42 protein-coding genes (2 of these 42 running past the window's edge) are annotated in these 57,671 nt (G+C 43.1%); 24 read left to right on the top strand and 18 right to left on the bottom strand.

All coding sequences use genetic code 11. From position 1 onward, the window contains the following. A protein-coding gene (locus AC59IL_RS01655; RefSeq protein ID WP_496550326.1) for an RHS repeat-associated core domain-containing protein crosses the window boundary here: on the top strand, positions 1 to 1,622 show its 3' end. It extends 7,045 nt beyond the left edge of the window; the window shows 1,622 of its 8,667 coding nt (coding positions 7,046-8,667); its start codon lies off the left edge, out of view; it ends in the stop codon at positions 1,620 to 1,622. A gap of 4 nt (positions 1,623 to 1,626) precedes the next feature. Here the strand turns inward: AC59IL_RS01655 and AC59IL_RS01650 are convergent, their stop codons facing one another. Next, positions 1,627 to 2,235: a tetratricopeptide repeat protein gene (locus AC59IL_RS01650; protein WP_496550325.1), complete on the bottom strand. Its 609-nt coding sequence runs from the start codon at positions 2,233 to 2,235 to the stop codon at positions 1,627 to 1,629. Positions 2,236 to 2,396: 161 nt separating this feature from the next. On the opposite strand from AC59IL_RS01650, the gene AC59IL_RS01645 reads away from it, so the two are divergent. The 3 genes from AC59IL_RS01645 to AC59IL_RS01635 are packed head-to-tail and all read left to right on the top strand — an operon-like array spanning position 2,397 to position 7,630. Beyond that, the gene (locus AC59IL_RS01645) at positions 2,397 to 4,040 is read left to right on the top strand and encodes a hypothetical protein (protein ID WP_496550324.1); all 1,644 of its coding nucleotides are present in this window, start codon (positions 2,397 to 2,399) and stop codon (positions 4,038 to 4,040) included. A gap of 49 nt (positions 4,041 to 4,089) precedes the next feature. Beyond that, positions 4,090 to 5,652, top strand: a complete 1,563-nt coding sequence (locus AC59IL_RS01640; protein ID WP_496550323.1) for a hypothetical protein — start codon at positions 4,090 to 4,092, stop codon at positions 5,650 to 5,652. 22 nt (positions 5,653 to 5,674) lie between these two features. After that, on the top strand, positions 5,675 to 7,630 hold the full coding sequence (locus AC59IL_RS01635; protein WP_496550322.1) for a hypothetical protein: 1,956 nt from the start codon (positions 5,675 to 5,677) through the stop codon (positions 7,628 to 7,630). 214 nt (positions 7,631 to 7,844) lie between these two features. Here the strand turns inward: AC59IL_RS01635 and AC59IL_RS01630 are convergent, their stop codons facing one another. Further along, positions 7,845 to 8,747 (bottom strand): DUF6999 family protein, encoded by a 903-nt coding sequence (locus tag AC59IL_RS01630; protein ID WP_496550321.1) that lies wholly within the window; start codon positions 8,745 to 8,747, stop codon positions 7,845 to 7,847. Positions 8,748 to 8,869: 122 nt separating this feature from the next. Further along, a complete protein-coding gene (locus AC59IL_RS01625; RefSeq protein ID WP_496550320.1) occupies positions 8,870 to 10,753 on the bottom strand; it encodes a 3-oxoacyl-[acyl-carrier-protein] synthase III C-terminal domain-containing protein in 1,884 nt (627 codons plus the stop codon). A gap of 319 nt (positions 10,754 to 11,072) precedes the next feature. On the opposite strand from AC59IL_RS01625, the gene AC59IL_RS01620 reads away from it, so the two are divergent. The 6 genes from AC59IL_RS01620 (at position 11,073) to AC59IL_RS01595 (ending at position 19,152) form a co-directional block, all read left to right on the top strand. Continuing rightward, complete coding sequence (locus AC59IL_RS01620; protein WP_496550319.1) at positions 11,073 to 11,654, top strand: TetR/AcrR family transcriptional regulator; 582 nt, start codon at positions 11,073 to 11,075, stop codon at positions 11,652 to 11,654. Positions 11,655 to 11,825: 171 nt separating this feature from the next. Continuing rightward, a complete protein-coding gene (locus AC59IL_RS01615; protein WP_496550318.1) occupies positions 11,826 to 12,614 on the top strand; it encodes an MBL fold metallo-hydrolase in 789 nt (262 codons plus the stop codon). A gap of 341 nt (positions 12,615 to 12,955) precedes the next feature. Beyond that, positions 12,956 to 15,427, top strand: coding sequence for a TonB-dependent receptor (locus AC59IL_RS01610; protein ID WP_496550317.1), 2,472 nt, complete (start codon positions 12,956 to 12,958; stop codon positions 15,425 to 15,427). A gap of 93 nt (positions 15,428 to 15,520) precedes the next feature. Beyond that, a complete protein-coding gene (locus AC59IL_RS01605) occupies positions 15,521 to 16,393 on the top strand; it encodes a DUF4249 family protein (RefSeq protein ID WP_496550316.1) in 873 nt (290 codons plus the stop codon). A gap of 384 nt (positions 16,394 to 16,777) precedes the next feature. Next, positions 16,778 to 18,313 (top strand): sensor histidine kinase, encoded by a 1,536-nt coding sequence (locus AC59IL_RS01600; protein WP_496550315.1) that lies wholly within the window; start codon positions 16,778 to 16,780, stop codon positions 18,311 to 18,313. A gap of 404 nt (positions 18,314 to 18,717) precedes the next feature. Then, positions 18,718 to 19,152, top strand: coding sequence for a response regulator (locus tag AC59IL_RS01595; RefSeq protein WP_496550314.1), 435 nt, complete (start codon positions 18,718 to 18,720; stop codon positions 19,150 to 19,152). 58 nt (positions 19,153 to 19,210) lie between these two features. Here AC59IL_RS01595 and AC59IL_RS01590 read toward each other — a convergent pair whose 3' ends face one another. Next, positions 19,211 to 20,647, bottom strand: coding sequence for a PAS domain-containing protein (locus tag AC59IL_RS01590; protein ID WP_496550313.1), 1,437 nt, complete (start codon positions 20,645 to 20,647; stop codon positions 19,211 to 19,213). A gap of 282 nt (positions 20,648 to 20,929) precedes the next feature. Between AC59IL_RS01590 and AC59IL_RS01585 the strand changes: the two genes are divergently transcribed. Both AC59IL_RS01585 and AC59IL_RS01580 read left to right on the top strand, forming a co-directional pair. Further along, the gene (locus AC59IL_RS01585; RefSeq protein WP_496550312.1) at positions 20,930 to 21,502 is read left to right on the top strand and encodes a DNA-3-methyladenine glycosylase I; all 573 of its coding nucleotides are present in this window, start codon (positions 20,930 to 20,932) and stop codon (positions 21,500 to 21,502) included. A gap of 98 nt (positions 21,503 to 21,600) precedes the next feature. After that, a complete protein-coding gene (locus AC59IL_RS01580) occupies positions 21,601 to 22,173 on the top strand; it encodes a YdcF family protein (protein WP_496550311.1) in 573 nt (190 codons plus the stop codon). Between the two features lie 82 nt (positions 22,174 to 22,255). Here AC59IL_RS01580 and AC59IL_RS01575 read toward each other — a convergent pair whose 3' ends face one another. Beyond that, on the bottom strand, positions 22,256 to 23,605 hold the full coding sequence (locus AC59IL_RS01575; protein WP_496550310.1) for a MiaB/RimO family radical SAM methylthiotransferase: 1,350 nt from the start codon (positions 23,603 to 23,605) through the stop codon (positions 22,256 to 22,258). Positions 23,606 to 23,707: 102 nt separating this feature from the next. Between AC59IL_RS01575 and AC59IL_RS01570 the strand changes: the two genes are divergently transcribed. From AC59IL_RS01570 to priA, 3 genes are all read left to right on the top strand, one after another. Beyond that, entirely contained in the window at positions 23,708 to 24,070 is a 363-nt protein-coding gene (locus tag AC59IL_RS01570; RefSeq protein WP_496550309.1) for a DUF4258 domain-containing protein, read from the top strand. A gap of 287 nt (positions 24,071 to 24,357) precedes the next feature. After that, positions 24,358 to 25,122, top strand: coding sequence for a lysophospholipid acyltransferase family protein (locus AC59IL_RS01565; protein WP_496550308.1), 765 nt, complete (start codon positions 24,358 to 24,360; stop codon positions 25,120 to 25,122). 109 nt (positions 25,123 to 25,231) lie between these two features. After that, positions 25,232 to 27,697: a replication restart helicase PriA gene (priA, locus tag AC59IL_RS01560; protein WP_496550307.1), complete on the top strand. Its 2,466-nt coding sequence runs from the start codon at positions 25,232 to 25,234 to the stop codon at positions 27,695 to 27,697. A gap of 84 nt (positions 27,698 to 27,781) precedes the next feature. Here priA and AC59IL_RS01555 read toward each other — a convergent pair whose 3' ends face one another. Continuing rightward, positions 27,782 to 28,447 carry an NAD(P)H-binding protein gene (locus AC59IL_RS01555; protein WP_496550306.1) on the bottom strand — a complete coding sequence of 222 codons (666 nt, stop codon included), beginning with the start codon at positions 28,445 to 28,447 and terminating at the stop codon, positions 27,782 to 27,784. Positions 28,448 to 28,469: 22 nt separating this feature from the next. Here AC59IL_RS01555 and murB point away from each other — a divergent pair, with 22 nt between their 5' ends. Beyond that, a complete protein-coding gene (gene murB, locus AC59IL_RS01550; RefSeq protein WP_496550305.1) occupies positions 28,470 to 29,516 on the top strand; it encodes a UDP-N-acetylmuramate dehydrogenase in 1,047 nt (348 codons plus the stop codon). 5 nt (positions 29,517 to 29,521) lie between these two features. On the opposite strand, the gene AC59IL_RS01545 is transcribed toward murB, so the two are convergent. From AC59IL_RS01545 to AC59IL_RS01515, 7 genes are all read right to left on the bottom strand, one after another. Beyond that, positions 29,522 to 29,893 carry a hypothetical protein gene (locus AC59IL_RS01545; protein WP_496550304.1) on the bottom strand — a complete coding sequence of 124 codons (372 nt, stop codon included), beginning with the start codon at positions 29,891 to 29,893 and terminating at the stop codon, positions 29,522 to 29,524. Between the two features lie 408 nt (positions 29,894 to 30,301). Continuing rightward, positions 30,302 to 31,495 (bottom strand): outer membrane protein assembly factor BamB family protein, encoded by a 1,194-nt coding sequence (locus AC59IL_RS01540; protein WP_496550303.1) that lies wholly within the window; start codon positions 31,493 to 31,495, stop codon positions 30,302 to 30,304. A gap of 6 nt (positions 31,496 to 31,501) precedes the next feature. Further along, complete coding sequence (locus AC59IL_RS01535) at positions 31,502 to 32,080, bottom strand: O-methyltransferase (protein WP_496550302.1); 579 nt, start codon at positions 32,078 to 32,080, stop codon at positions 31,502 to 31,504. 16 nt (positions 32,081 to 32,096) lie between these two features. Continuing rightward, positions 32,097 to 33,197 (bottom strand): DUF2891 domain-containing protein, encoded by a 1,101-nt coding sequence (locus tag AC59IL_RS01530; RefSeq protein WP_496550301.1) that lies wholly within the window; start codon positions 33,195 to 33,197, stop codon positions 32,097 to 32,099. Between the two features lie 105 nt (positions 33,198 to 33,302). After that, entirely contained in the window at positions 33,303 to 34,823 is a 1,521-nt protein-coding gene (locus AC59IL_RS01525; RefSeq protein ID WP_496550300.1) for a sigma 54-interacting transcriptional regulator, read from the bottom strand. A 217-nt stretch (positions 34,824 to 35,040) separates the two neighbouring features. Continuing rightward, the gene (locus tag AC59IL_RS01520) at positions 35,041 to 36,138 is read right to left on the bottom strand and encodes a vWA domain-containing protein (protein WP_496550299.1); all 1,098 of its coding nucleotides are present in this window, start codon (positions 36,136 to 36,138) and stop codon (positions 35,041 to 35,043) included. A gap of 329 nt (positions 36,139 to 36,467) precedes the next feature. Next, the gene (locus tag AC59IL_RS01515; RefSeq protein ID WP_496550298.1) at positions 36,468 to 39,848 is read right to left on the bottom strand and encodes a glycosyltransferase family 117 protein; all 3,381 of its coding nucleotides are present in this window, start codon (positions 39,846 to 39,848) and stop codon (positions 36,468 to 36,470) included. A 225-nt stretch (positions 39,849 to 40,073) separates the two neighbouring features. Between AC59IL_RS01515 and AC59IL_RS01510 the strand changes: the two genes are divergently transcribed. From AC59IL_RS01510 to AC59IL_RS01495, 4 genes are all read left to right on the top strand, one after another. Further along, a complete protein-coding gene (locus AC59IL_RS01510) occupies positions 40,074 to 41,183 on the top strand; it encodes an AraC family transcriptional regulator (protein WP_496550297.1) in 1,110 nt (369 codons plus the stop codon). Positions 41,184 to 41,254: 71 nt separating this feature from the next. Beyond that, positions 41,255 to 41,941, top strand: coding sequence for an ABC transporter ATP-binding protein (locus AC59IL_RS01505; RefSeq protein ID WP_496550296.1), 687 nt, complete (start codon positions 41,255 to 41,257; stop codon positions 41,939 to 41,941). A gap of 23 nt (positions 41,942 to 41,964) precedes the next feature. Further along, positions 41,965 to 44,391, top strand: coding sequence for an ABC transporter permease (locus AC59IL_RS01500; RefSeq protein ID WP_496550295.1), 2,427 nt, complete (start codon positions 41,965 to 41,967; stop codon positions 44,389 to 44,391). A 61-nt stretch (positions 44,392 to 44,452) separates the two neighbouring features. Next, positions 44,453 to 45,487, top strand: coding sequence for an adenylate/guanylate cyclase domain-containing protein (locus AC59IL_RS01495; RefSeq protein WP_496550294.1), 1,035 nt, complete (start codon positions 44,453 to 44,455; stop codon positions 45,485 to 45,487). Here AC59IL_RS01495 and AC59IL_RS01490 read toward each other — a convergent pair whose 3' ends face one another. Then, entirely contained in the window at positions 45,488 to 46,390 is a 903-nt protein-coding gene (locus AC59IL_RS01490) for a glycoside hydrolase family 43 protein (protein ID WP_496550293.1), read from the bottom strand. It lies immediately after the preceding gene. A gap of 661 nt (positions 46,391 to 47,051) precedes the next feature. After that, a complete protein-coding gene (locus tag AC59IL_RS01485) occupies positions 47,052 to 47,576 on the bottom strand; it encodes a hypothetical protein (protein WP_496550292.1) in 525 nt (174 codons plus the stop codon). A 170-nt stretch (positions 47,577 to 47,746) separates the two neighbouring features. Between AC59IL_RS01485 and AC59IL_RS01480 the strand changes: the two genes are divergently transcribed. Continuing rightward, positions 47,747 to 48,388, top strand: a complete 642-nt coding sequence (locus tag AC59IL_RS01480) for a hypothetical protein (protein WP_496550291.1) — start codon at positions 47,747 to 47,749, stop codon at positions 48,386 to 48,388. 30 nt (positions 48,389 to 48,418) lie between these two features. Here the strand turns inward: AC59IL_RS01480 and AC59IL_RS01475 are convergent, their stop codons facing one another. From AC59IL_RS01475 to AC59IL_RS01465, 3 genes are all read right to left on the bottom strand, one after another. Next, positions 48,419 to 48,736, bottom strand: a complete 318-nt coding sequence (locus AC59IL_RS01475; protein ID WP_496550927.1) for a HipA N-terminal domain-containing protein — start codon at positions 48,734 to 48,736, stop codon at positions 48,419 to 48,421. Positions 48,737 to 48,878: 142 nt separating this feature from the next. Then, the gene (locus AC59IL_RS01470) at positions 48,879 to 50,645 is read right to left on the bottom strand and encodes an ABC transporter ATP-binding protein (RefSeq protein ID WP_496550290.1); all 1,767 of its coding nucleotides are present in this window, start codon (positions 50,643 to 50,645) and stop codon (positions 48,879 to 48,881) included. Between the two features lie 22 nt (positions 50,646 to 50,667). Beyond that, positions 50,668 to 51,297, bottom strand: a complete 630-nt coding sequence (locus AC59IL_RS01465; protein ID WP_496550289.1) for an RNA polymerase sigma factor — start codon at positions 51,295 to 51,297, stop codon at positions 50,668 to 50,670. A gap of 166 nt (positions 51,298 to 51,463) precedes the next feature. Between AC59IL_RS01465 and AC59IL_RS01460 the strand changes: the two genes are divergently transcribed. The 3 genes from AC59IL_RS01460 to AC59IL_RS01450 form a co-directional block, all read left to right on the top strand. After that, the gene (locus AC59IL_RS01460) at positions 51,464 to 52,702 is read left to right on the top strand and encodes a FecR family protein (protein WP_496550288.1); all 1,239 of its coding nucleotides are present in this window, start codon (positions 51,464 to 51,466) and stop codon (positions 52,700 to 52,702) included. A 308-nt stretch (positions 52,703 to 53,010) separates the two neighbouring features. Further along, positions 53,011 to 56,319: a TonB-dependent receptor gene (locus AC59IL_RS01455; RefSeq protein WP_496550287.1), complete on the top strand. Its 3,309-nt coding sequence runs from the start codon at positions 53,011 to 53,013 to the stop codon at positions 56,317 to 56,319. A 22-nt stretch (positions 56,320 to 56,341) separates the two neighbouring features. Then, positions 56,342 to 57,671, top strand: the 5' portion of a protein-coding gene (locus AC59IL_RS01450; RefSeq protein ID WP_496550286.1) for a RagB/SusD family nutrient uptake outer membrane protein. 221 nt of this gene lie beyond the right edge of the window; 1,330 of the gene's 1,551 nt are visible here — the first part of the coding sequence; its start codon is at positions 56,342 to 56,344; the stop codon falls past the right edge of the window.

The following is a 57,671-nucleotide window of genomic DNA, read 5'->3' as shown; positions in this document are numbered from 1 at the left end:
ATGATGTAGATATTGATAATCAGTCAGCCGGTAACTATACCTATGATCCCATTGGTAATTTAATAAAAGACAGCGCAGAAAAAATCACCAGCATCAGCTGGACGGTATATGGAAAGATCAGTCGGATCATTAAAAGCGACGGCACTAATATTTCGTATACCTACGATGCAAGCGGCAACCGCATAAGCAAAACTGTAATTCCCCCTTCATGGGGCCAGGGGGTTACTACCTGGTACGTAAGGGATGCGCAGGGCAATGTGATGAGTGTGTACTCATCCGGTAACGATTCCGTAAACAGTGGTCATCTTTCTCAAACCGAGCTACATGTGTATGGCAGTAGTCGTCTGGGGATGCTAAGAAGCAGTACCGATGTAGCTGGTGCATTTGTGACTAATGATACCACCATGCCATTGTTGAACAAAGGATATACCTTTACCTTTGCCAGAGGCAATAAGCTCTTTGAACTAAGCAACCATTTGGGCAATGTGCTGGTAACTGTGAATGATAAAAAGTTGGGGGTTTCCTCCAACGACAGCACCGTTGATTATTTCAATCCGCAGGTAGTGAGTGCACAGGATTATTATCCGTTTGGGATGTTGCAGGTGGGAAGAAGCTATAATGTGAGCGGATATAGATATGGGTTTAATGGTAAGGAGAATGATAATGAGGTGAAGGGAGAGGGGATTCAGCAGGATTATGGGATGAGGATATATGATCCGAGGTTGGGGCGGTTTTTGAGTGTGGATCCAATTACAAAAGAGTATTCAATGTTAACGCCATATCAGTTTTCAAGTAATAGACCGATTGATGGAATTGATTTAGATGGACTTGAATATTTAAGAGGTGATAAAGCTAAGATATCTGTTTACAATGGTCGTATCTTATTAAATGTAGATAATTTAGGTGAAATTGCTCGAAATAACTATCGTAATGCAAATGAAGCATTGGGGGGCGTTAGAGTATGGACAGACAAAAACGGCCAAACTCAAATGAGCAATGCCATTTCAACAGAAATTGCTGCTTTTTCACTAACAAACAATGGCAAACCACTTGATGCTCCCGTGTGTCCATTGCCCCCAGGCTATAATCCCACAGAAATTGCTGATAATTTATCAGACCCACTTGCTGAACTTGCGAGGCTTCCTACCAGCAAAGATATAAATGGTAATCCTATGGAGTTGCCATATACTCCTCCTTCAGGATCAACGAGATCTGCAGCCAAAGGAATTCTTATAGTAAATGCGGCAATTGTTGTGGTGCAGGGATATATAAATTATTCGATTGAAGGTGAAAGGGATGTTGTTTTAGATCAAGTTAAGAATAAGTTTAGTAAGGCTGCGAATAATGTGATTAATGCTGCAAGTGAAGGCTTAATTGATCCAAAATACTTGAATACGAAAGATCTATCTAGTATAATGAACGTTGTATTATCTGGTGTTAATAATTCTGATAATCAGGAAATTTATGATATCGGAATAAAAATTTTCAAAAAATATAATCCTATTCCTCAGGAAATTAAAACACCTAAACGATTAGATTTTATGCAGAATGCACCTAATTATATTCCATCAATAAAGAAGAAGGAGCAAAATAGTGTAAAAGACGAAAAAGCAGGCGGTTAATAAACTATCTTTTAATATTCAATATTTTATTTAATGAATCTAAATAATTTCTAATGATTATGTCATCTGGATGAGATTGTAAATACAATGAATAATAATATAAAGCGCTATCTGTTGTATTATTCAATAGGAATGTATGCGCTAATTTTTGATAATAAAATTTGTTGTCTAATGAGGCTGTTCGATACATATTAATAGCTTCATTAAGTTTATTCAACTTAATATATACTTGGGCTTTTTTATCTTGTAAAACAGGATATTGATGGTTCGAAATGCTGCTTGCTAAATTATATTCATTTAAGGATTTTTGATATTCGTCTTTATTAAAGAACCAGTTTCCGCGATATAAATGAAACTTGTCATCGTTTGGATAAAGAAGTATTAATGAATCTAATTTAGTAAGCCCATTTGAACTAGTGTCAAAATTAGAAATGCTGTCTGCGTATTCATATATGGAATATTTTATGACTAGTTTATTCATTACTGAATCTACTGCTTGCTGGCTATCTTCTTTAAGTTTTTTTAAACTTATAGAGGTCTGTCTGTTTGTAGACTCTTGATGGCAAGCATAGAATAGACAGACGACAGCTATTATTTTGAAAAATTTAATCATAATTGCAAGTTAAACCAATTCTGTAAATTCTGAAATGTAGAGCCTAAACTGGCGCGAGATTGAGGTCTTGGCCTGTGGGATTGCATCTTGCGTGCCCGAGGTAGAAACAATTTTAGTAATAATAAAGAGACAACATAGTATTAAATCACAACCAAAACGACATGAAAAAACTCCTCATCCTCCTTATCCTGCTCTGCATCGAAAAAGCCCTGCAGGCACAATATGTGTACACCATCAAAGCCGATAGTGTAAAAATCACCAACAGTTGCGATACCGCCGAACTGATCATTGAAAACCATACGCAAAATGTGCCTGGCTTTTTGTACAATAAAGGAAAGGGAAGAACGGAGTTCAGAAGAGTGGTGAAACTAAATGACTCAACGCTGGTGTTGGGAGGCGATACGTTGGTAATACGGGGCAATACAACCGCGAATAACGGACTAAGTATGGGTGGTCAGGATGTGCAGTTGGGGCAGTTGACAGGCGCTTCGGGTAATCCCGCGGCATTAAAGGCTAACAGGGAAATTCCACTAAATGGGTACAATCTTTTGTTCACGGGAACGGGAAAGCTTATTAAAGGAAGAACAACAGATGATGGTATTGGTACCATTCAGAATACCGGTTCATATAGTTATGATAAAACAGACAGCAATGGCATATACGCCGGTACTGTAAGAATGCTTGGACAAAAAGCCACAGCTACAAGAGCATTCTTTGGACTGGGAAATTCAACAAATATTTCAGCAGTAGCATCTTCGGCAAACCTTATTGTTATGGGAACAAACAGCGGTACTCAAATAACCGGCGGAGATGGTATTATTATAGGAAATGACTGTGCAAGTGCTATTGTGTCGCCACACAATGTTATTGCAATTGGTAGAAGTTGTTTAACGAATACAACGGTTAATGAAAATCTGGCAATTGGTCACCTTGCGCTGGCTTCCTGTACAACAGGCCCCTTTAACAATGCTGTTGGCCAGGCCAGTCCTTTACGATATGTAACAACCGGAGTAGGTAATAACGCATTTGGTACCAATGCCGGTACATTAATTAAAACCGGAAGCCTTAGTTTATGTCTTGGGCACAATGCCGGAGGCGGTAATAGTTCTTTTCCGGGCAGTGAAGCCACAAGTTCAATATTCTTAAATCCCAAAGGCGCCAACGCTACTTCAGGGAAATATACAGATTGTTTGTTTGTAGGAATAAATTCAGGGAAACAAACTTCAGATACTGCCAGTACAATTACCAATACAAGTATTTTAGGTTCTTATGTTACTACTGATTTAAATAACGTATGTGTGGTATCTAACATTACGCAGCGTGTTATACTTCCTTCTTCAAGTAACGTTGTAACTGCTGATAACGGAGCCAAATTACAGGTGAACGGTACCACTTTCATAAGCGATACCCTTAAAATGCCCAATATCATTATCAAATCCGACACTGCCAGCTATAAACCTGTGGTAGTAGATGCCAGTGGCAACGTTTTTAAAATGGCGGCATGGAACACTCCTCAAATTACAAGGACAGCTGTTAATGACGCAGGATATTCAGCATTGGCTACCGATTACCTGATAGCTTATACGTCGCTTACTGCTGCTCGCACCGTTACTTTGCCTGCGGCTTCAGGTATGATAAATCATATTCTGATTATAAAAGATGAAAGCGGTACCGCAGGTACAAACAATATAACTATTAATGTAACCGCCGGCGGAACAATTGATGGGGCGTCATCAAAAGTAATCAGCAGCAATTATGGTGTAATTGAAATGTATAGTAACGGATCGCAGTGGTTTACAAAATAAGTAATTAAAAAAATACTAATTATAATCAGCAACCCCCAACCAAACTGGTATGAAAAAATTCCTGTTCCTCCTAATCCTGCTCTGCATTGAAAAAGCCCTGCAGGCCCAGTATGTGTACACCATCAAGGCCGATAGTGTAAAAATCACCAACAATTGCGATACAGCCGAACTGATCATAGAAAACCACACGCAAAATGTGTCTGGCTTTTTGTTCAATAAAGGAAAGGGAAGAACGGAGTTTAGAAGAGTGGTAAAAATAAATGATTCTACCTTGGTTTTTGGAGGTGACACGCTGTTAGTACGGGGAGCTGCAACCGCAAACAATGGAGTGAGTTTATCAGGAAGAGATGTGCAATTGGGGCAAACGGTTGGCGCAACAGGTAATCCGGCGGCCTTGTATAGTAACAGGGAAATTCCAATGAACGGGTTTAATACCGTCTTTACGGGATCAGGTAATATTGGAATTGGATTGAATTCACCCGGCGCAAAACTCGATGTACAAGGTGATATTATTACCAGAGGGGCGAATAATGGTCGATCTTTTATCGGTTACAATCCCTCATTCACCGGTTCTTATAGTACTTTTCTTGGTTATGAGAATGATGGAACTTACATCGCAGCACGATTCAACCCAAATGGTTTTACCTCAACAGCCGATTTAGGGAATAACAGTCTGCATTTCAGATTTGGAAACGGCGATCCCGGTGGTGGAATTTCCAGGTCTGCAGAATCCGGCATCACTCAAATTTATTCTAATCTAAGTACTGTCAATAATAGCCGCATCAATTTCAGTACCAATGGATCTGAGCGCGTGATGATCGATAGTAGTGGCAGGGTAGGTGTTGGAACAAGCACGCCTTCTGCAAAGTTGCATGTAATGGGAGATATCTGGACAGAAGGAACCAATGGGGGGATTTCCTATATAGGACGTAATCTTAACACCACTTATGGAAATACTTATACTACCTATCTTGGCTTTACTAATACCGGAGTTTGCATAAGAGCAAAGCATACTACTTACAATTATGTTTCAGTTGCAGAAATAGGTAATAACTACGTAGATTTTAAATTTGGGAATGGTGATGTTGGTGGCGGCATTTACCGAAATGCTGTAACAAGTAATGTAGAAACAAGAATTTATTCTGATAGTTTAAATGGATATCCATATTCGAAGGGAGCGATAACTTTCTTTACAAACGGTACAGAAAAAGCACGATTTGATGGTGATGGTAAACTTGGAATTGGCACTAATAATCCATCCGCATCATTACATGTTACCGGAACCGGCCGCTTCGACAACACAATAACAACGTCAGGTCACAAATCTGCCATACGTAATATAACCGGTAACACCACTATCACAGATACCGACGAGTATATCTTTGCAAGCGCTTCCGGCGGTGCTATTACTGTGACACTACCTTCTGCCACTGGTCGGGATGGTCAAACCTATACCATTAAGAAAACAGATAACAGCAGTAACAATGTAAATATATCCACATCATCATCTCAGTTCATAGATGGTGCAAATCCTTATTCACTTGTAAATCAGTGGGCGTATGTTACCGTAGTAGCAAATGGAGGTAACTGGATGATAGTTGCTAAAAATTAAAAATATACCAACCAAAATAATAATGAAAAAATTCCTGTTCCTCTTAATCCTGCTCTGCATCGAAAAAGCCCTGCAGGCCCAGTATGTATACACCATCAAAGCCGATAGTGTAAAGATCACCAACAGTTGCGATACCGCCGAACTGATTATTGAAAACCATACGCAAACCATCCCTGGCTTTTTGTTTAATAAAGGCAGGGGAAGAACGGAGTTTAGAAGGGCATTGCAAAAAATAAATAACAGCCAGTATCTCGTTGGCGGTGATACATTGAGCTTCCTGAATAGCTGGATGCAGGGTGGAAATGCTTTTGGTACAACCGGCATACTTGGAACGCTCGATGATAATGATCTTGATTTTTATACAAGCGATACCGCGCGGGTTCGTATTTCAAAAAGAGGCAACGTGTTAATTGGTACTACTAATGATAATGGTAATAAATTAAATGTAAATGGTAATAGTTATTTCAGCGGAAATGTAGGAGTTGGAACGGCTACAATTACGAATACAGGGAATTTAATAGGAACCAATGCGATATTGTTCAACCATTTTATTTCCCAGTACCATAATTACATGGCAAATGATCCTTTTATTTCCAAATTAGATAACATTCTGTATAATTATGCTTCCCGCTTTACCGCGAACACTACGACCGGTGCTGATGGAAGTGTTACTATCGATATAGTAATTCCTTCTCATGAAATTGCTCAGGACTATAATGGTGTTGTTTATCCTCAGGGAAATATGTATTTCTCATTCTGGAATGATGGAGTTCCCCAATCAGTATCAGTACTAATGAAAAGTTCATCTGGCTCGTGGTTCGGGCCATATTCAAGTAACGTTAATCTTGCGACAAACGGTAGTGGTTTTTTTCGTGTGGCTATTCCGGCCACTTTTAATTTTCTCACAGAAATTAAATTTACTGTCACACCGGTAACAACTGGTGCAAATGTCAGTCTGCGAAATACCGAATATGTATTAGATGCAGGGCCGCAGGGATTGTCAAATGGATTGCCTTTTGTTGGAAAATATGGAGATGAACATCTATACAATTTTCTATATTTTAAAAATGCAGGTACTGATAATGTAAGAATTTCACCTTATTTAAATACAGCCAATTATTTCCTTAATAACACACTAATTGGAACAACAACTGATAATGGCAGTAAGCTACAACTGGCTGGCAACTTTTACCAGGGCAGTGGCACCGCCGTTTTTGGTAATGGCTTAGGTTTTGATAATTCAGGTAATGCGTCCAGAATTATTACATTCAAAGGAATTGTATATCAATCCAACTATTCAGGTGATCAGCATTTATTTTCAAATCAGATAGGATCTGCTTTTACAGGAACATTAGTCACTATGGATCCGGGATACTATCCTCTTTTACCTGATGAACAACTTTCATTAAAAGTCCTTGGCAGAATGAATATACCGGGTCTGGCAGTGAATATGGCAGGGCGTGTAGGTATTGGCACACAAACACCTTCTGCACAATTACATACCACCGGTACAGTTCGATTTGCCGGCTTAACAAATGATAGTAGTCAAACACGTGTTCTTGTATGCGATGCAAATGGAAATCTGTATTATCGCGATGCTTCTTCTTTAGCGATAAACGATATTTTTACTTCTGATCTTGCTGTGAATGGTACTGTTTCTGCGCAAAAAATGAGAATTACGCAAACCGGCGTCTGGCCCGATTATGTATTCAGCAAACAGTACCATCTTCCAACACTGACTGAATTGGAACAATTTATCAAACAAAATAGTCATTTGCCGGGTATGCCATCAGCAGCAGAGGTAGAAAAGAAAGGAATTGATGTAGCAGATAATCAGGCTGCCTTATTAAAAAAAGTTGAGGAAATGACACTATATATGATTGAGCAGGAAAAGAAATTACAAAAACAAAATACAGAGCTTGAACTGTTGAAGCAGCAAATGGCAGAATTGAAAAGTATGATGAACAATAAAAAATAAGATCGTAACCAATTCTGAAAAAGTGAAGCGAAAGTAATAGCTCAATATATCTGGTTCATATGACAATTTTCGAATTTGCAATAAGACCCAGATTTCCAAATAGTATCTGGATTCAATTGCCTGTTTATTATTTATGGGCTTTTGGTGGTGCCTTCCTTTTACACATTACGGTTGAAAAATGGGGGTTAGGCATTAGACAGAAACTAAGACAAAACTAACCCACCACCACCGCCTTTTTCTCCGCCTCCAGCTTATTCTGCACCAGCAACGCATGTAGCACTTCTGTTGATAGCCCATGCAATATCAGCCGAAAGGCGGCGGAAGTCGTGGGCAGTGGAATCATGGGGTGCTTGTTGTTGAGCGCTACGAGTTTTTCGGGGCAATTCAAAATAGTAGCGGCGTACAGACCGATCACTTCGTCTAACTGCAGCGAGTTGCTGGCGCGCCAGAAATCGTTGTCGGTTAAAAAGAACTGGTAAACAGGGGTGAAGATTTCAATGGCCGATGATAAATCAATACAGTTCGTCCATTTATCGCGAAAGGGGGCAAAGGCAAAATTGTCGCCGGTGGTAATGGCGTTGTAATTGGGCGCTTCAACCTTGTGAATGACTACGCCATTTTTGTCCATTGCATTGTTAAGGTTGATGATGAAATTATACAGGTTCAAATCGTGTTGTAAAAAAAGATTGTCCTTTACGGCTGTTAGTTCCAGGGGCCTTAAAGGATGCATCGGAATATCGTCAACGTTTTTTACGTTGTCTTTTATGAAACGTAAAACTTCTGAGCCAAGCACAAAATGCCGTAGTATAAGATAATTGGCCTCGGGTGTAATAAAATACTTCATACCCAGGTATAAGCATTTATGCAACGTTTTGGGCGCATTGATCACATTGGGCACAATTGTTTTGAAAATCTGCAACAATATTATTCCCAAACGCGCAAATACGCGAATAAACGGATAAAGAAATTGTTTCGATTTGCTGCTTGAATCGTACAGAAATGCAGCCTTGGCATCGGGACTAAACGGAATGCTTTTGTCGAGAAACAACGCATGCCAGTGACTCGGGTCCCTGGGATTATTTTCAAGATGTTCAAAATATTCTCGTTTGTGCAACATAGTGAAAGTTTTAGTCTATACGGTAACCGCAGCCGTGCGGAGGCGCATCGTTCGACTGCGCTCACAAATACCTGCATACATTGTAGCATGAAATCCTGAGCGAAGCCGAAGGACGTAAATATTTAATAATTTCCCAACTCCTGCAACTGCATCGTATATAATCTGGCTACTACTTTGGCTGTTTTTACAATTTTCGTGGCTATGGCCTGCTGTAACAGTTCGCTTTGTATGGCTTTTTCAAATCGCTCAAAGTGATTGTTATTGGCATCGCTGGTTTCGTGGTAAATGAAAAACGATACATGATCATCCTGTAACTGCAATTGCTCCTGAATGGCGCGTCCCCATTTGCCGGCCAGCCGGTTTCCCAGTCCTTCAATAATGAACATGCCTCCCAGTAAATCGAATGGGTTGGGCGCACTTGCTTTATGAAACATATAAGCGCTGAGCGCTTCACTGCCGATGTTCTTTTCGCCCTGGTACAGTTCTTCGCGGGTGCCGCCACAGGCAAGATAGTTTTTCTCCAGTATCTGGTAGTCGCGGTGCTCATCGCGCGAATGGGTGATGAAGGCCGACCGTATATCAAAATACTCCATGGAAATATTCGATGCCGCACGGGCAATCCATTGTGATCCGTCTATTACCTGCTGTCGCAGGTTCAGCAACAGTAATTTGTATTCGTTTATTGTTAAGGTACCATTATAAATTTTTTCTATAATCGGCACTTTGCGTAATCCGGTTTCAAAATCAACCCAAACCGATGTGAGTTGTCGCACCAGCCATTCCTGCAATGGTAATCCGCCGGTGCGTATTTCCGGCGCTTCGATGGCATCGTTGGTGTGAATAGACAAGGCAGGGGTGTAGTTTTTTTCAGGCGCTACCACTGTCAGTTGCATAAACGTGGTAATGAAGCGTCCGCTTTCGGGCACCATGCATAAAATGGTTTGCCCTGGTTGTAATTTGCCTGAATACAGTAACTCTTCGAGCATCAGGTAAATCGAGGCGGCGCCGGTATTTCCTTTCGTATGCAGATTGGTAAACCATTTATCGGCAGGTATTACCAGTCCGCCTTTTTGCAACAGGTCAATGATCTGTGGTCTGAAATATTCCGATGAATAATGGCACAACAGCCAATCGAGATTTTTAGGATCGATGCGGCCTTCATCAATCAGATTGAAAAAATGTTGTACGCCTAAAGCAACAATGTTGTTTACGAGTTTCAGGTCTTGCTTCAGGTTGATGGCTGCATCTTTATCGGCTTCCGCGAACGTAGCATAGTTCATCCAGCTGCCGTTGGTGCGGCCATTGGTTTTATTGGTGCCGGCATACATGCATACATCGTACAGATGTGCATGTGAGCGTATATCTATCCAGTTTATCTGTAAGCTGTATTGTGTTTGTGAAGGTTTGTTTTGAAGCAACAATGCGCCGGCTCCGTCGCTCAGCATCCAGCGTAAAAAATCGGTTTCCAGGTCTAAAGCGCCCCGCTGCTGAACGGCCTGCTGCTGTTCAAAACGATTGGCCTTGAACATTCTGCTGGCCAGCTCTCCGGCACAGGCAATCGCTTTTTCGGCTTCGCCGGTTTTTATATGCAGCCATGCATTTTTAAGGGCCATCATACCGGCTGCGCATACACTCTGATGACTTGCTATGCTGCACTGCGGTAAATTTGAATCGGCATGTACCATGCTGGCAAATCCCGGAACTGGTAAATCGCCCTGCGTAGTAGCCGCAGCTAAAAAATCAATTTCCTGATTGGGTATGCCTGCTTTTTGTAAACAATCATTAATGGCAGCTGCTGCCATGCCGCTGGCCGAATGGGTGGTTTGCTGGTTTTTGTCAATGGCATAATGCCGCGTTAAAATACCATTCTGCTGGAGGATCCTGTTTTTTGTTCGGGAAGGTTTGCCGTACAGGTAACCAAGATATTCTTCAATTTCATCATTGCCAATGGGATGGCCGGGTAAAAAAGCACCGGCTGCTGTAATATAAACAGGGCTTTGGGTCATAGTTAGCAATATTTTGTGAGGGCGCCTGCGGCGCCAGTGGAGTTTAACTTTGCCACTGATTGCACAGATGAACACAGATAAGTTCCGGAACTGACACTAAAACTAATAGCTGTCATTCATTTATGCTGAGTTGTACAGAATTTCACGGATGAACGCTGAAATAATATACCGGCTATTGGTACCGTAAGGTCAGTTATTATTACTTAAATAAATGTTAAGTAACATAACAGATTAAAGACGATTGCTATGTGAGGGTGTTGAAAAATCTATTTTGTACTAAATAGTACAATATTGTATTTTTGCTGTGTCAATTTATTATATGGCAGGGCGACCGAAAATATTCGATGAAGATGAAGTGCTTGATAAAGCAACGCAACTTTTCTGGACGAAAGGTTATGAAGCTACGTCTACCGACGATCTGCTCGAAGTAATGGGCATCGGCAAAAGCAGCTTTTACCATGCATTTGTTGGTAAACGGGAGCTGTTTGAAAAAATTCTGGAGCGCTTCGTAAATCATTCGGTGGAGGCATTATTAAAAGAACTGGCCACCACAAAACATCCGGTACAGGCTATTAAAGATTTTTTTCGAAGCATTGCCCATCACTCCGATAAAGTGCATCAAAAGGGTTGCTTTATGGGCAATATTGTGGTGGAGCTGGCTAATAATGATCGACATCTCGAACACAAGGCCATTAAAAAACTGAAGAAGATGGAAGATATCTTTTTTGAAAGCATTAAAAAGGCACAAAAATGCGGCGAATTAAAAACAAAGGAAGATGCCGCTGTTATTGCAAGATATCTTATCAATTTATGGAACGGCCTGAACATTACCCGGCGCATGTATCCTGATGCCGGCGCACTGTTGCCTATGATCGAATGGCAATTATCGGTATTGAAATAAAAGCGCTGAAATAAAGCTCCGGGGGAGGCTCACTTACGCTAAACACTAAATCTGAAGTATGAAGCCTGAAGCCTGAAGAGTCCGAGGGTTCTATCCGGCTTCCGGGCTTCAGCCAGGGCTATATTTTAAACTAATTGTGTACCGTATGGTACAATATTAAAACCATTTATTATGAAAGTTACTATCACGCAAATCGACACGGCCTGTATGATCATCGACATTAACGGCTTTCGCATTGTTACCGATCCTGCATTTGATAAAGCGGGTGGCATATATACCGGCGAAGGCTTCTCCCTTACCAAAACGGGTTCTCCTGCACTCGATGCTTCTGCTATAAGTCCGGTTGACCTGGTATTGTTAAGTCATGATCATCATAAAGACAATCTTGATAACACAGGCAGGGAATTCATTAAAACTGTTCCGCAGGTAATTTCAACACCGGGCGCTGTAGAACGATTACAGCAATCAAATGTTACCGGTTTATCTGAATGGCAAACCATTGCAATAGATACTCCCAAAGTACCGGGCCTGAATATAACAGCCACGCCTTGTCAGCATGCGCCTGATAAAGAATGGAATAAAGTAGCCGGTCATGTAATAGGCTTTATTATACAATGGGATGGGCAACAAAATGGCGGTTTGTATATTTCGGGTGATACGGTATTGTTCGAAGGTATATATGAAATAGCCACCCGCTTTACAGTTCATACTGCTATTTTGCATATTGGTAAAGCAGGCTTTCCCCAACATGCGGGCGATCTTCATTTTACATTTACGGCACGCGAAGCACTCGAAACAGCCCGCCTGCTGCAGGTTCAACAGCTAATTCCCACACACTTCGACGGATGGGCCCATTTTCAGGAAAAGCCCGATCAACTGTATAATGAAGTGATTAACTCTGATATAAACAATAAAATCATATGGTGTAAACCCGGCGCCCCGGTGGCTGTTGAAATATAATCAAAAGCGTAAACTTTCGCCTCCGGTGGCATACCTTGTCATCGGAGGCTTTTTATTTCTTCCCACATTGTACAATTTTTTTTCGTTCAGTACGTCTGCCTGCCTGAGTGCCATACTTCTTCTGTTCATGAAAACTTAATAGAGAATAGTGAACCGGCTGTGTAATAATTAAGTGGTTGATGCTACAAACAATTTTATTTTATGCCCTGGCATAATATAAATGCTGTATGTGTAGTGATGACCGGTGGTTTTTGATGATAAATGATTTTTTAAAAAATTCTGTAAATAAAATAGGGGGAAACACCGTTCCCGTTGTCTCAATTTCAAACCACAATTATTTTATGATTCGACAGTTGATGCGTTTTTCTGTAATTAATTATCCTGTTCCATCTGGTTTGGGCGATGGTTATGATCATCACCAACCGGGTAGGTTTTTTGTTGCACCATTAAAACAGGTGCTTCGTTTTTGCACGCTGTGTATTGTTTTACTCACAATGGGTGGCGTGTTGCAGGCACAAACCGGCAAATATACTATCAACGGGTATATTAAAGACGAAGCAAGCGGTGAAGCATTGATCAATGCAACTATCAGTGCACAACCGACTGGTGTGGCAGTAATGACCAACGCATACGGATATTATTCCCTAACACTGCCGGCAGGTAAATATACCCTGCAGATCACGTATGCAGGCTATAAATCCAATCAAAAAGAAATTGACCTGAAAGGAAATATCACCCTCGATTTTCCGCTGCAAGCGAGCACCACCGACATGCAACAGGTGGTTATAACCGGCGAAAAAAAATTACGCCGTACGAATACTGTAGGTATGGGCATTCAGCAATTAAGCGCCAGCCAGATAAAAAAGATACCTGCATTTATGGGTGAGCCCGATGTGGTGAAAGCCCTGTTAACATTACCGGGTATTACCACTGTTGGTGAAGGATCGGCCGGCTTTAATGTGCGCGGTGGTAATGTTGATGAAAACCTCATCATTATGGACGAAGCGCCGGTATACAACTCATCGCACCTGCTGGGTTTCTTTTCGGTATTTAACCCCGATGCGGTAAAAAATGTAACGATGTATAAGAGTGCTTTCCCCGCAGAATATGGCGGACGCACATCTTCGGTGCTGGATATACGTATGAAAGATGGCAATAACCAAAAGTTTGCCGTAAACGGTGGCATTGGTAATGTATTCAGCCGCTTATCGGTTGAAGGGCCATTACAAAAAGACAAGTCTTCTTTTGTGGTTGCAGCGCGCCGCTCGTACATCGATGTGCTGGCAAAGCCCTTCCTGAAATCGGGTGACCGCGACAACACCATGTACTTTTATGATCTTACTGCCAAGTTAAACTATGAAATAAATGATAAAAACACGCTTTATCTCAGTGGTTATTTCGGCCGCGATGTATTTGGTATTGGCAACCAGGTAAAGTTCAAATGGGGCAATACAACCGGTAGTTTCCGCTGGAACCATTTATTCAATCGCAAGTTGTTCTTAAATACCAGCGTATACTATTCAAAATATGATTACAGTCTTAAGTTTAGTTCGGATGATGAAATACAGCAGGGGTACGACTGGACCTCTAATATTCAAACTTACGGCGTAAAGCCAACGCTTACCTGGTATGCAAGCAATAAGCATACTATTAAAACCGGTGTAAATTTCATTTATTATGATTTTTATCCCGGCAAAGGCGTGGCCAACAGCGAAGGGCAGAAAAATGAAATTATTTTGCGCGACAGGTATGGATCAGAGTCGGCCGTTTTTCTCGAAGACACCTGGAAAATGAATTCAAAATGGCAGCTGCAGGCTGGTGTGCGTTTAACCCGTTATGCTTATCTCGGAAATACTAATGTATATTATTATAAAGACACAACTGCCAACATTCGTAAGCCGCTTGATCATGTAGATGATGTAACCAGTAAAAAACCGGTAAAAGAATGGGATTTCTTTGAACCGCGTGTGTCGTTGCGCTATGAGATTAAGAAAAATACTTTCTTAAAGGCCGGTTACAGCCGCACCACCCAGTATATACACCTGTTATCGAACACCGCTTCGCCAACACCGGTTGACTTATACTTCCCCAGCACCAATAATATTAAGCCGTCTTTAACCGATCAGTATTCAGTTGGATTTGTAACATTACCCAACGGATTACCGCTTGAAATTTCGGTTGAAACATTTTATAAGAAAATGGATAACCTGCTGGATTATATCGATAATGCAAATCTCGATCTGAACCAGTTCGTAGAAGCTGATCTGCTTACCGGCAAAGGAAAATCGTACGGAGCCGAGCTGGAAATTAAAAAAGAAACCGGCAAATGGCAGGGTTGGGTAAACTACACCTGGTCAAGGTCGTGGCGTCAAACACCCGGCATCAGCAATAACGACTGGTATTTAAGCCGGTACGACCGTACGCATGTGGTGAACGCCTGCGTGGTACATCACCTGAACGATAAATGGGAGTTCTCGGGCAATTTCACATTTGGCTCCGGAACGCCGAGTACCTTCCCCGATTCTCGCTTAGATATACAGGGTATGTCTATTCCCTACAATACCACCGGTAAAAGAAACGATTTCAGGTTGCCTGCTTATCATCGTCTCGATGTGTCGGCTACCATGAAGGGCCGTCAGGGTAAAAAAATGAAACAGGAATGGGTATTTGGTATTTATAACCTGTACGCACATCAAAATGCCTATACCATCTACTTCCGGCAAAATAAAGATGAGCCGCAGAAAAAAGAAGCTGTTCGTTTGTCGATCATCGGATCGCTGATACCTTCTGTGACCTGGAATTTTAAGTTCTAAGTTCTGAGCGAAGTCGAAGGATAGAACCATGAGCACCAGGCGTACTGAGCGTAGTCGAAGTACGCCATTGAGAAAAGAATAAATAAAAATATCATGTACATAAAATCAACCATAAAATATATTTCCGTTGCAGCGTTGTTATTTTCTGCAGTTGCCTGCGAACGGGTTATCGATCTTAATTTGCCCACTGGTGATGCAATACCTTATGTAGATGCCTGGATAACCGATCAGCCTGGTGTGCAAACCATTAAGCTGTTAAAGGCCACCAATTATACAAGCACCAATGCACCCGAACCGGTTGCCGATGCACAGATTAGCGTAACCGATGTAACCGCCGGTAATTCGTATGCATTCAATTATCAGAATGGTGCTTATGTTTACGATGCAGGTAGTAGCTCCATTGGAATTGTTGGCCACATCTATAAATTAAATATTTCCTGGAATGGCGAACAGTTTGAAGCTATCGACTCATTAAAACGCGATACTAAAATAGATTCGCTTACATCAGAATTTAAAGAAGCAAAGAGTGGCGACAAAGAAGGTTATTATGTTAAGCTGTATGCGCACGATTTGCCAGGCGGCATTGATTATTACTGGATTCGTACCTATCGCAATGGCGCCCTGAACTATTATGTGGGCCAAATGCTGAGTGCCGACGGAACGTTTAATGATGATGGTATTACCGATGGCTATGCTTTTATTCCACCTTTCCGCGACGGCATTACATCGGGCGAGAAGCCTTATGAAAAAGGTGATAATGTAACCGTGTTGATCCGCTCGCTTTCGAAAAGTTCTTATGATTTTATGCAGCAGGTGCTCGACCAGTTGTCAAATGATGGCTTGTTCAGCAAAATATTGCATAATGTACCGGCCAATGTAAAGAACCTGCAGGCATCGGGCAAAACAAAAATATATGGCTGGTTTGGAACTGTTGCTGAAACCAGTGCGAGTAAAAAGGTTGAGTAAAGTTGATAAGTTAACAGGTTGAAAAGTTGACGAGTTGATAAGTTGACAAGTAAAAGTCCGGGGGAGTGAGAAGCTCTTTCCGGACTTTTACATTTATCAACCTGTTAACCTGTTAACTTTTTAACTATTTAACTTGTTCGCATTCCTGACTTTATGCGTTGACATATAATCGTTTACACTTAAGTGAATTTTTATTGATGCATATAATATAACTTTACTGTTATTGAAGTTTCCTGTTCAAAGGCTCATCCGCAACACATTCCCGCAGAATTAGTATTAGTAGCTGTAAAAAAGTTTTATGCAAGCTGACACATGTGTTATACCGCGCGCGGTATGTACATGTTGTTTCAGTAATAATTATATACAGTTACTCAATACTATTGTATGAACCAGGTAATTGAATTTTTTCGAAAGCTGCTCGATACGTCTGATTGGCCGCCCCGCTGGCATTGTGGTAAATGGAGCGAATTTCACGGCTGGCTATATATTATAAGCGATATTATGGTGTGGTCGGCTTATTTTGCTATTCCGCTGATCATTATCCGTTATATTTCCAAGAAGCACGATGCGCGGTTCGTAAGATTGTATTTTTTGTTTGCCGCCTTTATTCTTGCCTGCGGCGCCACCCATTTTTTCGATGCAGTTACTTTCTGGTATCCGGTATATCGCATCAATGCATTGGTGCGGGCCATTACCGGCATCATAAGCTGGGTCACGGTATCTTATCTGATCAGGGTTTTGCCAATGGCATTTACACTTCGTACCTCGCTTGAACTGGAGGCTGAGGTTGAACAACGCAAAAAGGCAGAGGAGAAATTCAGGAACCTGCTTGAGTCGGCGCCCGATTCAATGGTTATTGTAAATGAACAGGGCGCTATTCAGCTGGTAAATGCACAAACCGTTAAAATGTTCGGCTATAGCCGCAACGAAATGATGGATGCACCGGTGAGCATGCTGATGCCGTTGCATCTTGACGATTTCAGGCAATTGCAAAATGAGAATTTTCAAAGTGTTAATCAAAAGATATTGAAGGAAGAATCAGCGTTGTTCGGCATACGAAAAGACGGGGAACGTTTTCCGGTTGAAATACGATTGAGCCCTTTGCAAACCGAAGAAGGATTGCTGGTATCGGCTGCCATTCGCGATATTTCTGAAAAAAAACAACTCGAAAAAACCATCAGGGATGCCAACACTACACTTGAAAAAAAAGTGCAGCAGCGTACGGCTGAACTCGAAAGAAAGAACAAGGAGCTTGAACAGTTTGCCTATGTGGCATCGCACGACCTGCAGGAACCCTTGCAAACCACTTCGGGCTTTGTGCAATTGTTGCGCAAGCAATATCATGGCCGCTTCGATGATACTGCCGATCAGTATATGGATTATATTGTTCAGGCATCGGGCCGTATGAAAACCCTTATCAAAGACCTGCTCGACTACTCGCGTATAGGTCGTGAAAATGAATACCGGCTGGTTGATTGCAATGAGCTGGTACAGGAAGTGCTGGCCGATTTGCATACTATAATTACAGAAAACAGTGTGGTAGTTAAAACCGGTCAGTTGCCTGTATTGTACAATGCTTTTCCTACCGAACTGAAATCGCTTTTTCAAAACCTGTTGAGCAACTCCATTAAATTCAGAAAACCGGGTATACCACCTGAATTAACAATCAACGCTGTTCAGATAAACGGATTCTGGCAGTTTTCGGTAAGCGATAATGGTATTGGTATTGAAGAACAATATCTCGAAAGGATCTTTGTAATTTTTCAACGTTTGCATAACCGCTCCATGTATGAAGGATCGGGCATTGGGCTGGCCCATTGTAAAAAAATTGCTGAATTGCACGGCGGAAAAATTTGGGCCGAATCACGACCCGGAAAAGGCAGTACGTTTTATTTTACCATTTCTGATATCGCACATTAATGTTGGCACATGGGTCTCCCTTATGCATCATTAAAGTTTTGTAAGCCTTACATAAAAACGCTTTAGTATAAGAAGATTAAAAAAATCCACGTTTCGTGGAATTAATTGTAAATTAATTTCGTGTTTATATTTTATCTTTATCACTCTGCAAATAAACCAGAAAGCATTCGTTTCCCTATGAAAAAAATGGGAATTTAAACTGCGGGTTGCTGAGTTAAATAACAGCTATTCGGTAACGTTGTAAGGTTCGGAAACAAGTGCGTCCTATCCCCAACTCGTCTATAACTATAATTGAATTTTTAACAGGTTACTGTTTTTATAATACATATGCCCGATTAACGCCGGTAAAATAACAGGTAGGCATTGGCGCATGTGTAACCCTTTTACCGAAACTAACCATCTTTATGAAGATGAAATTAAATTGTATTTTACTGGTTGATGATGACGAGCCAACAAATTTTTTAAACAAATTGGCTGTTGAAGAGCTCAACTGCACCAACAACATTAAAGTAATTCCCAGTGCACGCGAAGCGTTGGATTACCTCGTATGCGCCGGTCAGCCCGAGCCGTTGAACAGCGACTGCCCAAAGCCCGAAATAATTTTTCTGGATATTAATATGCCGGCCATGGACGGATGGGAATTTCTCGACAGGTACGAAGCCATGCCTGATGCGCATAAGAGCAGAGTAATTGTAGTGATGCTTACTACTTCTTTTAACCCCGAAGATGAATTAAAAGCCCGTAGCATTCCGTCGGTAAAGGAATTCCGCAATAAGCCATTAACCCCGGCATTGCTGCAGGATATTTTGAAGCAGTATTTTCCTGATTATTGTGGCTGATGTAGAAGTCACCGGTTACCGGGTTCCAGGTACCCGGTAACCGGTAACCTGCAACCTGCTATCCAGGTATTTCAATCTTCAGTACACAACCTTTTCCGGGGGCGCTGATGATCTCCATTTTTCCATTTTGCATTTCCACACGGCTGATGATATTGTTCAGTCCGATGCCCCTTGTTTTTTTACGGGTATCGAAGCCTATGCCATTGTCTTTTATAATAAGATGAAGCCAGTTCCGAATGGTTTTTAATTCAATCAGCGCTTCGGTGGCGCCGGAGTGTTTTAATATATTGTTCAGCTGTTCCTGCACAATGCGGTACATGATGAGCTTTTTGTTGTTCGATACATTTTCAATATGCTGATCATTGGCTTTTATCTTAATGTTAATTTCCGGCGAAACAGTGAGATTTTCAATCAGTTCAAGCAGGGCTTCTTTCAAGCCAATATCGCCAAGCGAAGGCGGCACCAGGGTTTTGGAAAGAATTCTGATTTCATTAATAGCTTTTGAAATGTTCTCATAGCTTTTACTCAGCAGTTCCCTGCGATGGTCTTCTTCGTTCAAAGCCATATCAACACATAATTTGGCGGTGGCCAGTATCTGGTTGATGTTATCGTGTAGTTCACGGCCTATTTCGCGCCGTTCCTGTTCCTGGGTTTGAATGGTTACCTGCGTTATTAACTTTTGGGTTTCAATCTGGTTGCGTACCAGTTCTTCCTGCATTTTTTTTCGCTCGGTAATATCCATCATGGCGCCGAGTATGCGATAGGGCTTGTTGTGCTCGGTTTTTAAAATATACCCGCGGTCGTAAACACTTTTGTAAACGCCATTGGCCGATTTATAGCGGTATTCTTCCTGCCAGTGGTCCTTTCCTTCGCGCATACACTGATCAATGGTTTGCAGAATGCGTTCCCGATCTTCGGGGTGAATGTTTTGATTATGCCATTCAATGGTATTTTGTACGGCAGCGGCCTGATAGCCAAAAATCGAACAAATACCTTCATTCCATAATATTTCATTGGTGCGAAGGTCCCAGTCCCAGATGGTATCGCTGGTGGCTTTGATAAGCGTATTATACCGTTCGAAGTTTTCGACCACCTTTTGCAATATCTTTTTTCGTTCAATACTGTATTGAATGGATTTGATAAGCAGCTTGTCGTCGAATTCGCCTTTTACGAGGTAATCCTGCGCCCCCAACGCAATGGTGTTCAGGGCGATTTGCCGGTCGCTCAAACCCGATAAAACAATAATAGAAATATGCCTGGCCTGTTCGTTGATGCGTATAAATGAGTTGATGCCATCGCTGTCGGGCAAACTGAGGTCGAGAAAAATAAGATCGGGCTGGTGTTCATGCAACAGGTGCAGCGCTTCGCCCAACCGTTCGGCACGTACTATGTTTTCGGTGGGAAGTTTGCTAAGTCTCAGATATTCACAAAAAAGAAAGTAATCGCTGGGATTATCTTCTACCACCAGTATTTTTAATGGATGAGCTGCAAGCATAGCATGATTTTGAGCATTGTATAAATACTACGCCCAGAGACTTAACCATTAATTCCTGATTGTGAATTTATATTAAATCCCTGATTATTTACTATTAAAAATAAAAATCCGTTACCCCGTTACCGTTAAATTGTTGCTGGTCACTGTTTTTGAGTAAATTTTTTCGCATGATGGCTGAAAATTGTAAGGGAAAGCACTTAATTTGATTGCCTGAAACCGCAACAGCCCAATCATCAAACAATCAAAACCAACTAACAATCTATTATTACTTTTGCTTTATTTATGGAAAAACCCACAAGTTATTGCGAAGCCGTTTGGAAAATGGAGGCCGGCAATGTGCATATTCACTATCATGATAAAGAATATGGTTTTCCAATTCAGAATGATAATGAATTGTTTGCCCGACTGGTGCTTGAGATCAACCAGGCCGGCTTAAGCTGGACGACCATTTTGAAAAAGAAAGACAATTTTTTTAAGGCCTTTGATGATTTCGCGATTGAAAAAGTAGCCCGTTACACCGATAAAAAGGTGGAGCGCCTGTTGCAGGATGCCGGTATCATTCGCAACCGGCTTAAAATAGAAGCCACCATCGAAAATGCCAAACGCATAAAAGCGTTACAGAAAGAATTTGGTTCTTTTAAAAACTGGCTCGACGCCTATCATCCTTTATCAAAAGAAGAATGGGTTAAACTGTTTAAAAAAACATTCCGATTTACAGGCGGCGAAATAGTAAACGAATTTTTGCAAAGCACCGGCTACCTGCCCGGCGCTCATATCAGTTCGTGCCCCGTGTATAAGGTGGTGCTGAAGCATAAACCTGCGTGGGCAGCAGGAAACAAGAAGTCAGAAGTCTGATGTCAGAAGTCGGAAGAACCCGATTGGTTTAGCCCATAGCTGTTTCTTTTCTCTTCAATTTCTATCTTCGCACTTCCGACATCAAAAAATTTAACCTAATGAACCACGGGATAACGATATTTTGCCGGGTGGCAGTATTGCTGGTGTGCTGGCTTTTTTTGCATGGACTGTACGTTGTGTACGATGGTATGCAACCTTTTACCGGCAAGGCAGATATTGCCATTGTTCCGGGCAATGCAGTGAATAAAGATGGCAGCCTTTCGGCATGGCTGCAGGGAAGGGTAGACGAAGCATTGCAGCTATACCGCAACGGGCAGGTGAAAAAGCTGTTTGTAAGCGGTGGCATTACTCCCGGCTACCGGCCCGAAGGTGATTGCATGAGAGCTTACCTGATCGATAAGGGGGTCGACAGCAATGATGTGATAAAAGATAATTACGGACAAAATACCTATCTCACCGCCCGGCATTTTATTGAACTGAACCGGCAGGGAAATTATAATTCGGCTGTAGTGGTCACCAGTTATTTTCATGTTCCCCGCAGCAAATACATTGTGAAAAAGCTGGGGTATAAAAATGTTTGTGGCGATTACTCACGAGCTTTTTTCTGGCAGGATTGGATCGGTCTGGCGCGGGATTGTGTAGGATTTTATAAATATTGGTTAGTGTATTAACCCCGAATACTGTTACAGGTTGCAAGTTACAGGTTGCAGGGTAATACAGCCGAAGCGTGTAGCTTGTAACCTGTAACTATGTTTACAGTTTCCACTCAACAACGTTATTCACCCATTCAGCTTTATAGGGAGCCACCACTTTAATATAGTTATCAGTATACCCTTCCATCATACCGTTCTTTTCATTTTCTTCAAACAGCACCTTGCGTGTTTCACCGGCATGTTGCTGTGTAAAGTACTGCATTTTCATATACGATAAATTGCGCAGTGTTTTGTTGCGCTCGTGTCTTACCGGTATAGGCACCACCGGCGTGAGCGTTAAGGCATGTGTATTGTCGCGTTCGGAGTAGGTAAATACGTGCAGGTAGGAAACATCCAGCTCATGTAAAAAGTCGAATGTTTGCTGAAAATCTTCATCGCTTTCGCCGGGAAAACCAACAATTACATCAACACCAATAGCGGCATGCGGCATCAGCGTTTTAATAAGCTTTACGCGTTCGGCATACAGTTCGCGGCGATACCGTCGTTTCATCAAACCCAAAATGCGGTTGCTGCCGCTTTGCAGGGGAATATGAAAATGCGGCATAAACTTATTGCTGTTGGCAACCAGTTCAATAATGGTATTGGTAAGCAAATTGGGCTCGATGGATGATATTCGGTAACGCTCGATGCCATCAATCTGATCGAGTGCGCAGGCCAGTTCATAGAAGTTCTCTTCCCTCGGTTTTCTTCCCCCCTCCAGCTTAGGCGGGATCGGGAGGCCCAGGGGATGGCCGATTCCCCCTCCACCGGAGGGGGTTAGGGGGAGGCCCGGACCTTTGCCAAAATCGCCGAGGTTTACACCCGTCAAAACGATTTCTTTAACCCCATTGCCAGCCAGTTGCTGTACATTTTGAACCACCCTTTCAATTAAATCGCTGCGGCTTTTGCCACGCGCCATGGGAATGGTGCAAAAAGAACAGTTATAATCGCATCCGTCCTGCACTTTCAAAAAGGTGCGGGTGCGGTCGTGTATTGAAAAAGAAGAATGGAAACCGCTCACATCCTCAATATCGCAACTGCATATTTTGGCGGCATCTCCCTTGGTCAATTCCTTTAAGTGATGAGCTATATTGAATTTTTCGGCAGCGCCCAATACCAGGTCAACCCCCGGAATGGAGGCTATTTCGGCGGGTTTCAACTGGGCATAGCAACCGGTTATCACCACCAGGCTTTCGGGCGATTTACGTTGAATGCGCCGTACCAGCTGACGGCATTCCTTATCGGCATTATCGGTTACCGAACAGGTATTGATTACATACACATCTGCCTGGTTTTCAAACGCGGTTTTCTCAAACCCTTCATTTTCAAGCATGCGCGAAAGGGTAGAGGTCTCTGAAAAGTTCAGTTTACAACCCAACGTATGAAAAGCCACTGTTTTTTTGAAGCTCATAGAAGGCGCAAAGATAATTAAGTTTGTGGTTTGTGGTTTATGGTTTGTGGTTGTCCAACCCGGCAACTTAACTTAGAACTTAAAACTCAGAACATAGAGCTTATGAAATTTAGTCTGGTATTATTTATCCTTTGGATTTGTTCAGCTGCCTGTCAGGATAATATGGGTACGCCCGATAGCACCAATATCGACCGTAACCCGGCCCACATTGTTTATACAAAACACGCCCGCTGCAGAATGGATTGCCGGCACATCGATGAAAGCGAAGTGCAGGAAATTCTGCGCGAAGGGCATATCAATTACCGCAAAAGCGAGCCCGCCGCCCGCCCCGATCCCAAATATGCTTTTGAAGGAACCACCCACGACGGTCAGCAGGTACGCATCATATTTGCCCCTTCACAACGCGGTACTGTAGTGATTACGGTTATTGACCTCAATAATGAATGGCAATGCAATTGCAGGTGACCACTTGTTACCGGTTACCGGTTCCCTGTTTCCGGGATCTGTTACTACGGTTATTGACCTTGATAATGAAAGGCAGTGCAATTGCAGGTGAAAACTTGTTACTGGTTACCGGTTCCCTGTTACCTGGATCTGTTACCTGGTATCCGGTATCCGGTACCCGGTATCCGGTAACTGGCAACCAAAATCTTGACCCTGCTCAAGTCTTTTGGCAATTAACGAGCTCTTGTGCCGAATTACCTGTATATGTGCTATTTTTCTAAATTAATTGTTCGAAATCCTTTACCTGGATGAAACTTCCACTGAGATTCCTGCGATATGTTTACTGCGTGTATGCATTGATCACGTTTATTGTGTTCATGCTGCTGGTAATACCATTTGTAATTGTGGCCTCTTTTTTCGGAAAAGTGAAAGGGGGTAATTTTATTTACAGGGCCTGCAGTATTTGGGCCGATATCTGGTTCTTTTTAATTGCCATCCGGCACCGGAATATGTACGAAAGTGCGCACAACAAAAACAAGCAATACATTTTTGTTGCCAATCATATTTCCTACCTCGATGCGCCGGTAATTGTAAAAACACTTCGACAAAAAGTACGCGTACTGGGTAAGGTCGAAATGTCGGCCGTGCCCTTATTCGGTTTTATTTACCGCAATACGGTGGTAACGGTTGATCGCAGCAGCGCTGAGCAGCGTGCGAAAAGCGTACGCATTTTAAAATCGGTTATTAAAAAAGGCATCTCTATTTTTATTTTCCCCGAAGGAACTTTCAATGAAACCAACCGTCCTTTAAAAGATCTGTTCGATGGAGCTTTTCGCATAGCCATTGAAACGCAAACGCCTATTAAACCGCTGTTGTTTTTAGATGCCTATGAGCGCATGCATTATCAAAGTGTATTTTCTCTCAATCCCGGCCGGTCGCGCACGGTGTTCCTCAACGAAATTCCGGTGAATGGTTTAACCGGTAAAGATGTTGAGGCATTGAAACAAAAAGTAGCCGCCATTATGGAGCAGAAATTGAAAGAGTATAAAGCTGGCTGGATAGAAAAATATTGAATAATGAATATCCAATTATGAATATCGAAGTGCCTTTACTTCAACATTCAACATTTATCATTCGACATTCGATATTTCTATTCGTATATTGGGCGTTGAAATTTGAATATTGAGCAATCCTATCTTATTTGCAGAAGTGATCATTCCCCTGGCATTGCCCAAAAATTACACCTGGTCGGTGCCCGAATCGCTGCGCGATCAGTTGAAACCGGGTACAAGGGTAGAAGTGGTGTTGGGAAAGAATAAAAAATACGCCGGTCTGGTAAAACGGCTTCATACCGAAAAGCCTGAGATATATGAAACAAAAGATATCCTGAATATACTGGATGTTGAGCCCATTGTTTACGACGAACAGCTGAAACTGTGGTCATGGATCGCGCGCTATTACATGTGCAGCGAAGGCGAAGTAATGGCCGCAGCTTTGCCGGCTCATTTTAAGTTAAGCAGCGAAACCGTGCTGGTGTTTAATGAAGAATTCGGCGAAGATTTTTCCCCGCTCGACCACGACGAATACCTTGTTGCCGAAGCCCTGCTGATCAAAAAAGAACTGAAGCTGGCCGAAGTGCAGCAGATCCTGGATATTTCGCATGTATACCCGGTTATAAAACGGCTCATCGAAAAAAAGGTATGTTTTGTTTGGGAAGCACTGAAAGAAACCTGGTCGCCCAAAAAAGAAACCTTTGTACTGCTGAACCCCAAATACGACAATGAAGAAGAAATGTCTTTGTTGCTGAATGAAGATAAAAAATTGCAACGCGCCGAAAAGCAGCTTGAGCTGTTGCTGAGCTATCTGCACCTGGTTAAAACCGAAGGTGAAGTAACCAAACCCGAACTGCTGAAAAAAAGCAGCGCTTCGGATGCACAATTAAAAGGGCTGGTAGATAAAAACATTTTATGGCTCGAAAAACGGCAGGTCGACCGGTTGCAATACCTGCCGCGCAATATTCAGATAGATTTTGAGCTTTCTCCTGCCCAGCAACGGGCTTTTGAATCGGTCACCGAACAGTTAATGAGCAAACCGGTGTGTTTGCTGCATGGCGTTACCGCCAGCGGCAAAACGCAGGTATATATTAAGCTGATCGAATCCTTTATTCGACAGGGAAAACAGGTGCTGTACCTGTTGCCCGAAATAGCCCTTACCTCGCAGATCATCCGGCGGTTACAAAAGCATTTTGGCGGATACATCGGCATTTATCACAGTAAATTCAACCAGAACGAACGGATTGAAATATGGAATAAGGTAAAAACCGGCGAAATGAAAGTGGTGCTGGGAGCCCGGTCGTCGTTGTTTTTGCCGTTTAGTGATCTTGGTTTGATTGTAGCCGATGAAGAGCACGATGTAAGTTATAAGCAGCAGGACCCTGCACCGCGTTACCATGCCCGGGATGCTGCCATTTATTATGCATCGTTATTCAACGCCAAAGTATTGCTGGGCAGCGCCACTCCTTCGGTAGAAAGCTATTTCAATGCGCAAAGCCAAAAGTACGGACTGGCCATATTAGGCGAACGGTTTGGCGGCGTGCAGTTGCCGGCTATTGACATCATCGACACCAACCGCATGTACGGCGCCGATAAAAATAAGATCATCATTACACCTCCGTTAAAAGCGGCCATCGATCAATCGCTCGAACAAAACAAACAGGTGATCCTTTTTCAGAACCGGCGCGGGTATTCGCCTTACCAGGTTTGCCAGGTTTGCGGCTGGATACCGCACTGCAAATACTGCGATGTTACCCTTAACTTTCATAAAAACACACAAAAGCTGCATTGTCACTATTGCGGTACCGTGTATCCGCCTGTGCATAGCTGTATGGCTTGTGGCAGCGATAAATTTGCGCAACGGAACTTTGGTACCGAACGCATAGAAGAATATTTGGAAGAGCTTTTTCCCAAAGCCCGTATTGCCCGTATGGATATCGATAGCGTGCGCGGCAAAATGGCGCACGACAACCTGATACAATTGTTCGAGCAGGGCCGGCTCGATCTGCTGGTGGGCACCCAAATGGTGGTAAAAGGGCTCGATTTTGAAAATGTGAACCTGGTAGGTATCCTGGATGCCGACAGTTTATTGAGCTTTGCCGATTTCAGGGTAAATGAACGGGCGTTTCAACTGATGGAACAAGTGAGCGGACGGGCGGGCCGTAAAGACAAACAGGGTAAAGTTTATATACAGGTGGCCAACACCAAACATCCGGTATTGTATTTTGTGCAGCAGCACGATTACGGGTTGTTTTATCAAAATGAAATCGAAGGGCGCCGGCAGTTTTTTTATCCGCCTTTTTCGCGACTTATACAGCTTACCTTTAAACACAAACAAAAAGATGTAGCAGAAGCCGCGGCTCATTTATTAGCAGAAGCATTAAAGCCCGAATTTGGTAAATACCTGGTTGGTCCGGCTGAACCGGTTGTAAACCGCATTCGCAACCAGTTTTTAATGGAATTGCTGGTCAAACTGCCCAAAGACAGCGAACTCATTCAGCGCTGTAAAAAGTTTATACAGGACCAGGTAGCTGTGCTGCACAATGATAAAAGGTTCAGGAGTGTGGTGGTGATTGCTGATGTAGACGCCATGTAAATTAGCGCCAATTTGCTAATTAGCTAATGTGATAATGTGCTAATGGAAATACAGCGCGCATCCAATTAGCATATTAGCAAATTATCACATTAGCACATTGATTTCGTCGTACTCATACATATGCACACCGGCCTGCTCCTTGTTGGCGGCGGCAACCATAGCCCGTGCTACAACAGCTGCATGAACCGGTTTGTATTTACGCCAGGCGCCGATAAGTAAAAAAGAGATGGCTTTCATGACTCCCTTTCCAATCTGTTCGCCCGGGCGAAATTCGTTTCTGTTACCTAATAGTATCGATGGCCTGAAAATATGGATGGCTTCGAACGGAAGGGCGGTTATATCTTCCTCGATACAGCCTTTTAATTGCAGGTAAAAATTAGCTGCTGCCGGGTTGGCTCCGATGGCCGACACCAGCAGGTACTGGCTAAAGCCATGCTGAACACCCAGGCGGGCGGTGATGATGGGAATATCGTAATCAACCTTGCGGTATTCGGTTTTATTGCCCTTTACTTTTTTGCGGGTGGTGCCAATGCAACAAAAAATCACATCGCCGATATCCAGTTTCGCCGCTATGTCTTTTTCGTCGTTAAAATTTACTATTTGTACATCTGCTTTAGGGTGTTCAATTGAAATGGGTTTTCGTACCAGTATCCGTACCTTGCTAAAGTGATCATTTTTTAACAGTTCCTGTACAAGGTGCCCCCCAATTAAACCGGTGGCGCCTAATACAACTGCGGTTTTTCGATGCATAATTTGTTATTTTGCCCTGCTGATGACGCAAATTCAACAAAATATTCCGCTTAGGCAATACAACACACTGGGTATTGACGCAATAGCCAGGTACTTTGCCTCTTTTTCTTCGGTTGATGAACTAAGTAATTTAACCGAAAAAAATCCCGTAACGGGCACGCCCCCCCTTATTATTGGCGGCGGCAGTAATATTCTATTTAAAAATGATGTGAATGGTTTGGTATTGAAAAACGATATTCGGGGTTTGGATATCGTAAAAGAAGATGCCAATCATGTATATGTAAAAGCCGGTGCCGGTGAAAACTGGCATGCGTTTGTGCTGTATTGTTTGCAGCGAAACTGGGCCGGGGTCGAAAATTTGTCCCTTATTCCGGGTTGTGTGGGCGCCAGTCCCATGCAAAATATTGGCGCCTATGGGGTCGAGATCAGGGAAGTTTTTGAAGAACTGGATGCCTGGCATATACATGACAAAAAAATACATGTATTTAGTGCCAATGATTGCCGGTTTGGCTATCGCGAAAGTGTATTCAAGGGAAAATACCGGGGACAGTATGTTATTTTAAATGTTACCTACCGGCTGAATAAAAAACCGCGCTTCAATACCAGTTATGGCGCCATTGATCAGGAACTGGAGCGTATGGGCGTGCAGCAATTAAGCATTCAGGCTATATCGCAGGCGGTGATCAATATACGCACTTCAAAACTGCCCGATCCCGCGAAGATCGGCAATGCCGGCAGCTTTTTCAAAAACCCATCTGTTGCCGCTGCTACTTTCAGCAAATTACAACAACAACATCCCGGTATTATAGGTTATCCCAATGCCGATGGAACCGTTAAGCTCGCAGCAGGCTGGTTGATTGAACATTCAGCCCCGCATGGCGGGGCAGGTGCAACCACCTGGAAAGGTTTTCGACGCGGCGATGCCGGTGTACACGAAAAACAGGCACTGGTACTCGTTAACCACGGCCACGCCACCGGCGCAGCAATTTATGACCTGAGCGAAGAGATTATGAAGAGTGTGAAAGCGAAGTTTGGAGTGGTGCTGGAAAGGGAGGTGAATGTGGTGTGAGGGGGCTATCGTTTAAATCTAAAAGGCACCGGTTCGGTATTCGTGTAGTATAAATACACAATTACTAATTTCTTTGTTTTTTCAACTCTTATTTTGTCGTCAAAACAATTATTGCCATTGTCTAATACACCTTCGTTGTACTCGAAGATTCCTTTCTTTTTGTAGTATATGGGGTAACTCCCAAATTCATTACAATCAGAACAGAGTTTTTGAATCCTGATTTCATTGTCGTTATAATAAATTGCATTTTTATCTCCTGTAATATGCAGCCAAAAGTTATAAGAAAGCAGACCCATAAAAGGAACTAATAGTAACAACGCAGATACAGCAGGAAAATAAAATATTATTCCGGTAAATGTTCGCAGGGTTGTTGTCAAAATTTGTCTGTTGCCAAATGAATAAAGCAGGGAACCTGTGAAAATAAAAGTCCAGATTATTATTTTGGTAGTCCAGTAACCACGAAAATAAACGTCAAATAAAGCAAGAATAAATGTTGTCAATAAAAGGAGGCTCAGAAAAATGAATACTCTTTTTAAAATCAGACTTGCTTTTACAGTGAACTGTAACTTATTAATTAGCCCAAGCAGCCCGGTAATTAATATAATTCCAACTATAAAGAATGCTATCGTGAATCTTTCCATAGCTAATACTAATATACACTACTTCTTAACAGGATACAATACTAAAAGGTCCCATCAATTCATCAACGCATATACCGCAAAGCTCGCCAGCCAGTGCTCGCCGCCGTATTGGCCGCTGGCTTTTATTAGGGTCCATAATATTCTTCAATCTATTTTTATTGCATATAAATTTCCATCAGCACTTCCAACATAAAGAATACCCTCTTTAATTACAGGCGTTGAGAGGATGGCGCCAAGTTTCATGATTTTTTGTTCGGCTACTTTGGCAGTGGAATCATTACCATACATGTTAAAATCTTTTCTGAAACGCCCTGTTGAATCATATACTGTGGAGTAATTCTGTTTACTTCCATCTGTCTGGAATGTCCATTGAATATTGCCGGTCTTTTGTCCAAATGCGTAGACATATCCGTTAAAACATCCGGTAAAAATTAATGTATCGTATCCTGCCGGTGTATTGTAGGATCGCAAAGGCAAGGCAGCCTTCCAGTTAACCTTTCCATAATAATTATTCAATGAGTAAAAAGCGTGAGAATCTGAAGTGCCGAAGAATAGTGTGCCTTCTTTTTCAAATGGGGTTGCAATAATCCAGCTGCCATTCTCCTTCATATTCCAAAGGCCCGTACCGGTTGATTTATTCAGCGCATAAAGGTTATAATCCCTGCTGCCAAAATAAACCTCATTGTCCGTTACCAGGGCTGCTTTTTGAATTTCACCTTTAGGAAAGAACCTGTCGCCGATAGTTTTAAATTTCCAGATGAGTTGGCCTGTTATACCATTCAGGGAATAAAAGTTCCCATCAAAGCTGCCAATGAATACGGTATCGTTGCTTACGACCGGGTCGGCATGTACAATGCCTCCAGTTGTATAATGCCATAGCTCTTTACCATTCATCGTGTTGATGGCATATACATTACCATCGCCACTTCCTATATATAATCTGTTTTTGTAACAAACCGGTGATGACCGGTAATAATCCCACGGGTCATAGTTGTGCTCTTCTTTAGCTGCAAATTTCCACAGTAAAGTGCCTTTGAATGCATCCAGTGCATAAACATAACCATCCTCGCAACCAAAATAAACCTTACCCTCTGCTATAGCAGCAGATGACCTGATAGGGTTGCCTGCAGTATATTTCCATAACAATTTACCATCGCTTAAGGAATTGCAATAGAAATTGCCATCCTCACTTCCGTAGTAAATATTTGAATTATCTATACAGGGAGTGGCAACAATTTTATTTTGGGTGTTGTATTTCCATACGAGCTTTCCTGTTTTTATTTGTGCGTTACAATAAGTAAAGATCAACAGACTTAACAATAAAATACTTTGTTTCATAAGGGGTCATTTTTTTACGGCAACTATAATTCCGGTCGCCCAAATTTGTTTTGTCAATAATAAATCTTCTCTTGTTTCCAGGTATGCAATCAATTTCATGACCTTTTCCTGATGCCCATCGGGCCAGTTGGGTTGCGGTAGCATGTCGTCAATTATATAAAGCCCTCCTTTGTTTAACATTGACAATACTTCGTCTAATAGAAGGTATTTACCATGCCAGGTGTCTGCAAAAATGTAGTCAAATTTTTGATGCTTATTTTCTTCTACCCATGTACCACCGTCTGCAAGCACCAGATTCAGGCGATTGTCAAACCCCAATTTATCGTTAGCTATTTTCAAAAATAAAGGATCATTGTCTACAGATATTAGTGTTGACGCTGCATCCATTCCGTCGAGTATCCATGAGGTTGAAAGTCCTGTGCCGGTACCAAGTTCCAAAAATTTACCTGATGGCTTGGAGGCTGCAAGCGTTCTTAGCAATGAACAGGTCAAAACATCAGATGCCATTGTAAATCCTGATAATTTTGTTGCTGCATCGATGTCGTTATATGCCTTTGGCAATCGTTGATTTATTTCTTCTGTCATTGAGTGTTTGGTTTAATCAATTCATCAACGCATACACGGCAAAACTCGCCAGCCAGTGCTCGCCGCCGTATTGGCCGCTGGCTATGTGGGGCAGGCTGCTGCTTAATAAACGGATGGATGCTTTTAGTAGCCGGGCGCGGCGGGGATCGGTTTTGGGTAAGGTAGATGCTAGTCCTTTTAAACACCAGCTGCGGCTGAAACACAAACCATCGAGGTGAACAATTTGCAAATCGCTGCGATCGCTTACTACCGGTATCTTCAATACGTTTTGCAATCCGGTGGCAGACATATACTGATTGAACCATTTTGTAAATTCAGCAGCGGGTAACACACGGCGCATCAGATCGGTTTCTTCGAGTGAGGGTGAAAGAAAGTCTGATCCATCGGGTTCCCAGCGCGCGGGCGCCTGTGCATCTTTACCAAATAAATTTCCGGATGCTTTTATGATGGCCTGCTCAAAACCCGTGTTGCCTGCCGCATGTGCATAATCAAGCGCAAACACCAGACCGAAGGCTGTATTGGGATGTACGCCGGTGCGGTTGGGGTAGGTTTGTTTTGGCAGGAAGGCCGTCCACAATTCAATGATCTTTTGCGTAAGAGGTTGTAATGATGCATGCCATTTTTGGGCGCTTGTGTCTTTCCATTCCATCAGTTCCTGGTCGAGCTTTAACAACCAGGCCCAGCCATAGGTGCGTTCGTATGAACGGGCAAGCGGAAGTTGATAATATTTTACTTCCTGTGCTATTTTTTCGGGTGTAAGTGTGGTGTTAAATGCGTTTTCTATGTCGGTCCGCTGTGGCAGATTTGGAAATTTTTTCAGTAAGCGTGCCAGCATCCAGTAACCATGCACGCAACTGTGCCAGTCGAAACAGCCGTAAAATGAGGGGTGCAGCTGTTTGGGCGTCAGTACCTGATCGCTGTCGCTATTGGCGGTATGACCGGTTTTGTTGGGATACTCCTGAAAAATACATTTCAGCGGCAGGGAAGCGAGGTGGGCGGCGCCTTCAACCGTTAATGAAAATGCGGTGCTGTCGGCATTGATGGTAAAGAAGGTTGGTTGTTGGGAATATGAAGCAATTGTGATAAATGTAGTAAACAGGGTAAAGAATGTTCTCATGCTTTAAAAATAACGAATATTGAATTATAAATGTCGAATGTCGAAGTAATACTCATTGAGTGTTTTTTACTTCTACATTCGACATTCAACATTCGGTATTCGATATTAATTAAAGTCATCTTCATTAAACTCCTCATCGTTGAGGGAGGTGGTATTGCCTAACATCGATCCCATCAGGTCTTTGAACTCAACCCGGCTTTCGAGCACTTTTTTGCTGATCATCGAAAAGGCGGCGAGGCCGTGCAATACAAATTCCATTAGCAGGGCGGCTTCTTTTTCGTTGGCCTGTTTGAAAAATTTTTTCACCAGCGCATGAAGTCCATCAACTTTATACAACTGCTGTATCTTTTCTTCATCTTTTGTATGAAAAAACAGGTTCAGCGAATTGCCTTTGTCGAACCACGATTGTATGGCGCGGTAAGGATTTTCATCGGCAGGCTGCTGACCGCGTTTTTTCTTGAGCGACTCGGGATTGGGAAAGTATTGTACAAACTGCGAACGGATCGATTTATCCAACAGGTTCATGGCTACCTGATAAGGGCCTTCCTGCTCGCCTTCGTATACCAGCTCAATTTTACCGGTAATAGAAGGGATCAGGCCGATCATATCGCTGATCCATACCTGCGTTAAGCTTTCTTTGTTTATGATAGACCTTCGTTCGGCCGAGCTGATGGCATTTTCGAATGCTGAAATACTTAAACGGGCCGATACGCCGCTTTTTTTATCTACCAGCTCGCTGCCGCGGGCTTCAAATGATATCTGCTCTATTAGTCTTTTTACGAGGTCGCTGATCTGCACCTTGTTTTTTTGTTCGTGCAAAATATCGGCTTCCTGCTCGGTAATGGTAAGCGCGGTATCGATGGTTTTGGGATAGTGCGTTAATATCTGGCTTTCGATACGGTCTTTCAGCGGTGTTACAATTGAACCGCGGTTGGTATAATCTTCGGGGTTCGCTGTAAATACAAATAAAATATCCAGCGGCATACGCAGTTTAAAACCGCGTATCTGCACATCGCCTTCTTCAAGAATGTTAAACAGCGCTACCTGTATGCGGGCCTGTAAATCGGGAACTTCATTGATCACAAATATGCCGCGGTTACTGCGCGGAATAATGCCATAATGGATCACGCGTTCATCGGCAAAGCTCAACTTAAGGTTGGCTGCTTTGATGGGATCGATATCACCGATCAGGTCGGCTACGCTTACATCGGGGGTGGCCAGTTTTTCGCCGTACCGTTCGCTGCGATGTACCCATACAATGGGCGTGTTATCGCCTTTTTCGGTGATCAGGTCTTTGGCATGGCGCGATATGGGCGCCAGCGGATCGTCGTTGATTTCGCTGCCTTCCACGGCCGGTACGTATTCATCGAGCAACTGTATCATTTGCCGGGCCATACGGGTTTTTGCCTGTCCGCGTAAACCGAGGAACAGGATGTTGTGACGGCTCAGCAGCGCTCTTTCCACATCGGGGATCACTGTTTCTTCGTAACCTATAATTCCGTTAAAGGTGCTTTCGTTCTTTTGCAGTTTGCAGATAAGGTTTTTTCGAATTTCATCTTTTACCGATTTTGGTTCATAGCCGCTCTTCTTAAGTTCGCCAAGCGTTTTTATTTTGGGTATATTCATAATTTTTCCTTTACGTATACTATCTGTAATTTTTTTGTTCTATTCGTCGTAATGGTATCGCTCCTTCGATGCTTCGACCCTTCGACTTCGCTCAGGGCGCTCAACACAAACCAGCTCACCCTTCGATCCTTTCCCGCTATGGCGGGACTCAGGACCGCGGGGTTCATATTTCGACCCGCCGACAGTCGGGCAGGCTTTGCTCATACTTCGACTTCGCTCAGTATACCGTTTTCCTTTTTCCGTTTTCAAAATCGCGGAATATAAAGGCGCCCAGTCTGTCGAGTGAAGCAAAAAAGGCTTTACCGCTGTTGGTTTCGGTAAATTCCTGTACAAACTTTTGCAGGTATGGGTCGGTAGCGATCATGAAAGTGGTGATGGGTACCTTTAGCTTTTTACATTGGGCGGCCAGGTTCAGGCAACGGTTGGTAATGCGCCTGTCTAACCCAAAACTGTTTTTATAATACCGTTTTCCTATTTTTAAGCAGGTGGGTTTACCATCGGTGATCATAAAGATCTGCTTGTTGGGATTTTTGCGGCGTCGCAAAATATCCATCGCCATTTCCAAACCGGCTACGGTATTGGTATGGTAGGGGCCTACCTGCAAATAGGGCAGGTCTTTTATTTCTACCGGCCATGCATCGTTGCCAAATACCACAATGTCGAGCGTGTCTTTTGGGTATTTGGTGGTGATCAGTTCGCTCAGCGCCATGGCTACTTTTTTGGCCGGCGTAATGCGGTCTTCGCCATACAGGATCATCGAGTGCGAAATATCGATCATCAGCACGGTAGATGTTTGCGATTTAAAGTCGGTTTCGCGAATGGCCAGATCGTCTTCCTGCATGCTGAAGCTTTCGATACCATGATTGATCTGAGCATTCCGGATGGATGTGGTAAAATCAATCTGCTCCAGTGTATCGCCGAACTGAAAAGGCCGTGTTTCGGGATTGATCTCATCGCCCGAACCGGGTTTAAACGTATGGTGGTCGCCCTGTTTGGTTTTCTTCAGTTTACCAAAAATTTCCTCGAGCGATCTTTTGCGTATACCCTGTTCTGTTTTTGAAGTAATGGTTATTTGTCCGCTTATCTGGTTCTCCTGAATGTATCCTTTTTCTTTCAGCTCATCAATAAAATCGCCCATGCCGTATTCTTCGTTGGTGAGCTCATATTCTTTATCAAGCTGATTCATCCAGCTCAGCGCTTCGCTTACATCGCCGTTGGTATAGGTTAGCAATTGCATGAATACATCCAGTAATTGCTCGAATTTTGTTTTGCCCTGTTGGTTGGGATCGAATTTGGTAAAATGGTGTCCTATCACTGCAAATCTTATTTAAGGTTTTTTAATTTGATCTCGAACAGCAGCATCCCGACTTCGTTCGATGCTTTGGCAGTCCCTTCGACTACGCTCAGGGCCCCCAGGACCCTTCAATTCACTCAATTTAAGCATTAAAATTCATTCATTGATGCATGTAATTTTTGTTAACAGATACAACAAAACAGGCATGCAATTGTTGGCTTGCAGCAGTCCGGAAGTCGGAAAGTCGGTAAAGTTCGAAAGACAGAACAGCAGTAAAAACAAAAAGTCCGAAAGAAAGTTGCATTCGCAACATCTTCTTTCGGACTTCCGGACTTTTCAGTCTTTCGGACTTAATTATGTTTTTTCTGCGAATCGGGAGCGGGTAGGGTAGTGGGGGCATTTTCTACCGCGTTTTTACCGGCGCCTCCGAATTGTTTATCCCAGTCGCTCATTTGCATCAGCATCTGATACGACGACATGATATCCTGCGCGAATACTTCCTGTTTTTCGGATAATACACCGCCTTTGTTGTTCAGATATCCGGCTGCCTGCATAGCCAGGGTTTCGTTATTTTGTTCAGGATCACCCAGCGAGCGGTAGTATTTCATCTGTTGCTCAAGGTCGGTTTTAACCGATTTTTCTACTTTTTTCGCCAGTTCCGTATCGCCACTGCGCCAGGCTGCATACAGGAATGTCATGGTTACGCGATTATGGAAGTTACCCCGGTTGCTTGTAAAGCCATAAGGCATATTATCTTCCGATACCTGCGCATCGTATTTACGCAATTCTTTGGCAGCTGAATCTTTTTTACCGGCATCAACCAGCGACATACCTAAAAATGCATGCGTTTGACGGATGCTGTTCAAATGGCGGCGGTTTTCTTCATCAAAATAAACATTCGATTTATTGGCACTGCCATATGCGAATTTTTCCATGATGTTTTTGTACGACACATCCATTTCAACATTGGTTCCTTCAACAGGCACCAGGCGGTACGACAATCCTTCCATGCGCACATATTTCTCCAGACCCAGGTCTTCGAGCTCCTGCGTTGAGGTAAAATAAATAGGACGTTTCCATTTATTACCGGCTATGATGGCCAGTACGGCCAGATCGTTCTTTTGCAGATAATTTCTTTTGATATCCAGCTTCAGTTCGCTTACAACACTGTCGCCGGGGTTGAACTGCATGTTTTTCTTCACGTAATCAACATCTACCGGAATGCTTAATTTATTAACCGGTAAAATATTACCCATGTCTTCGTCATTCAAAGGCACGGTGTATTTTGGATCATCACTGGCCGTTACATTCTTTAACAGATCGTACAGGTTGTAATATTTGTTCTGATCATAACCCTGCAACGGCGCGCTATAATTGGCGCGACTGAGGTAAGAACCGGTAAATACAACATTCCGTTTATCACCTTCAATTTGTTGCGGTGTAAAGATCACGTCGGTAGGAGCGCTTTCGTTTACTTTATAACGCAGTTCGTTGATGTACCAGTCGGTACCCAATAAGCTATAATTGATCACGCGTAAATCGGGACGTATTTTTTCAACCTCCTGCGAATACCATAACGGATAGGTATCGTTGTCGCCGAATGATATCAGAATACCATCCTTTGAACAACTTTCGAGGTAATCTTTACCAATATCGCGGGCCAGTGTTTTTTTGCCGCGATCGTGATCGTCCCATTCCTGAGCACCCATTAATACGGGCACTGCCAGCAAACACAAACCAAAGGCAGCGTAATTGGCAATATCACCGCCTTTCAGGTATTTCGATAATAGTTCTTTCACCCAAATAACACCAAGACCTATCCAGATCGCAAATGCATAGAAAGAACCCACATAGGCATAGTCACGTTCACGTGGCTGCTGACCCGATTGATTCAGGTATACTACAATTGCCAAACCTGTAAAGAAGAATAACAGGAAGTTGATCAGAAAGTCGCGTTTGTTACGGTTCAACTGGAATACAAACCCTATTATGCCCAGTATAAAGGGCAGGAAGAAGAGTTTATTATTCGCCTTGTTTTTAGTACCTGCGGTATCGGGCAATTCGGAAGGTGTACTATGTCCGAATGCTTTATCGATAATACTAATACCGCTGTTCCAGTTTCCATCGCGGCGGTTGCCAAAGCCCTGCAGGTCGTTTTGTTTACCGGCAAAGTTCCACATAAAATAGCGCCAGTACATCCAGCGGAACTGGTAATCGAGGAAATAGCGGATGTTGCTCAGGAACGACGGTTGTTCATTGCCATCGAGGCCGCCAAAAGTGCGATATACATATTCCTGGTTTCGTTCATTGCCATTGTCCCACATACGGGGAAAAATGTGCGGACCGATTTTGTCAACATTCCAGTCAGGATGTTGTTGCGCGAGCCCGCTTTTATCTTCCTCGCTGGGGCCTGCATTGAAATCCTGCTTGCGGGTTTTACCGGCTACAACATATTTATCATCTCCTTTTACATATAAGTCGCCGGTAGTTACAAAAGGTGAGCGGTAAACAAAATCAGGACCGTATAAAACAGGCCAGTCGCCATACTGTTCACGGCTCAGGTAGCCCACAAGGCTCACCGGGTTATCTACGTTATACATATCCACCGACGGATTGGCCGATGACCTTACGAGGGTGGTGAAGTAGGTAGAATATCCCAATATGAGGAAGATGGCCGACCAAAGGCCGATCTTCATGAAAGAATAGATATTGCTCTTGAAATAATAACAAATGAAGATGAGAACGCCGAGGCCTACGATTAATAAGAAAAAGGTAGCGCCTGAATGAATGAACGGAAAACAGAACAATAATATAATGGCCGACAGCCAAACGGGGAAGATGGTAAACTTACGAATCTGCTCTTCTTTGAAAAGCAAACCAGCGATCAGCAGGGCTGCCAGCAGAATAAAGTAAGTGCCAAAACCCGTAAAGAATGGCATGCCGAGGTTATTTACAAAGAATATATCGAATGAACCGGCGCCTTTGATACTCCATTGAATAATGGCTACCTGCACCAGGCCGGTAACAACGCAACCCATGAAAAAGGCTGCTACAGTACCCCAACGGGTAACCTTGTAACGTTTGAAATAATACACCATTACAATGGCGGGGATGGTTAACAGGTTCAGCAGGTGCACACCGATCGACAATCCCATCATATAAAATATAAATATCAGCCAGCGATCGGCGCGGGAAAATCTATGGCCATCGGCTTTATTTTCCTGGTCAACCTCATGTTCCCATTTCAAAATGGCCCAGAAAACCACGGCCGTAAATAACGACGACAGGGCATATACCTCACCTTCAACAGCACTGAACCAGAATGAGTCGGAGAAGGTATAGGCGAGGGCGCCCACCACACCGGCTCCCATTACGGTAAATAATTGCTGTTTGGTTAAATCGATACCGTCTTTTTTTACCAGTTTACGGGCAAAATGGGTAATTGTCCAAAAAAGGAACAAAATGGTAAAGCCACTGGCGATAGCGTTCATGAAATTTACGCCGAGTGCAGCGTTGGTAGGATTATCGCCAAACAAAATAATGAAAAAACGGCCCAGCAAAATAAACAGCGGAGCACCGGGCGGGTGTGGGATCTGGAGTTTATAAGCACTGGATACAAATTCGCCGCAGTCCCAGAAGCTGCCGGTCGGTTCCATGGTTAAAACGTAAACACTACAAGCAATCAGACACACGATCCAACCCACTATGTTGTTCACTCGGTTAAAATTCATAAAGTGTTGGTTTAAAAGAATGGGCAAATATAAGTTCTAAGTTTTAAGTTTCTTGTTCAATAATTTGAAAATTAGCCTTTTTGTACGCTGATTAACCAATGATTATGTTCCGGGGTACAGGGCTATTAGCGTTCTATTGGACGTTCATTCGTGTGTTTTAATGTAGTTTTAGGCCCATTCGGAACAATAAATTTTTCTCCTTTGGGTGATTTTGGTAACCAGGTTTTGAAGATCCTCAGTAATGGAGCCGTTGTTACGGCGATATTTGTCGTTTTTCTGTTAAATCATAAAAACGTCAGGCGAAGCAGGGCAAACCTGTTTCTTTCCATTTTACTGGTGGCGCTGGCCTTCAGTATTCTTCATATAAATTATGCCGGAAAGGTCATTCGCCATTTTTCCAATACCATTTATTCGCCCGGCGATCCCACTTTTTTGCTCATTGCCCCGCTGTCGTGGTTTTATGCGGTTGAATTAACCGGGCAACGGGTAAGGTTTAACGGAAAACTGCTGTTGCATTTTATTCCTTTTTTGCTGATTGTTTTCTTTTCCCTGTCGTTTGGCTCGGGGCGCCCGCAGTATTTATCGATACTCATCAAAAGTCATACGTGGTTCCTGTACATCTTTTTTTGGGTAATGGTGGTTGTTCAGTTTTCGTGTTATCAATACCTGCTGCACAAAAAATGGCTTGCCCATCAGCACCTGTTGCAACAGGAGGTATCTAATACTGAAAATGTTAATATATCGTGGCTGAAGTTCTTTTTAATTGTGTTCCTTATTATTAATATCTTTTTTCTGCTGAGCCTGTTTACAGCCATCCATTGGGAAAGCCGGAAATGGCTGCCAAAGGCAACAGGGGTTGTTTTTTCGTTTTCGGTATTTGCGCTTGGCTTCAGGGGCATATTGCAGCGTGATGTATTCAATACTTTAACAGAAGAGAAGCCTCAGGAGCCGGCCGCACCCGTTTTGCCCGAAACCATTGCTGTGCCCAAACCCGATCAGGCATTGATCAGCAAGCTGGTTACGTACATGGCCGAAAAGAAACCCTACCTTGACCCAGACCTGTCGTTAAGCTCCCTGGCAAAAGAAATGAAAATGACCCGCGGCCAGCTATCACAATTGATCAATAACGGACTTAACGAAAATTTTTACGATTTTATAAACCGGCATCGGGTCGAAGAGGTGAAGAAGCTGATGGCCGATCCTGATAAGGCCAATTTCAGTTTGCTGGGTATTGCCTTTGAAGCCGGCTTCAAATCAAAATCGAGCTTTAATTTAATTTTCAAACGCTTCACAGGACTAACGCCTACCGGGTACAGAAAAAATTTAATGGATTAGGACGTCCACAGGGATACAGCCGGTCTGCCGCCGATGCAGGGTTGTGTAGTTTGCTGAACAAATAAAAAAGTATGAACCAGCAAAACACAGCGCTGATACAACTGCATCATGTTACCAAAACGTTTCCCCTTTCATCGGGGTCGTTCCAGGCATTAAAAAACATCAACCTCAGTATTATTAAAGGACAGCTGGTAGCCATTACCGGTAAATCGGGGAGCGGAAAATCAACCTTGCTCAACATTATTTCCGGCATCGACAAACCAACGGAAGGCAATGTGCTGGTAAATGGCATACGGATCGACAAGCTGCCTGAAAATGACCTGGCTTCGTGGCGGGGAAAAAATATCGGCATTGTATTTCAGTTTTTTCAACTGCTGCCCACGCTTACCATTATTGAAAATGTAATGCTGCCGATGGATTTTTGCAACAGCTACCCCAGGAAAGAGCGGCGCGAACGGGCGCTGGCCTTACTGGCATTGGTTGATATAAAAGATCAGGCCGATAAATTGCCTTCAGCTTTGTCGGGCGGACAGCAACAGCGTGCCGCTATTGCAAGGGCGCTTGCCAATGATCCCCCGGTAATTATTGCCGATGAACCCACCGGCAACCTCGACTCACACACGGCCACAGCCATCATGGATTTGTTTGCCGGTTTTGCCCGGGCGGGTAAAACCGTGATTATTGTTACCCATGAAAAGGAATTTGCCAACAGTTTCGGAAGCACTATCTCCATCCTCGACGGAACTATCATTAATTAATTAGAAAAACTGAATGAACGGTTATGAAAACAAGATACCGGAAGGTGATACGGGACCTTACGCACGACTATGCAAAAAATTTGATGCTGGTACTGGCCATTGCCATTGGCGTTTGGGGCATCGGCGCCATATTAGGAGGCTATGGAGTGATTAAGCGGGAAATGACCGGAAATTATGTAAGTACCAATCCTGCTTCGGCCACCATTGAACTGGAGGATAGCATTTCAACTTCGCTTATTGATAGCATTAAAAAAATACCGGGCATTAAAGAAGCAGAACGACATGCCACGTTACTGGCCCGTATGAAAGTAGGTGATCGCTGGCATCCATTGTTGTTATTTGTGATAGATGATTTTGTGGCCAAACACACCAACAGGATCAGCCATATTTCCGGCGCCGCAGTTCCCCCCGAAGGAACAATGCTTACTGAACGTACAGCCTTAATGGTCATGAACTCCAAAGAAGGCGATGAAATTGAGATTAAAACCCCGCACGGGTCCCTAAAAAAAATAAAGCTCACAGGCACTGTACACGACGCCGGCCTTGCCCCCGCCTGGCAGGAACAGGCCGGATATGGCTACATCACGATGCAAACACTACACCAGCTGGGCGAACATCAGGGCTTTGATCAGCTAAGAATAATTGTAAGCGAAAACCAAACACCCCCTCCACCGGGGAGGCTACGACAATACATAACCGGTAAAGCAACCGCCCTGGCCGATTGGCTTACAACGCATGGTTATAAGGTGCACGAAATACAAGTGCCGTCACCGGGAAAGCATCCGCACCAGAGCCAGATGAATGCCGTAATGATGATCTTTATTGTATTCGGATTTTTGATACTCGTATTGGGTTCCTTTCTGGTATCGGCCTCTATGGCAACCCTAATGGTAAAACAGGTGCGGCAGATCGGGATTATGAAAACCATCGGCGCCGGTTCGTTTCAGGTTACACGGCTTTACGGGTATATGATGTTTATTATTTGTGCAATCGCCCTCATAATAGCCATACCACTTAGCCGGCTGGCTGCCACCGCTTTTTATAAGCAGATAGCGGTATTACTTAATCTCGAAATTCACAATGATGCTATTCCGCTGTATGTTCCCCTGATACAGATAGGTTCGGGCATTATTATTCCGTTTATTGCCATAGCCATTCCTGTTATACGAGGCAGCCGCATACCGGTGAAGCTGGCGCTGGATAATTATGGCGTATCATCAAAAAGAACAATAGTTGATGCGTGGCTGTTAAAGATTTCACGCTTTGCCGGCAAAAACGAAGTGTTGCTGCTTTCAATTCGCAATACCTTTCGCCAGCGTAGCCGGCTACTATTAACGCTTGGATTACTGGCTGCCGGCGGCGCCATGTTTTTGACCGCGCTGAATGTAAAAGAAGCCTGGTATCAAAGTCTGCAAAAAATTTACACCCAGCGATTGTATGATATGGAGGTAAGATTGTTTAATTCAATTTACCCTGATACAGTGGTAAACTCCATAAAAGAAATACCCGGTGTTCAAATGGCCGAGGGCTGGAATTATGCCGAGGCTTCGTTTGCCAACAAAGACAATTACGAAGTAACACATACCTATCCCGACAAAGGTCATGGCAGTTTTGCTGTACAGGCTTTACCCGTTACAACCAGATTGTTTAGCCCTACGGTTACTGAAGGACGATGGCTTAATAATGATAATGCAAACGATGTGGTATTAAATCAATCGGCCAAAGTGTTATCGGTGGAAGTTAAGGTGGGTGATCGTGTGGCTCTTTTATTGAATGGTAAACGAACCGAATGGAATGTAGTGGGCTTTACAAAAGATTACGGTACGCCCGCAGCAGCCTATGTATCGCTGGCAGCCTTTGCAAAACAAATGCAAACAGCAGGTACCATTAATACGCTGAAGATCGCTTATGTTGATCGTTCCAAAGAATTTGCCATTCAAAAGAACCTCGAAGTAGAAAAATTGCTACAGCAGCAAAACGTTTCGGTAAAGGCCGCAGTACCTGTATGGCTTTTACGAAATGCGATTGCGGGGCACATGAAAGTGCTGGTTACTACATTGCTATCAATGGCTGTGTTGATGGGAATAGTTGGCATACTCGGTCTGATGTCGGCCATGAGCATGAGCATCATGGAGCGAACAAGGGAAATCGGCGTTATGCGGGCCATTGGTGCAACGCCAAAGAAGATCAGGAACCTTGTGGTATGGGAAGGATTTTTAATAGGGATGATCAGCATTATTATTGCATTCGGGTTGTCGCTGTTATTATCGTTCTGGTTTGGCCGGTTTATAGGCAACATGGCCTTCCGAACGCCGTTGTCGTTAACAATATCCGCAATAGCAGTTATCATTTGGGTGTTTATTATAATTGCAGGTTCTTATGTGGCTACTTTTTATCCGGCACGGCGTGCCAATAAAATAAGTACCCGGGAAGCGCTGGCGTATGAATAATGGGATGACAAATGCGGGCCGGTTATTACAATAGGATACTTTTGTGTTGTAATATTCCCATATGCAACCTAATGTCGCCAGAAAATTCAAAACCCTGGCATTATTTTGTTTTTTTACAAGTTTTGCCGGGGTTCTGTATCAACTCATCAATGAGGCACGCCTCGATTATAATAGTGTGATGGTTGGTTTTCCCTTAGGCCTGGTCTTTGGCCTGCTGGAATTATTTATATTACCGAAGGCCGAAAAACGATTACGCCGATGGTCGTTTACGCAGCTGCTTGTAATCAAAACCCTGCTGTATACAGGTGTCATTTACGCCGTTACCGCTTTGCTGGTGATGATATTAGGTTATTTAGAGGGGCTTGCAATAAGGCAGCTCGCTATTTATCTGGTATCAAAGGAGCAACTGATATTGGTGATTTATAGTCTTGTTGTTTACGGGTTGCTTGTATTCTTTTTACAAATCAACCATTTGCTGGGCGAAGGCGTATTGTGGAAATTCATTCGTGGTAAATATCACCGTCCGCGTGAGGAAGAACGGATATTCATGTTCCTTGATATGAAATCATCAACCACCATTGCCGAGCAATTAGGGCATGTACGTTTTTATACCCTGCTCAATGAACTCTTTTGCGAAATTTCGCAGCCGGTGTTGCAAACAAAAGCCGAGATATATCAATATGTAGGGGACGAGGTGGTGCTAACCTGGGAAGTAGATAATGGGTTACAAAATTCAAATTGTTTAAAAACGTTCTTCCTGTACCGCGAAAAGCTGCAGCAAAACAGCGAGCACTACTTTAAAAAATTTGGTGTAAAGCCCGAGTTCAAAGCCGGAATGCATTTCGGAAAAGTTGTCAGCGCCCAGATCGGAGACCTGAAACAGGAAATCGTTTATAACGGCGATGTATTAAATACCACGGCACGAATCCGTAGTGAATGCAATACCTATCAGCGCGACTGTCTTGTTTCAGGAACGCTCATGAACCGCCTTCAGCAAACCAACAGTTTTCAATGGGAGAAAATTGATACGGTAACACTTCGTGGTAAAGAGACGGAGGTGGAGTTGTTTAGTGTGGTGGATGTGCATCCCATGTAATCAGGGTACATAAAGGTTACCAACTTTTAATTTATCGCCCGACAAATCAACTTCAAACAAATGCGGCACCCTGATATAACGACCGTTGACGGCTTTATGACTATGAATTGACATCAGCCATTTTCCATCCAGTGTGCGGAACAACATGCCATGACCAAAATTGGGAGGTGTTATCGGTTCCTTTTCCTGTATCCACGGCCCCTCCAGCGTACCGCTTTCAGAATAAGCTACCCCCTGCATATAAACGTCGTATACCCAACTGGTCCAAAGTATGCCCAGCCGTCCGGTTGCTGTTCGGAACATGTAAGGACCATCAGTTACTTTATTCGGTTTATCGTTGCCGTTTTCATCTTTTTCACGGCTCCAGGGCGAATCACTGGCTCGGAAAAGCAGTTTTGCTTCACCGGTTGTACCACTCAGATCAGGTTTTAAGGCAATTTTTTCGATGGTACCATTTAAGTTCTGCAGCCATTCGTAACAATATACCATATACGGTTTGCCATCTTTATCGATCCAGAAAGTACCATCTAAAGTAGGTTTATTGGCGGGCAAATAAATTGAATCTTTCATCGGTACAAAAGGCCCATCAGGATGATCACTAACCAGAATATGACAGGCGCGACGTTCAATCACATTCCCTTTAACCGTATCAATTTTAACCGACCGGTTGGTGAACGTGGCAAAATAATAGTACCTGCCTTTGTGTTCATGAATTTCGGCAGCCCATATCATGGGAGTGGGGCCCATCCATGAGTTTGGATCGGTTTTGGCAACCTGGTAAGGGCCGTCCCATAGTTTTAAGTTGTTACTTTTCCAAAGCATGCCGCCGGTTCCGGTTAAATAATACATGTTGGTCTTATGATCTGCCAATATGAAAGGATCACTTAAAACAATAGAATCCAAAGGAACATTTTTCCTGAGTTCGTATTGCCGACTGTTTTGTGCCGGCAGTGCTATTGAAAACAACAAGCAGGCAAAAAATATAGTGCAACTGATTTTCATAAATTGGGCTTAAGATAGTGAAATTATTTAGTTGCATGATAAGAGTAGCAGTGAGTTTTGAAGCGCCGGCATATTGTTCGATGTAATTTGGTCATTGCCGGATGAAATGTGATCATCGCAGGCTGGATTTACACTTATGTTTACCTGATATTTGGTCATTGCAGGTTGCAAAGTCTTAACGCAGGCTGTATTTGGGAAACAACAAGCTGGATTTACTTCATTACATGCAGTAATAAGGACATTTCATGCTGACTATGACGCATTGTTGTCCGGATATGTGTCATTGCAGGCTGAATTTATCAGCAAGTTGACCAACAATGAGCCATGTACAGCATGTTATAAGGAAATAACAGGCGGATATAACCAAATTGCGGCCTGCAGTAAGGATATAACAGGCTGCAGTGACCAGATTACAGCATGTAATAAGGAAATTACAGGGAACAATGACCCGATTACAGCAGGAGCGAGGATATAACAAGTGAGAGTGATTGAGATTGCGGCAGAACAGGAGAGATTACAGGAAACAATGATCTGGTTTCGACAAAATGATGTATCGGTAGGTTTAAAAATCTGCCAAGCTAAAAGAAGCAAGTTTAAAATTATTACTATCCTCCGATTTGGAGCGAGCCATAATATCATCTATATTATCTAAATTTTCCTCTTCCGGTGCAAACCCTAATTTTACTTTGCTCTCTAAAAAATCAATTGCCGTTACAACAAATCCCTGGAAAAGTGTTTTATGCTCCAGTTTGAAGATCCTTTCTTTGTTAATATGGCGAATGACATAGTCAAGGGTTAGTTTTTCAGGCTCATTTAATATCCATTTGTCTAATTGTATAGATGGTCCACCATCTAATGTATCAATATAATCTGAATAAGTTAAATACAACGTATCATCATCATGAAAATGTAATTCAACATTACCAAAACGCCAAATTGGCCAATCAATCTGATTGTGTTGGACTCCATCAGGATCTGCAAAATTATTCAGGATCCATCCTTTAGTTTGTCCCAATTTCAGGCAATCAAATTTCCCGGTTTTAAAGAATTTCAACAGGTTTATTTGAATAGGGGCGATTAATTTCATAGGGCAATATAAATAATCAAAACTAATTTTTCTTCGTCCTGACTTGGATTATCAGGTAACTATATGTTCTTTATGGCAAAGTCTGTATTATTGTATTTATTTTCCTGCATATGCCAAAAATCTTCGTTGTATTATTAATCTTATTCTTATCCCGGTCAACCTATGCCCAAATGGCAATAATAAAAGACCCGGATGGCTATTGTAACATAAGAGAACGTCCAGACATTAAATCAAAAATTGAGGATACATTATCTAACGGCAGATTGGTTTGTGTTTTTGAAGAAGAAGCGAAAGACAACTGGTTGACGGTTGATTATAAAAAAGGCGGCAAAACCCTTTCAGGATATATTCATAAATCGAGAATTGCTTTTCTTGCCGATATGGTAAAGTTTAAAGTAACTACCCTGAAAGACAGTATGCTTATATTGGAGTTAAATGATATGCTTATATCAATCAGGAAAGGAAAGTTTACCAGTAAAGGCAGGCAAATTATATTTGAAAAATCTTCAAATCAGGAAAAGTTAGTGAAATCTATAGATGGAAGATTTCCCTGGGGAACTGATGGCAACATACCCCGAAATGAATACAAACTAATTCAACTTAAGTCGGGTACCCATATACTGACTTTCCTGAAAACAGGTTTCAGTGATTTATTTGAACCCAATCTTGAGATGACATCAGCTTATCTTGACAAGGCAACGAATACTATCTATTTAGAGGCAATGAATAGCGATGGAGCAGGAGGTTACGTTTCGGTATGGGTTTTAAAAAATGAACAGATTATACAAAGAGAAACATTTATTCCATTCTGATAATAAGTTATTATAAAAAATTTGCCTGTTTCATTTCGTGACCTGCTTTACAGTAATAGCTCCAATGGTATCACATTGGGCCGTGGCAGCCAGTAAGCCAAAATGGTCCAACTCATCTATTTTCAATAAACGGCATTGCAACTGCTTATTTGCGCCTTCGGAAAGCATATTGAAAAAGAATGGAAATAAAGTCTTACTCTGGTATTCCTGCTTTGTTTTGGGAAGGGTAAGACTTATGGCTGGCTTTGCCGGGTTCGCGAAATATTTGTCATCATACAGGAAACGATAATGCTGCCGATTTTCTTCTATCAAATGTCCGGCCAATTCATGGTTCCTGTATACTTCCATTTGTCTCACTACCAATTTGTTTTGTTTCTTTACTAATAAAAAGGTAATTAAGTGACATAACAGTTATGTTCCAGTTAAGATAATAAATTTCCCTGAGAGTCGTTCTTGACAAAATACAAGTTATTGTAATTTCCATCCCCCCTCATTTAACCACCTCCTTCTGATGCCTCCACAACTCCTGAAATATCGGGCTGTGTTCGCGCAGGTAGTCAAAGGTTCCTTCGGCTGCAATTCTTCCCTGCTTCAACACATAAACATAATCGAACTGATACAACAGGTGCAGGCGGTGCATACAAGAAATGAGCGCCTTGTTTTTGAAAGCAGTAAACATTTTCTGATAAATCATTGCTTCCGTTTTCGGATCTACACTGCTGGTGGGTTCATCAAGCAATACCACTTCGCTTTCACTGGCCGCCAGTATTCCGCGCGCCAGCGCCAGCCGTTGTTTCTGACCGCCCGACAGGTTTACGCCTTTTTCCCGTATATCCGATTCCAGTCCTTTGGGCAGTTGAGTGATCACTTCGGTGAAATGGGCGCTTTCACTAACCGCCATAATCTCTTCGTTGGTAAAGGGAAGGCCGAGTGTAATATTATAAGCAATGGTATTTTCAAATATCTCCGGCTCCTGTGGGAACAAGGTTACCGTTTCATTGATGGTGGCCAGCGCAAAGGGTTTGCCATCTACCAGCAACTGCATATTTGCCTCGGGGTTATACAGCCCTCTTAATAATGACAACAAAGTACTTTTTCCGCTACCGCTTTCTCCAATCAGGGCAATCTTTTTTCCCCGGCCGATCGTAAGGTGCAGGTTATGCAAACTTTGTGGCGCATGGTCGCTGTCGTATTGGTTGCGATGCGAAAAACTGAGGTTTTTAATCTCGATGGTTTGCCAGTTATCGGGCAAATCGGTGGGTTGGTCGGGGCGATGCTGTTCCTGGTAAGCCGCTTCAATATTCAGGGCCGTTTCAACATGAGTGTTGAACTGCACAATTTCGGTGTATTGCCATGCCACATCGTGAAATACTGAGGTGAACTGGTTCACAAAGCCCAGCAGTGTAACCAATCCAGCCACGGGGAACACATTACCTGATTCCCAGTGCTGGTATACATATCCTGCGGAGATCACTACATAAATGAGGGTGACCAGCATGTCGGCCACAAACCATTTCCATTCATTGATCGCTGCATTCTTTTTGAATGGCCTTGCAATCATCTGCACTTTACTCAGCAATCCGCTTTCCATGCTTTTTTCAAGCCGAAGCGTGATCACGGTCATAATGTTCGACAGGCTGTCGAACAACGTGGAAGAAACAACATGCTCCTGCTCATTTACTTCATTGAGTGTTTTGATGAAAGGTTTATCGAATTTCATGATCACCCAAATGGTAACAATGCCGAGCAGGATCCCGATGCTGCCAAACAGCGGAGAGAAATACAGCATGGCGATCACTGAAAACACCAGCTTGGCCAGCGCGTGGATGTATACGAATCCTTTGTCGAAAAAATCTTTCAGCGCTTCATAGGCTTTCCTGATGCGGTTGATGGTGGAACCGCTATGATGGTCCTGGTGCCATTTTACCGGCAGGTGCAGGGCCTGATGATAACGTTCTATCAAAAAATTACGACTGAGGTTGAAGGCCAGCTGGCGCTCCATAATCCGTGCAGGCCCGTGGATGCACCATTCAACGAACTTCATTCCAAAATACACTATGGAATAAAGAAAAGCATAATAAAAAACCTGTTGGGTGTTCTGCTGAATTTTTCCAATGAACCATCCGAAAAGAACGGGGTTCATAGAGGAGATCACATTGGCGAAAACGAATAGCGTGTATACAAATACGTATTTTTTTCGTTCATGGCGTGCATAATGCCATGCCGTACGCAATAAAGAGATATAAGGATTAGGCATTTTATTGTATTCACGGGTTGCATTAATGATAAAACCTCGTATTCAGTATCAGGAATAAAATAGTGGCGCCACCGGCACCTTTTACATATGCTCTGATAAATTTTGTGGCTTCTGTAAGTTGATTGCTTACGGTATTTTTTGAAATGTTAAGCTGCCGGGCAATCTCCTCATAACTTAAACCCTCCATACGATTCATTACATAAATTTTCTTTCGTTGGGTGGGCAATTGTTCAATGGCCTGGTTAACGATATCCATGCTTTCGCGAAAGTCTATTGTTTCTTCAACCGGGTTTGAGATGGCCGCCTGTTGTACCTGATGCCAAAGATTCTCCAGTTTTCTGCTATCGCCGGCTACCTTTTTGAAATAGTCATATGTTTTGTTGATAGCCATGGTATACAGAAACGACGAAAAATTGTCAATATCGGAAGCCGTTTCCTTTTTTACCCATAATTTCATAAATACTTCCTGTACTATTTCTTCGGCAATAGTTTCAGATTTGGTTTTTTTGAATACAAATAGCCAGATCTGCTGGCTAAAATGATGGAAAATTTCAGTAAATGCAGCTTCATCACCTTGCGCAATCCGGTTAAGTAGCTCTCTTTCATGCAATAGTATGTTGGCTGTGTTGATCAGGCAATTGTTTGAGGTCATAAAATTAATCCAAAAACCATGTATAAAAACCGGACTTTCATTTCGATGAAAATTTTTTTGAGATTGAATAGTGTGATTTTTTCCGGCAGTCGTCATTTAAAAGGAGATGATTCCGGATTGTGAGCATTTTGTAATGAAATTCAGCAATCTTATCCAAATTGTAATTATGAGTGAAGACCAATTAAAGCTACGGTATTTATTTGAGCGACTGACAATTAATGAGATCACAAAAGCAGAGTTTGACGAGCTGTTTGCATTGATAAACAGGGGAGAGTATGAAGGCGATATAAAAGCAGTGCTGATGCAGGATTTGAGAAATGAGCAGTTGCCCGAAACAATAGATCAGGAACGTTTTGATACGATCCTGCAAGGCATACTGCCATCTGTTCAGGAGCCTGAACTGAATAACACCGAAACACCAGTTCGGCGTATGATTTTTGGGCGGCGTTTTGCAGCAGCTGCTGCTATTCTTCTTTTGATAGGAGCGGGAGTTTGGTTTGGTTTGATGCGTACCCCTTCAACAGAAGTGGCCACTACAAAGCAAACCGGTAAGCCCTTGAATGATGCAGCGCCCGGCGGTAATAAAGCCATTCTTACTCTTGCAGATAATTCAACTATTATTCTCGATAATGCTGCCAATGGGCAACTTGCTAAACAAGACAAGACGACTATTGTAAAATTAAACGATGGGCAATTAACTTATGCAGCATCAAACTCCCCCTCCGCCGGAGGGGGTAGGGGGGAGGTTGCCTATAATACATTATCAACTCCCCGCGGCGGACAATATCAGCTCGTATTGCCCGATGGAAGCAAAGTATGGCTGAATGCGGCATCTTCTATTACTTTTCCCACGGCATTCACCGGCAACGAACGGAAAGTGAAAATAACCGGTGAAGCTTATTTTGAAGTAGCTCATCTTCAACTTTCTTCCAGACAAAAAATGCCGTTTAAAGTTGAAAAGGGCAACGTTACAATTGAAGTGTTAGGGACACATTTTAATGTGAATGCCTATGATGATGAACCAGTAATAAAAACAACATTGCTCGAAGGCTCTGTAAAAGTTTCCAAAGATGCTGCATCAGCTATACTGAAACCCGGCGAGCAGGCATCGATATCCCAAACATCCCAACAATCCCAGGTTATCCCAGTCCAGACAGTAGATGTAGAAGAAACCCTTGCCTGGAAAAACGGTTTGTTTCACTTCGAAAATGCTGATATAAAAACCGTCATGCGCCAGCTCAGCCGATGGTACGATATTGAAGTTGAATATAAAGGCGCTGTAAAAAATGAACCCCTGATTATGGAGGTTCCCCGGAGTGCCAATCTTTCGGATGTATTGAAAGTAATAGAATCAACTGCAGGATTGCGCCTCACATTCGATGGAAAAAAAGTGACTGTATTGTAATTTTTAAAAACGAAACATATGCTTATGCCATTTGAAAACAGCTTCCACAAAGCTCATCCTCCCGAATAATCAATTAACAAGGATTGACCTCACAGGTCAGCCTCGTAAGCTTAACCAAAAAGAAAACCGCCCCGACGGCCATCGGAGCGGTCAACATTCCCGCCAAAGGCGGGAAAATTCAGGTTAAGCCAACAAATGATGGTATTTCTCTTATTGTTTAACCGAAACAAATCAAATTTATGCATTTTACTGCATGCTGCAGCCCCTTTTTACGTAAAATAGGGGTTGGGCGAAAACAATTGCTTGTAATGAATTTCTTGTCAATCTTTATGCTTGTTGCCTGTTTGAATGTGACGGCCGGTGTGTATTCTCAAAGAGTTACACTGTCGGGCGATAACATTCCGTTAAAGCAGGTATTTAAAGAAATCAAAAAACAAACCGGTTACACCTTTGCTTATCGCGCGGTGTTGCTGCAAAATGCCGGTAAGGTTACTGTTCATGTAACCAATGCTTCCATTCAGCAGGTGCTGGATATGTGTTTCCGCGATCAGCCGCTCACATACTCCATTTTCAATAACAACATTGTGGTGGTTAAAGAAAAGGAGCAGCCGGCGCCAAAGCCCGAACCGGCCCCGCCAATAAAAATATCCGGGAAAATTTATTCCGAGGCAGGTGTGCCGTTAGCAGGAGCTAATATCCGGGAAAAGGGGAAAAACTATGGCACCAGCACCAAAGAAGATGGATCGTTTGAAATTACTGTTGAGAGTCCTCAATCAGTTCTGCTGATTTCCTATGTTGGCTATGAAGGCAAAGAAATCAGGGTGGGCGATCAAACAGACCTTACCATAAAATTAGCGCAGGTAAATGTTGCCCTGAACGAAATGGTGATCATTGGCTATGGAGCACAGAAAAAAAGCGATTTAACCGGTGCGGTATCCAGTATTAAATCGGCCGATATAACTAAAATAGGAGGTAGTAATGCCGCCGAGGCATTGCAGGCAAAAGCGCCCGGTGTTGCCATACTTAATCAGGGTGGCCCCGGTGCTGCGCCCACTGTTTTTGTGAGAGGTTTGGGTACCAATGGCGATGCAAGTCCGCTCTTTGTGGTAGATGGTATGATGGTTTCAAACATCGCGTACCTCGCGCCCGGCGACATCGCTTCTATTGAAATTCTGAAAGATGCTTCTGCCACCGCTATTTACGGTTCGCGCGGCGCCAACGGTGTAATTCTGGTATCTACCAAAAAAGGACGTAGCGGAAAACCTGTGTTTACTTTTAATGCTTCACAGGGCTTCCAGTACCTTACCCGCAAATATGATGTTGCCAATGGCCGCCAGTATGCCCAACTGGTTAACCTCTTTAACACCAATGCCGGCAAAGCGCCTGTGTACAATAACCTCGACTCTATTGGCGGAGGCACCGACTGGACAAAAGAAGTTACCCAAAAGGGCATCGTAAGCGATTATCAGTTGGGTGTTTCAGGTGGTACAGACAACATACGGTATAACATCAGCGCTTCTTACCATAAGGAAGAAGGGGTGATTAAATTTACCAGCTTCGACCGTATAACACTGCGTGCCAACAACGAATACAAATTAAACAAACGCGTTACGATAGGTCACAACCTGTCGGTAGCCGGCAGCCGGTACACGGGCACCGCTCAATGGAATGGCGGACGCGGTCTGAATTCTATTTACCGTATTTCGCCGCTGTTAACCGTACGTAAAGCCGACGGTTCCTTTACACCCGGTCAGGACCCTGATATTATCAATCCTTATGCATCTTTTTACCTGAACCAGGATGTAAGATCGAAACCGATGCAATTTGTAGGTAATGCCTATCTGAATTATGAAATTATTGATGGACTTACTTTCCGCAGCAGCTATGGTACCGACTTCACCCTGAATCATATCGATGCCTATATTCCCGCTTTTAATATTTCAAGTCCTAACCAGATACAGGCCAGTAATTCAATCCAGAACGCATACGAAACAAGATACACCTGGCTGTGGGAAAATACCCTTAATTATAATAGAACATTTGGCCGTGATCACCAGGTTGATCTGTTGGCCGGGTATACCGCGCAGAATTACAACTACAACACACTCGATGTAACCGGTTCGGGTTTGTTATCTACTGCCGATGATTACAGGTATGTAAACGCCCTGCCCATTACCAGCCTTAGCTGGACAAACAGTGCGAACCTGCCTTCGAGTGAATCAATTCTCTCTTATCTTGCCAGAGCGAATTATACTTTCAAAAACCGTTATTTTTTAACAGCCTCTTTCCGCGCCGACGGATCTTCAAAATTTGCCAATGGTAAAAAATGGGGTTCATTTCCTTCTGTAGCGCTCGGCTGGCGGGCATCGGATGAAGAGTTCCTGAAAAATATTTCCTGGATCAATAACCTGAAGCTTCGTGGAAGCTGGGGTCAGATCGGTAACAACAAAATTCCGAACTATCAAACGTACAGCACGCTTACGCAGGACATGGTGTATTCAGGCGTGTTCAATAGTGTGTTTTACAACAGTGCTACTATTACTGCCGCTTCAAATCCCAATATTACCTGGGAAGTGGCCGAACAAACCGATCTGGGAGCTGAATTTGCTACCCTCAACAACCGGTTGAAAATTGAATTTGATTATTACAACCGCCAAACCAAAAACCTGTTGCTGCAATTGCCCATCCCCGGTGGCAGTACCGGTATCAGCACACCCGCTTATATCAATGCAGGTACGGTTCGCAACAAAGGCTTTGAATTTGTAGCAAGCTGGGACGACAGAATAGGCAGCGACTTCAACTATGGAGTGCGGATAACCGGTAGTGCCAATACGAACAGGATCGTTGACTTCCATAATCAAACCGTATACACCGGCGACTGGATGGTTCCTTCTACCCATATTTCAACAGCAGGCCAACCCATCGGCGACTTTTACGGATATAAAGTAGCAGGCATTGCACAAACCCAGGCGCAGATTGATGCATTGAACGAAAATGCTGTTAAACAATCGGGCGTTGCCGGTAAACAATTCTGGAGCGGTCTTAAACCCGGCGACCTCATTTTTCAGGACCTCAATGGCGATGGCTTTATTGATGTAAAAGATAAAACAGACATAGGCTCTCCCCACGCGAAATTCATCGGCGGACTTTCATTAAATGCTTCCTGGAAAGGGTTCGATGCTGCCATTGATCTGATGGTAAGTTATGGCGCCAAAATTTACAATGCTACCCGCAACCAGTTCCTGAGCTCAGGGCTTTCGAATATGAATGTTGAATGGCTCGATTCGTGGACACCCACCCATACCAACACCGGTATACCCCGGTATGCAGTGAATACTTCCACCTCGCAGCAAAGCGACTTTAATATTGCCGACGCTACCTATTTCAAGGCCCGGTATGTTGAATTTGGATATACTTTCAACAAACGTGTGATCAGCAGAATTGCAGCCAGCAAACTGCGGTTATACATCAATGCGACCAATCCTTTCTATATAACAAAATACAAAGGTTTTTCGCCTGAAGTATCCAACTCGTACGGTGTATCAACCATGGGCGACGATTTCCGTACATACCCTGTTTCAGGAACAGTAAAAGCAGGACTGAATGTAACCTTCTAACTAATGCAAATTTTAATTTGAAATGAAACGATTAGCTAACATCTATATATCACTGGCCATTTTGGGAACGGTATCGTGCAGCAAAAGTTTTCTCGACAAAGCACCCCAGGGCGTGCTGTCAACGGCCACCATTACTTCAGATACCACTACACTGGGCATGGCCGTTAACCGGCTGTATGGTTCACTGGCCTGGCGCGAATATACTTTAGGTCGCCAGCAGTGGAGCACGCATGAACTGTGCGGCGATGATTTTATTCCAGGTGCCGATGCCAATATGAATTTCTTTCAGAATTATACCTACCTGGCAGACAATGGGTATATTCAACAGTACTGGGACAGAACTTATCAGAACATTCATTATAGCAATGTGGTGATCGATAACGCGGCCGCTGTAGCTAAAACAGCACCTTCCTCGGCACTGTTATATGAAGCCCAGGGAAGATATTTCCGCGCTTACTACCACTTCGACTTAACAAATGTGTTTGGAGATGCCCCCATGCGCGACCACGATCCGTCGTCAGCCGAATACAATATTGCCAAAAGCCCGCATGCCGATATTATTAAGCTTGTTATCGCTGATCTGAAATTTGCCAGCGCTTATTTGCCTACCCGGCAGCAATGGGGCACCAGCAATCTGGGCCGCGTTACCAAAGGCACTGCACAGGGTTTGCTCGCCAAAGTGTATTTATACGAGCAGGACTATGCGAACGCAAAGTTGTATGCCGATTCGGTGATCAACGGCGGCGAATACAGTCTGTACCCCAACTATCGCAATTTGTTTAGTCCTGATCAGCTGTACAATTCTGAAAACATGATGCCTGGCGGGTACATATTCAACAGCGCAATCTGGGCGGGCCGTTGGTATAATCCTTACCTGCAATACCAGGGACTGCCGGCGTTTGCCAATGGCGTAATATATCCATCGGTCAATTTGGTAAACAGTTATGAAAGCGGCGACCCACGTTTAACAGCCAGCATATTTACCAAAACCGATACCATCGTTGGGTACAACAATAACAAGCCAATTACATTCCCGGCCAATACCAATTATGCGAACAAAAAAGTGATCTGGCCTTACTCTTACTGGAATCAATCTAATTTCTCATTCCAGAATGTAAACCCGATGTTTCTGCGTTATGCTGATATTGTTTTGATCGATGCTGAAGCCAGCAATGAATCAGGCAATACAGGCGACGCACTGAAATACCTGGAGCAGATCCGTTACCGCGCCCGGGGTAATATGACCTTTGCAGCCACCGTAACTGCAGGCATGAATGGTGGCGCCGGCATTCTTCCTCAAATAACAACCACCGACAAAACGCAACTGCGGTTAGCCATCTGGCAGGAGCGGC

It is taken from the genome of Niastella sp. sgz303648 (genome assembly GCF_059587045.1).
This window is presented reverse-complemented; position numbering and strand designations above follow the sequence as displayed.

Excerpts from the sequence above, each read along its gene's own strand:
- AC59IL_RS01555 (WP_496550306.1), bottom strand. The coding sequence starts at position 28,447 with ATGCATCGAAAAACCGCAGTTGTATTAGGCGCCACCGGTTTAATTGGG.
- AC59IL_RS01535 (WP_496550302.1), bottom strand. The coding sequence starts at position 32,080 with ATGACAGAAGAAATAAATCAACGATTGCCAAAGGCATATAACGACATC.
- AC59IL_RS01465 (WP_496550289.1), bottom strand. The coding sequence starts at position 51,297 with ATGACCTCAAACAATTGCCTGATCAACACAGCCAACATACTATTGCAT.
- AC59IL_RS01565 (WP_496550308.1), top strand. The coding sequence starts at position 24,358 with ATGAAACTTCCACTGAGATTCCTGCGATATGTTTACTGCGTGTATGCA.
- AC59IL_RS01525 (WP_496550300.1), bottom strand. The coding sequence starts at position 34,823 with ATGAATATACCCAAAATAAAAACGCTTGGCGAACTTAAGAAGAGCGGC.
- AC59IL_RS01615 (WP_496550318.1), top strand. The coding sequence starts at position 11,826 with ATGAAAGTTACTATCACGCAAATCGACACGGCCTGTATGATCATCGAC.
- AC59IL_RS01495 (WP_496550294.1), top strand. The coding sequence starts at position 44,453 with ATGCAACCTAATGTCGCCAGAAAATTCAAAACCCTGGCATTATTTTGT.
- AC59IL_RS01625 (WP_496550320.1), bottom strand. The coding sequence starts at position 10,753 with ATGACCCAAAGCCCTGTTTATATTACAGCAGCCGGTGCTTTTTTACCC.
- AC59IL_RS01575 (WP_496550310.1), bottom strand. The coding sequence starts at position 23,605 with ATGAGCTTCAAAAAAACAGTGGCTTTTCATACGTTGGGTTGTAAACTG.
- AC59IL_RS01640 (WP_496550323.1), top strand. The coding sequence starts at position 4,090 with ATGAAAAAATTCCTGTTCCTCCTAATCCTGCTCTGCATTGAAAAAGCC.
- AC59IL_RS01600 (WP_496550315.1), top strand. The coding sequence starts at position 16,778 with ATGAACCAGGTAATTGAATTTTTTCGAAAGCTGCTCGATACGTCTGAT.
- AC59IL_RS01470 (WP_496550290.1), bottom strand. The coding sequence starts at position 50,645 with ATGCCTAATCCTTATATCTCTTTATTGCGTACGGCATGGCATTATGCA.
- AC59IL_RS01460 (WP_496550288.1), top strand. The coding sequence starts at position 51,464 with ATGAGTGAAGACCAATTAAAGCTACGGTATTTATTTGAGCGACTGACA.
- AC59IL_RS01610 (WP_496550317.1), top strand. The coding sequence starts at position 12,956 with ATGATTCGACAGTTGATGCGTTTTTCTGTAATTAATTATCCTGTTCCA.
- AC59IL_RS01605 (WP_496550316.1), top strand. The coding sequence starts at position 15,521 with ATGTACATAAAATCAACCATAAAATATATTTCCGTTGCAGCGTTGTTA.
- AC59IL_RS01650 (WP_496550325.1), bottom strand. The coding sequence starts at position 2,235 with ATGATTAAATTTTTCAAAATAATAGCTGTCGTCTGTCTATTCTATGCT.
- AC59IL_RS01505 (WP_496550296.1), top strand. The coding sequence starts at position 41,255 with ATGAACCAGCAAAACACAGCGCTGATACAACTGCATCATGTTACCAAA.
- AC59IL_RS01515 (WP_496550298.1), bottom strand. The coding sequence starts at position 39,848 with ATGAATTTTAACCGAGTGAACAACATAGTGGGTTGGATCGTGTGTCTG.
- AC59IL_RS01595 (WP_496550314.1), top strand. The coding sequence starts at position 18,718 with ATGAAGATGAAATTAAATTGTATTTTACTGGTTGATGATGACGAGCCA.
- AC59IL_RS01635 (WP_496550322.1), top strand. The coding sequence starts at position 5,675 with ATGAAAAAATTCCTGTTCCTCTTAATCCTGCTCTGCATCGAAAAAGCC.
- AC59IL_RS01540 (WP_496550303.1), bottom strand. The coding sequence starts at position 31,495 with ATGAAACAAAGTATTTTATTGTTAAGTCTGTTGATCTTTACTTATTGT.
- murB (WP_496550305.1), top strand. The coding sequence starts at position 28,470 with ATGACGCAAATTCAACAAAATATTCCGCTTAGGCAATACAACACACTG.
- AC59IL_RS01475 (WP_496550927.1), bottom strand. The coding sequence starts at position 48,736 with ATGGAAGTATACAGGAACCATGAATTGGCCGGACATTTGATAGAAGAA.
- AC59IL_RS01530 (WP_496550301.1), bottom strand. The coding sequence starts at position 33,197 with ATGAGAACATTCTTTACCCTGTTTACTACATTTATCACAATTGCTTCA.
- AC59IL_RS01455 (WP_496550287.1), top strand. The coding sequence starts at position 53,011 with ATGAATTTCTTGTCAATCTTTATGCTTGTTGCCTGTTTGAATGTGACG.
- AC59IL_RS01645 (WP_496550324.1), top strand. The coding sequence starts at position 2,397 with ATGAAAAAACTCCTCATCCTCCTTATCCTGCTCTGCATCGAAAAAGCC.
- AC59IL_RS01580 (WP_496550311.1), top strand. The coding sequence starts at position 21,601 with ATGAACCACGGGATAACGATATTTTGCCGGGTGGCAGTATTGCTGGTG.
- AC59IL_RS01570 (WP_496550309.1), top strand. The coding sequence starts at position 23,708 with ATGAAATTTAGTCTGGTATTATTTATCCTTTGGATTTGTTCAGCTGCC.
- AC59IL_RS01585 (WP_496550312.1), top strand. The coding sequence starts at position 20,930 with ATGGAAAAACCCACAAGTTATTGCGAAGCCGTTTGGAAAATGGAGGCC.
- AC59IL_RS01620 (WP_496550319.1), top strand. The coding sequence starts at position 11,073 with ATGGCAGGGCGACCGAAAATATTCGATGAAGATGAAGTGCTTGATAAA.
- AC59IL_RS01500 (WP_496550295.1), top strand. The coding sequence starts at position 41,965 with ATGAAAACAAGATACCGGAAGGTGATACGGGACCTTACGCACGACTAT.
- AC59IL_RS01480 (WP_496550291.1), top strand. The coding sequence starts at position 47,747 with ATGGCAATAATAAAAGACCCGGATGGCTATTGTAACATAAGAGAACGT.
- AC59IL_RS01485 (WP_496550292.1), bottom strand. The coding sequence starts at position 47,576 with ATGAAATTAATCGCCCCTATTCAAATAAACCTGTTGAAATTCTTTAAA.
- AC59IL_RS01630 (WP_496550321.1), bottom strand. The coding sequence starts at position 8,747 with ATGTTGCACAAACGAGAATATTTTGAACATCTTGAAAATAATCCCAGG.
- AC59IL_RS01590 (WP_496550313.1), bottom strand. The coding sequence starts at position 20,647 with ATGCTTGCAGCTCATCCATTAAAAATACTGGTGGTAGAAGATAATCCC.